This is a genomic window from Nostoc sp. LPT (assembly GCF_017115165.1).
Taxonomy (GTDB): Bacteria; Cyanobacteriota; Cyanobacteriia; order Cyanobacteriales; family Nostocaceae; genus Nostoc.
Map to the genome: position 1 here is coordinate 1 of NZ_JABXKF010000165.1, position 55568 is coordinate 55568.

Sequence of the window (55568 nt, forward strand, 5' to 3'; positions counted from 1 at the left end):
GCTATCAAAGCAAATTTAGATTTTGGAATTAAAGTTCGCGATCGCTCTACGGGATTTGGATCATCTTGCTTAGTTAGCTGGTCAATCTATAGAATCCTTAGCATTGCAAAGCATTACGAGCAACTTACCTTGCTTAAGTGAAAAAGTACACGATCTTGATGAACTACTGTCACGAGTAACACCCGATAATTTACATGGTGAAATTGACGTGGAAAGCCTGTAGGTCATGAAATATTCTGATTGTGAATTATACATCCTCTGATTCATGCAATAAGTCTAATGGTGTGACAACAAAGAAGGCAGTTGGTACATGGAGTAAAAGACACGCGCTCCACATGCCTCAAGTAGAGTAGCCTCACTTTGCTCGGTGTAACCTAAAACTCTCATACCAGCGGCAACACCTGCACGTACACCCAAAACGCTATCTTCGACAACCGTACAGGATGCAGCTTGAATTCCCATATTTTTAGCAGCATGTAAGAATAAGTCAGGTGCTGGCTTCCAACTTCCAATTTCATATGAACTAAAGATACGTCCTTCAAATCGAGGCAGTAGGTTAGTTACACGCAAAGCTAATTTAATTTTTTCCGGTGGGCCACTGGAAGCAACGCAAATAGGTAGATTAATCTTGTCTAAAGCTGCTTCTATTCCTTCTACAGCAAGTAGTTCACGCTCGAATGCTTGAGCGGTACGAGTACGAAACTGATTTACAAAATCTTGCGGCATCTTTTTCCCAAGTCTTTGCTCAATGACAGCAACACAATCAGCCATTTTGCAACCCTTAAATAACAAAATGGCTTCTTCAAGTTTCATTGCAAGTCCAAACTCAGCGACAAATTCTACAAGAACGCGATTGCCTAATCCCTCGCTGTCTACTAACACTCCATCACAGTCAAAAATAACTAATTCTGTTTGCACACGCTCTACGCCTCACTCATTTACAAATTCGGGATTGTTATAGAAGCGATCGCCACTCCGCCCCATAAAGGCGCATCATCGCCCAGCACTGCCGGCACAACTTCAAAATCAACTTCTGGCAAAGCCGTCTCCCGCGCCACGTGACGCACCACCCGCCAGAAATCCTCCCCCGCCTTCGTCACACCGCCTCCCAAGACAAAGCGCTGCGGATTGATCAAATTCGCCACATTGCCAATACCCACACCCAGCGCCCAAGCAGCCTTGTGCAAAACTTCCTTCGCCAAATCATCCCCAGCCGCCGCAGCTTCACTTACCAACTGTCCCGTCAACAATGTTAAATTATCACCCACCAAACTCCTCAAAACCTCTCCTCTTCGGCGTCTTGACAGTTCGTTTTCCAAAATTTCCCTAACATTTTGCGCCATATAAGGCCCCGACGCCAAACGTTCCACACATCCCCGCTTCCCACACAAACAAACTGGCCCAGCAGGATCGATAACAATATGTCCAATTTCGCCAGCCATTCCACCAGCACCTCGCCAAGGCTTACCGTTGAGTATCCAACCACCACCCACGCCAGTACTGACAGTAATATAAAACAGGCTATCGTATCCTTGACCAGCACCAAAACGGTGTTCGCCCAAAGCCGCAACATTGGCATCATTATCTACATCAACAGTAACGCCAAACTCCTCTTCCAACAAAGCTTTGAGAGGAATATTTTCCCATCCAGCTACATGATGAGATAGTCGTACTGTCCCCGTGGAAGCGTCAACTGGGCCGCCAAAGCTGACACCGATCGCAGCAGGTTTTGTGTCTTGCAACACAGAGTAAATTAGCGATCGCATAATTTCCAAATCAGTGCTAGCATCTGCACCTACTGGTGAGAGACGACGTTCATAACGCAACCACTTTCTCGAACCAATATTTACCAATGCTGCCGCCAGCTTAGTTCCGCCAAAATCGAGAGCTAAAATTAATGTCATTCACTCACCTTTTCTTACACCTTCACACAACGTAGTTTCTTTCTTCAGAAAGATGTTTGCGCTCAAGATACATTTAACACTAGATAAAACTACACTATTATTTAACAACTCATGACTACTGAACAACCCAATCCACTTATCGATTTCTCTCACGCCAAAGAACCTCCTATTTCTCTTGATATCGATAAAGCTCAAGAGGCAGATCCGATTGAACCAGAAGAAGTTAGTGGAGAGAGTAAGCAAAACCCCACCCCTGATGATTTGAATCGTGAAGATGAAGATCCCAGAATCGGGGGTAGTCAAATAATCAGTGGGAATATTTCACCTGGGTAAATAGTTACTCATCTGTTTGTGAGTTAATTACGCCATCAATAAACTGTTGTAATCGTTCATAATGTGAACCTTTCCAATAAATGCGATCGCAGTCTTGGCAACGCTGGAATTCATCAATCTGCGATCGCACCTTTTCTGGCACTAGATCGATAATGGATTGCTTCTCTACAGATTCTAATAATCCATTACAACGCAAACACCGTTTAAATGGTGAGATTAATTTAAACAAGTCGAAGCGTTGCAGTACTTCTAAAATTTGTTGTTGAGGGTCAGTGTTTCTAACATAATACCCATACGTTATCAAACTACGCATCAATAGACCCTTATCACGAGTCAAGAGAATCCGCGCTTGGTTGTAGGATATTTGGGCTAATTTCTCATCCTCGTAGTCATTGCTGTATAAAGTATCAAAACCTAAAAGTCGTAAAGATGTCGCAAGCTTCCCCAAATGAATATCTAAAACAAAGCGGATAATACTGAGCGGTTTTGGTAGAACAGAAACGCTTGGTATAATAACCTTCCTAGCTGAAATTGGATAAACATTGATAGTGTCTCCATCGGAAACTATGTAAGAAAAGTTTACATATTCACCATTAACATTTATAGAATCCACCTCTGGATGAGGGATACCCAACGACTCAATCATGTCCTTGATTGAGGCTTTCTCCTCAAAAAAATGGGAGATTTTCACCTGCTTATGATGCCGTGGTAAAAAATGATTCAATTCTGCATGAAAGTAGAAATATGCGATCGCCATAGCTACAGATATTTGGATTAGTAAGTGCGCCTTTATTAGCAACAATTCGTCACAATTGCAAAACTTTATTTATTAAATTGAAGCTATCAAAGCTTGTTATATTAAGATATCTCTACGATGAAATGCCTGTTCAGCTTGATTTTATCAATGTCTTAGAGGCAACAAACTGTAAAGAAATCATAAAGATTCTTAAATACTTGCATTTCTTATTGACTTCAGTTACAGTCAAAGCAGATGCCTATCATCAAACCCTGACACTATCTTCGGGAAGTTAGATTAGGTAAAACGCTAAATACCAAATTTGTTAATGTTAATGTCAGTGGCGCTGCTAATAATTAGTCACTACTTTTAATTATTAACTTATTGCAGATGGAGTAAGAGGAAGTAAAGCCTTTACCTCTAATTTGGCTTTTTTATTTTTCTTTAGCTATTGAGAATTATTTGCAATATAGATAACTTTATAGATATATTGCAAGCAGATAGTGTGGAAGAAGTATTAAAACAGTATTAGCTTACCAAAGCAATTGCTGTTTATTAAATGTTTCTGCATCTACCTTTAGGAATATATTTCTTACCATAGCAGTACATAATTATATTTTTATATGTAAAAACAGGATCTGTAACTAACTATGTAGATAATTTCAGGAAAACTTTAAACAACTAGTACAGCACGGCGTAAATAAGCAGGCCATTGAAAAGCTTTTTAGAGCTTATTCATAAAACTTTTGACTTTTGATTTTTGACTTCCGCCTTGTGGTACTAGGTTGCTGCTAAGAACATTTTTGATTGTAGTATCAGCTACATCGATATTGTAAGCGAGTTAATCGTTGGTAACTCTCCAAGTTGCTTTGCGTCTATGTACCAGGTTTAATATATTTGATTTTGCTAAAGAAACCAAGTTTACAAAAACTAAGTGTCCGCAAATTAAAATTTATTAAATACCAAATAACAATAAAACTAAATACAAAATTAACGTCATTCATACGGAAAAATATCTCTTGACACTATTTATCTTTATTGTGGAGAATTTATTAACCGGAAAGACCTCAATCAATAATGATGTTATAAAGTGGCTACCTAGTTTGAACTGAGAAATGAATATTGTTCTTTTTTATCTCCTTTAGTCAAGGATATTGTAGCTAAGAACACAACTGTATTTGGGAATACCTTTTGTCCATAAAATATGCTAATGAGTACAGCGAGATGAATACTTTTTTTTGTTCTGACGATTCACTGCAAATAGGAGAAGATATTATTGGTAGTGCCACTAATGATCAAACTTATATTTTAGTTGAGTGTCCTTTACCTTGGACATCAGAAGCTTTTAACTCCAAGTGGGTGCCTCAGAATTTGAGGATTTTGGTAGAAGAAGTGAAGCGTGCTAAACTACCGATTAGATTCCTCTTAATTGCTAATGATGTATCACACAAGGTAAATCACACTACGCTTTTGATTTATCAAAAACAAGAGGGGCTAAGTAATGGATACCATAAACATGAATTTAAGCTAGCAAATATTGAGCAAGTAGCAGGAGTTGTCCAAAAATGGATATGGGGTATCAGTTCTAATTTTGAGGTAGAAACTAGTACAACTAGAGATATTTTAGTTTGTACTCACGGTAGCCATGATAAATGTTGCGCGAGATATGGCGCTCCTTTTTACTTCCATATTACAGCGGGTCATGCTGATTTGTGCTTAGATAATGTGCGAATTTGGAAATCATCGCATTTTGGTGGACATCGGTTTGCACCAACAGTTATAGACTTGCCAGAAGGAAGATATTACGGTCGTCTTGATCGAGATTCATTTAGATCGATTTTGACTCGTACTGGCGATATTCAATGCTTACATAAAGTCTATCGAGGCTGGGGAATTTTGCCTGCTACACTTCAGGTTTTGGAAAGAGAGTTAATTCTCTGTCAAGGATGGGATTGGTTTAACTACAAAGTTGCAGGCAAAATCTTAGAGCAAAGTTTAGACAATAATACTATCTTAGCTGAACTAAGTTTTGAACAACCTTCTGGTTCTTTCTACACTTACCAGGCTAAACTTGTGAAAGATGAAACCAAAACTCAACAGCTGAAGAGTTCATGCAATGCTACACGAGAGTTGGTAGTTACTAAATATGCTGTCGGTAGTCTCTGGATTACCTCTAGTAAGGTAATGAGTTATAGTACGTAGAAGTGGAGAGTTTTTAAACGCAGAGGGACGCAAAGGTAAGCGCAGAGGAACACAGAGTATTACTAAATTTAGTTCGCTACGAATTAATTAAATATTATATTTAGTATAACGGTGTAGAAATTAGTAATAAAATTTATGCGTCTCTCTGCTCTGTGTTTAAATTCCGAATCAAGATGAAGCCATATTTAAGACTTTTCGTAACAGTACTTGGTCTTCTAATTTGGCTTTTAAACGACCATTTTCGATATCTCGAATCCAGCTTTGACTTTTACCTGTGAGTTTTGCCAATTCTCTTTGGGAAAAATTCAAATTTTTTCGTGCTTGCAAAATCTGTTCGCCTAGCAAATCGTTTGTCGCTTTGGGCTTTCTTTTGGCTTTAGCAGTTCTTGTTTTCTTTTTTTCCGATTCTGAGATTTGCTGTTCCCATTCTGGCGGGAGTTCAAAAGCCAAAATCCGCGCATTCATGAGCAGATTCCATTTACCACGGGGGCCTGTATCTGTGAGGCGAGTTTCAGCACCACCGTCATTAGTCCAAAATTCTAATGCTTCATCTGGATCTTCGGGAAGATCGATTAATTTCGCCCACAAAGGTTGAATTTCTGGTGGATAAGTAACTGGATCGAAAAGTGGTTTCATTCCATAGTGATTGAGAATTTCTAAATCGCTTTCAAAGGTTCGCAACAGACGTTTGCGTTCTTCCCGTTGTCTGGATGCAAGGGCGACTTTTTCCTCACCGTAAGCAATACGCAGCAAGGTAGGAATGGTGATGCGTTGTTCCTTGCCCATTTTGGTTTTAAACAGCAACCACAGCATTAATCGAACTGCGCCTTCATGTTGCTGCCAAATGCTCATGACTGTGGTTAGCAGTGTTTTGGGAAGACTGCCGTATTGATAGAATGCGGTTCGTTCTTTACATGCTTGTTTGTTTAAGAAATATTGTGCCCAGACACCTGCTTTTACTTTAAAAGTTAGCCCAATCAGATATTTGCATCCGAGATTGTCTTCTTGAAAGTGGTGTTGAATATCTACCAAGTGCCATAAGCGGCTGCCGACAACAGAGAATCCGTTAATTCGACCTTGTTGGGGCCAGTCAATGGAGATGATCAAAGAGCAAGCTTGCTGAACGATATTTTTCATTAAAGCTAGCTTGGCAGCTTTGCTCAAGTCTTTGCGTTTCTCCATCCCCAAATATTTCTCAATTTGTCGCTCATCGATCGCAAATTCTTGCTCCCAAGGTTGCTCTAAAGCTGTAGCATAAGCTGCAAAAATTAGATGTATGCAAGTGGCTCTGATGTCAAGCCCCTCAATTGCTGCTATATCTGTGGCCAAGTCGTTCACTTTCAAGGGATCTTGGATATGAAAAGCGATCGCACCTCGCCCTTGATTGACTTGTCGGCTGTAACTGATGTAGCCTTCTTCATCGGTTTCCCAATGTAGGGATGTGCGCTGCGCTAGTACATTACAAGCTTCCCAAATTGCGATCGCTGAAGCAAATGGATTATTCTTGCCATTAGAAAACAAGTCTAAGCTGGTAGCATCTCTTGGTTCAACTTTGCATCTTCCCTTTTTCGCCTGCCAAGGAATGGGAGAATTAGTTGGACAAGCTATTACACATTGCGGTTCTGAATAATAGCCCTCACAATTATTACAAAGACCAGGATCAACCCAGTATTCATTGTCCTCTATTCTGATTGCACCCGTAGGACATTGGGGGCGGCAGTTGTCACATCCAACGCAACTGTTGTTAGGAATTGTATAAGGCATTTGGCTCTTTTCCCACTCTAATCGTTGAGATGTCTGGCTCAGGTCTCCCCTGGATGAGTCCTGTTTATTCATGACTCGCTACCACATTATCTTTATGGTGAGAATAGTCTTTTCTCACCACATCTACTTGTTAATTTTGCATCCAATTAAAAGCTATTTAAGGCTTTGAAATTGAGCTTGATAAAACTTCTTATTAACTATACATTTCATGAAAAAAATGATTAGTTTGTTCGGACTGAGCTTTAAAAGATTTTTAACATTTATTTAATTAGGTACTCAATGAACATTTTAGCTTTGACCATAAAACCTTATCCAAAGTATTTTTAGGAAACTTTTAAGTCTTTTACCGTTAGACCTCATTTGATTTGTTAGTAATTTTAATATTTAAGACATAATAATATTCTGCCATAAAGTTTACAGTTCCTTCATAAATTAATTCTGTTTATTCATAGAAAAGAATAATATTCATTTTGTCATCATTTAACTAAGTATTTAAATCAAATCAAATTGAAAGTTGTTGCTTTATAAAATACATATTGCATATATAAAAATGTAATTAGAAAACATTTTTTTAGTATATTTATATACTTTTTATATAAATTTGTTTGTCTAAGTCTAAAAATATTTGAAAAATAATATCATTACTCTTATCGATAAAGTTGCATTTGCTGGAAATAATAGTTAAATCAGTAGTTATAGACTATATATACAAGAGGCTTTACTCACCTGCATAGGTTTTAAATCCTCAACTTTTTGCTCTGTATGGAAATGGCCGATTGTGGGCTGCTGCCTCTAGTCAGACATGGAGTCAGAGACTCGGTGAATGCATTTCCATGTAGAGCATGGGAACGAGGAGTACTAAATATTCATAAGAATTATTTGCAATAATTTTAATCTACAACTTGAAAAAAACAATTAATTGTTGTGTTCAAAGTTATCGAAAGTTGATGCGATAAAAGTAATTTTTGAGTACAAAAAAATAAAAGATTAGGATAATATGATTAATGCACAAACAGATTGACAGGCAAAATTGCCGAGGATTTATTCATGGCACAACTAACAGGTTTGACATTTGGCGGTAAGGCTTGGACACCAAAATTCGCTCAAGAAATCGACAAAGAGAAATGTATCGGCTGTGGCAGATGCGTTAAAGTCTGCGGGTACAATGTGCTTGGTTTGAAAGCACTGAATGAAGAAGGTGAATTTGTAGAAGATGAAGATGATGAAGAAGTTGAACGGAAAGTAATGGCAGTTACTTCTCCAGAAAACTGTATTGGTTGTGAAGCTTGTTCGCGGATCTGTCCGAAGAATTGCTACACCCACGTTGCATTAACTAATTAAGGTTTTTGGAGTTAGTCAAAATTGTTGTTCGTTGTAGGAGGCACTGTTTGAATAAAGCGCAAATGCGCTAGGCAGGGTAACTAGAGGGGAATACTAAATATTTACTGGAACCAATAAAAAGTTCGCAGTAAACAAATCCGGGAATCGCAAAATGTTAGCTATTAACAAATTTAAACTTGCTGCTAATATAGCCTAATCAATATTAGGTCTAACAGTGCCCTTTTGAAACAACTAGCTTTGATCGAAGCAGGGGGCTAACTTTGTGGTATGAGTTGAAATATAATTTGTCATTTTTTGGGGGAAAGATATGGAAAAAATCTGGAAGTTTCCCCCATTTTTTATGCCTGCACGTTAGAAAGTTAATAAGTGAAAAGGAAATGGGAAATAGGGAATGGGGAATAGGGAATGGGGATAAGGGAGATGAGGGGACAAGGGGGCAAGGAGATAAACAAAACTCCTAACTCTTAACTCTTAACTCTTAACTCTTAACTCCTAACTCAGCACTCAGCACTCCTAACGCCCAGTGCCCAACGCCCAATTTCCAGAAAAGAAGACCTTTAAAGACGGTTTACAAAGCAGGTAGCATGTATGCAACAAGTTCCTGTTTCACTATGGACTCTGGTTGCTGGGATAGTAGTTACAGCAATCAGCATTTGGATTGGTCAAAACCACACTCTCATGCCCGAACAGGCATCGTTACAAGCGCCTTTGGTAGACGGTTTTTTTAACGTCATGTTTACCATTGCGATCGCACTCTTCTTGGTGGTAGAAGGAACAATTGTAGTTTTTTTGATTCAGTTTCGTCGCCGTCGGGGTGACGATACCGATGGCGTGCGGGTGGAAGGCAACGTTCCCTTAGAAGTCTTTTGGACAGCAATTCCCACAGTGATTGTCCTCCTCTTGGGCATCTACAGTGTAGATGTTTTTAACCGAATGGGAGGCTTTGATCCTGCGGGTCATCCTCATTCAGCAGCTCATGTTGCTTATATACCGGGGAGTGCTATTGCAGCTACATTAAGCGATACTGGAGCAACAACTGCCCCAACAATTGCCCCGACAATTGGCATTGGCGCGTCTCCTCAAACGCTAAACAAACTAGCCGATTTAGTTGTTAATGTCAAAGGCATACAGTACGCCTGGTTATTTAATTACCCTGATAGTGGCATTAGTTCTGGGGAATTGCACATACCCGTTGGTGCTGATGTCCAACTCAACCTTTCAGCACAAGATGTAATTCATTCATTCTGGGTGCCAAACTTCCGCTTAAAACAAGATGCGCTTCCTGGTATCCCTACCGAACTACGATTTGTCGCCACCAAACCAGGTACATATCCCGTAGTTTGTGCTGAGTTGTGCGGTGGTTATCACGGTTCAATGCGGACACAGGTAATTGTCCACACACCAGAAGAATATGATAGCTGGCGGACAGAAAACCAAATTGCTCAACAGCAAAACTTAAATCAAGTCGTTGCAATTAATCCAGCCGACTTATCAACATCAGAGTTTCTCGCGCCCCACACCCATGATATGGGAATTAGTGCAGCAACTCTAGAGTCATTGGTCATTGGTCATTAGTCATTAGTCATTGGTCATTGGTCATTGGTCATTAGTCATTGGTCATTAGTTATTGGTAACTGACAAATGACAACGAACAAATGACAAAGGACAAAAGACAAAAGACAACGGACAAATGACAAAGGACAAAGGACAAAGGACAAAAATATGACACAGGTAGAATTTCCACGGAATACTCCACCAGAAGAAAATAAACCAGAAATAGTGGCTGGCCATACCTCCCATCCGAAGGCATGGAAATGGCAAGACTATTTTACATTTAATGTTGACCACAAAGTTATTGGTATTCAATACCTAGTAACGGCGTTCGTGTTCTATCTCATCGGCGGGCTGATGGCTGTTGCTCTCCGTGTCGAATTAGCAACACCAGATGCAGACGTACTCGACCCTAATCTGTATAACGCTTTCATGACCAATCACGGGACGATCATGATCTTCCTGTGGATTGTCCCTAGTGCCATTGGGGGATTTGGTAACTATTTGGTGCCGTTGATGGTCGGTGCTAGGGATATGGCTTTCCCGAAGCTGAACGCGATCGCCTTTTGGTTAAATCCACCAGCAGGTGCGCTGATATTAGGTAGTTTCATTTTTGGCGGTTCGCAATCTGGTTGGACAGCTTACCCACCTTTGAGCTTGGTGACAGCACCAATCGCTCAAACTATGTGGATACTTGCGATCGTTTTAGTGGGAACTTCCTCAATTTTGGGTTCGCTGAACTTTGTGATCACCATTTTGATGATGAAGGTTCCTAGCATGAAATGGGATCAAGTTCCCTTATTTTGTTGGGCAATCTTGGCAACCTCCCTACTGGCGCTTCTCTCCACACCTGTATTAGCAGCCGGTTTAGTTCTGCTGTTGTTTGACCTCAACTTTGGTACTTCCTTCTTTAAACCAGATGCAGGCGGTAACGTTGTAATTTATCAACACTTATTCTGGTTTTATTCTCACCCGGCAGTATATTTAATGATTCTGCCCATCTTCGGCATCATGTCGGAGGTGATTCCAGTTCACTCCCGCAAGCCAATCTTTGGTTATAAAGCGATCGCTTATTCTAGTGTAGCTATCTGCGTCGTCGGTTTGTTCGTCTGGGTACACCACATGTTCACCAGTGGCACACCCGGTTGGATGCGGATGTTCTTCACTATCTCCACTCTTATAGTTGCAGTTCCTACTGGCGTGAAGATTTTTGCTTGGGTTGCTACCCTTTGGGGTGGTAAAATTCGCTTCACAGGTGCGATGCTTTTCGCCATTGGCTTGTTGTCCATGTTTGTCATGGGCGGCTTAAGCGGTGTGACGATGGGAACAGCCCCCTTTGATGTTCACGTCCACGACACATATTATGTAGTAGGACATTTCCATTACGTTCTGTTTGGCGGTTCCGTGTTTGGCATCTACGCCGGCATTTATCACTGGTTCCCCAAAATGACCGGACGAATGCTGAATGAAAGCTTGGCACGCATTCACTTTGCCCTGACTTTCATCGGTACTAATCTGACCTTTTTACCGATGCATGAGTTGGGTTTGCAAGGAATGCCGCGACGAGTGGCAATGTATGACCCCCAATTTATCGACCTCAATCAAATTTGTACCTTTGGTTCATTTGTTTTGGCGATATCGGTAATTCCTTTCACTATCAACATGATCTACAGTTGGCTGAAAGGGCCTTTAGCTGGTGATAATCCTTGGCAAGGTTTGACCTTAGAATGGACAACTAGCTCGCCACCTGCAATTGAAAACTGGGAAGTGTTGCCGATTGTGACTCATGGGCCTTATGACTACGGTCATGATAACACTCTTGAAATACAGCCATCTGCAACGCCGTCAACTAGTGCTTAGGTAGTAAAGTGAGAATGCGATCGCTCTCAAGCTGACTGCAACTTCTATTCATTTGAGCTTGGAACTCGAAAGACCGAGTTTGGAACTCGAAAGACCGAGTTCGGAACTGCAAAGGCCGAGTTCGGAACTGCAAAGGCCGAGTTCGGAACTGCAAAGGCCGAGTTCAGAACATGAAAGGCCGAGTTCAGAACATGAAAGGCCGAGTTCAGAACTCAGAACTTGGAATTTTGAGAATTCTTGAACAAGTGAAGAGTTGAATTAAACAAGGATTTTGGATGAAGAATGAAAATTTTGCCGCTTCAGACTTCATTCTTCATTCAAGCTTCCACAACAGACAGAGTAGATAATATTGTCAAAAAATCTATGACTATAGCTACAACCACAAGCGAAGATCACAGTGCAGGACACGAAGAACATCCAGATTTAAGAGTTTGGGGATTGTTGACGTTCCTCGCTTCTGAATCCCTAATGTTTGGGGGATTTTTTGCCACCTATTTGTTTTTTCGGAGCAGTACAGCCGTTTGGCCTCCAGAAGGAAGTGAAGTAGAATTACTCGTGCCGACGATTAACACGATTATTCTGGTGTCTAGTAGTTTCGTGATTCACTTCGGTGATACGGCGATTAAAAAGAATAACGTCAAGGGAATGCAACTGTGGTACGCAATTACCGCAATCATGGGGGCAATTTTCTTAGGTGGTCAAGTTTATGAGTACTCAACTTTAGGATACGGACTGATTACTAACGTCTTCGCCAACTGCTTTTATATCATGACAGGGTTCCACGGTTTGCACGTTTTTGTGGGACTGTTATTGATATTACGTGCATTGTGGCGATCGCGTCTTTCCGGTGAATATTCTGCAACCAATCATACTTTCATCGAAATGACAGAAATTTACTGGCACTTCGTCGATATTATCTGGATTGTGTTATTCACCTTGGTGTACGTTCTCACTTTGTTTTAACAAAAGTTAGGAGCTAGAAGTTAAGAATTTCTAACTCCTCACTCCTAACTCCTAATTCTCAAAGAGATTATTATGCAACTTGATGCAAACAAACTCTCATGGTTTCAGGTTCCAGAAGACATCAAAAATTTATTAATTTTAGCTGCACAAAGCTGGGAGAATACATCAGAATCGGAAAAGTATATTCAACAAGCTTTAGCCGAAACTGGTGAAAATACAGATGTCTTGGTAGCAGCATATAGATATTTCTATTATAAAAATAATTATTCTCTTGCTTTGCAAACAACAGTTAAATTATTAGATAAAATTAAAGAACGAGAGAAACTTCCTGATGACTGGGAGCAACTTAAGCCTATATTAGTCAATCGCAAAGAAGACCCACAAATCCGATTGTACTTAAATGCTTATGCAGCTTCTGGATTAGTCCTAGCAAATTTAGGAGAAATTGAACAAGCAAAAGAAATCAGCACCAAAGTCAAAGAAATAGACGAAAAGAATGATTTCGGAGCCGGAATTCTCCTAGATATTTTGACACGTCCAGCAGAAGAAGATGATTAATTAGTCAAGAATCAAGGTGAACAATCATGAACAATTGGTTATCTACTACATCGTATTCCTCTTACTCCCTCTTGGGAGCGGGTACCAATAGTAACTCTATCCTTCCTCCTATTAACGTACCTACTAAAGTTGACGTAGGTAGTCTTCCTAATGTGTCTCCAATCCTTGTCCTGCAATCTTATAAGCTATCAATCTAAAAGTTATGAAAGGTAAGGATTGGCTGCTAACGGGGGACGGTCAGTATCAAGCCTGTAAATCTGTGAGAGAATGGGATTTATTGAGAGAAAATTACCGCCTTTATCGGTTTTTAACTGAGGTGGAAGATATTCTCAATAGCGTTGACGATGAAGCCAGTCGTCTACCAGAACTTCAGATGCTAGTAAGGCGCTTGATAGTAAATTCTTACTGGGTACGAAGTCAATATTTAGAGCCTTCACCCAAAACGGGAACCTCTGTTTCACTCCTATACGATGAATTGGGTTTTCCGTTGACAGTGCAAACAGTAACATTTGCACCGGGAACCCGATCAACCATTCATAATCATGGGACATGGGGAATAGTAGCGGTGTTAAAAGGTCAGGAAAAAAACACTTTTTGGCAACGCACCCATAGCCCAGAATTTCAGGACAAAATTGAACAGACGGGAGAGTTAACTTTATTTCCAGGGGATATTATCAGCTTCGTTCCCGATGCAATTCACAGTGTAGAAGCAGTGGGTGATGAACCAACTGTGACTTTTAATGTTTACGGCGAAACTGATCCGAAAGAGAGATTTGAGTTTGACTCAGTTACCGATAAGGCTAGGAATTTTTAATTAGGAATCGTCAGGATTAATTTCATCGGTTCGTAGTTGGGGCTTTAGCATTAAAGCCCCAACTACAAACAATTGAGTAATTAGGAGGTAGTTAAATGGCAAGAGTAATTTTCTATAGCAAACCAGGCTGTCAAGGTGGTACTAAGCAAAAAGTTCTGCTTACAGCTGCTGGTCATGAGGTGGTAGCATACAACCTGCTAACAGAACCTTGGACAGTTGAGCGGTTGCGTTCATTTTTTGGCGATCGCCCCGTAGCCGAATGGTTTAATCCTTCCTCCCCAAAGGTAAAATCTGGTGAGGTGGTTCCTGAAAAAATTGATGCAGAAACCGCTTTGCAGTTGATGTTGAGAGAGCCACTGTTAATTCGCCGTCCTTTGTTAGAAATAGGCGATGCCTCCGGCGGGCAAAGCCTACGCCGCGAGGTAGGGTTTGATGTAGAAAAGATTGATGCTTGGATTGGCTTAAAGCCTGTAGATGAGTCTTTGCAGGAAATCAGCGAAAACTTGATGAAGGAAGATTTGCAAAACTGCTCTCACGGTAATGATCGTAGTGCTGATCACCATAATCAGCAGGGTGGCTGTAACCATCATGGTGAAAAACATCAAAAGCAAGGCAGCTGTAGTCATTAGATTTCTTGCATGAATCAAAAGCTGTCATCCTAAATCCCTCTCCCAAGCTTGGGAGAGGGACTTTGAAATTGGCTCTAGTATAGCACGGCGTAAATAAACATACCCCTGACGCTCCTGCGTCGCTAACGCTGCGCTAACGGGTGACGCTCGCAGGCTCGCTAACGCTGCGCTAACGGCAGTTCCTCATGGGGGGAACCCCCAAGACCGGACTGCCTCACCATTTCAAATGGTGCAAAAGCCCGAAATACAATTATGCGTGACTTTTGAGAGCCAGTTGCTTCTCCCAAGGGGAGACGCTGCACGAACAAGTCGGCAGAGCCGACGACAGTCGCCTCAAGTCGGGAAACCCTTTCGGCAGTTCCTCATGGGGGAAACCCCCAAGACCGGACTGCCTCACCACGGCGCCGTCTCCTCAACGCACTGGCTCCTTTTGACTTCCGCCTTGCGGTACTAGTCTTTAGCTAACTTGTTGTTGGATATATAGTAAACCTTACTACCAGTATCAGGTACAAAATGGCAGCTGACACATGAATTCCATAATGACTTCCAAATAGGTTCTTCCGATTTGTGGAAATACTCACCCATGACTGGCTTTATTGCCTCAGTTGCCTTTAGCAAATTGTAGTGAGGGATGTTAAGGAATATATGGTGAGCAACATGAGTACCGATATCGTGATGGATATGATTAACCAAACCATAATCACGGTCAATACTAGAAATTGCGCCTTTGAGGAAAGTCCAATCTTCTCCACGATACCAGGGAAGCTCTGCCTCAGTGTGGTGCAAGAATGTCACCAAATCTAGCCAAATTATGAATACAAGGTAGGGCACAGCATAATATTTCAGCAACCACATCCAACCCCATTGGTATGTGAGGAAACCCAGCAAACCTACCATGCCAATTAATAATACAGTACTAGTGATGACATCCCATTTTTCCGATGCCTTGAAAAGCGGACTGCTGGGCAAAAAGTGGGAGCCTTCTTTATTAGGAGAACGCTTAAATAAATACACAGGATAAGCCAAGAGAAAAACATAATATCGGCCTATCTTTTGGGCTAAAGGCATCTCCTTATATTGTGATTCTGTCACAGGATACCAGCTTTCATCGTTATCGATATTGCCAGTATTTTTGTGATGGGTTCTGTGGCTGATTCGCCAACCATGATAAGGAACAAGTATTGGTGTGTGAGAAAGATGTCCAATCAAATCATTCAGCCATTTACGCTTAGAAAAAGATTGGTGTCCGCAGTCATGTCCGACTACAAACAAAGCCCAAAACATCGTTCCTTGCATTAGCCAGAAAATCGGGAAGAAAAGCCAAGAATCCAGGTAATAAGCAACTGCATAAAGCAGACTGATAATCAGGATGTCACGAAAGAAGTAAAAAAGTGATTTTGTCAGATTGGGCTGAAAGCATTCAGTAGGAATTGCAGCCTTTAAATCTTGAAGAGTGAAAGGCAATTTAGTCGTATCCTCAAACGTTTCAAGGTCAGGAGGATTGTTGAACGTAATAATATTTGATTGCACTGGATTCTTTTGTTGGATAGAAATCGGAACTTTATTTGAGACAAAATTATCTCACCTCTAGGATGCCCACGAAACTAGCGATCGCTAACACAACAGAGGATAATTTCTGGCAATTTCCCTAACAATTTTAGTCATTAAAAAATTGCCAGATTCTATTTAAACACAGCATAATAAACGCTCTCGTTGGTTCAAGAGCGTGAGTGTAGTCACAGCGCTATTTATCGCTCTGTATAATATTCGTTGAAAGTCTTATAGCCAACATCAGTTGTATACAGTTGACATTGGTCTGTAATCTGCTTCATTAAAGGCCAAGAAAACTGACACTCATCATGCAGATAAGGCTCCCAATTTTCTTTGATGCTGCTGTAAGCTAGCCGCAAATTATAAGAAGGAATAGCAGTGGAGATATGATGAGGGACATGAACATTGATATCGTGGCACAAGACTTCTACCCAACGCGGATAATCGCAATGAATAGTTCCAGATAGCTGTGCTTGAGCTTCGTTCCACTTGTTCGCTGTCGCAAAAGGAACATCTGCGGCAGTATGGTGAACAATAGTAAAAGTACTCATCCAAAAATGGTAAATCATCCAGGGCACTAGCCAGAACTTGACAAATCCCCAGATACCAGTTGTGGCGATGAGAGTCGGGAAAGCGATCGCAGCAAACACAACTACCACCGCCACCGAAAGCTTGATACTCGATTGGTCTTTAGTTTTGAAATTTCGCCAATCAAAATGCACCACAGCCCAATGTCCAATGGAACCCACCCACCAGAAGCGTTTACGCATGAATCCCTCAAAAACAGACTGCCGGGTTTTATCCCAACTTTCAAACACTTCTGGTGTGATTGGATGCCAAGCGTTGTCCTCATCCAACTTATTGGTATGAGTATGGTGATAATTATGCTTAATTCGCCAACTATGAAAGGGGTAAATTAACGGCATCATGAAGAAGTGCCCCACTAAATCATTTACCCAACGACGTTTAGCAAATGACCTATGACCACAATCATGGGCAATTACAAAAAAACCTGTTAAAGCAGTGCCTGTAAAAATCCAAGCTAGGGGTAAGAGAAACCAAGGAGTGATAACCAGGCTGTAATAGCCCAAGGCGACTGCCAAGACACTCAGCAGGACTTGCGTCCAAGCTTTGCGACGGTTCTGCTGAAAACATTCCCGTGGCAGGGTTTTGACAATATCTTTGAGCCGGAAGTCGGAATTACCAGGCTCGTCACTTAGTTTGTGGCTGTTAATTATTGATGTAGTCATGGACACCTGAAAAACAACAAAACTCCTCCACCAAGTCACCAAAAAGTAACTTGCCGTAAAAATTCTTCACATTAGCGCTTCGGATTATAGCAACCTAACCGACACAAGCGCACCCGTAAATAGCTTTTTGAAAAGTAGGAGTTAGAAGTGTTCAATTCAAAACGTTACACATCCTAACTCCTGTACAGACGCAATTAATGAGCCAGCGCGTTGCGGTGAGGGGGTCGCAGTCTTGGCGGTTCCCGTCGTAGGCAGAACGCCTTCCCGTAGGGTATGCGTTAGCGCAGCGTTAGCGAGGTTCGCGTAGCGTCTCCCCTTAGGAGAAGGAGCGTTACCCCCGAACCCGAAGGGGGGTTCCCACGCCACTTCCTTCAAGTCGGGCATTGCCCGCCCACGGAGTGGCTCCCCGTTGTAGCGACTGGCGTCGCGTCTGTACTCCTAACTCTTAACTAACTTTTGTTGGGCCAACTTCACATTAGTTGCCAGACCAACCGCTTGCAGCAATTGAACTGTCATCCAAGTTAAATCGATTTCCCACCATTCCAGCCCGTGACGAGCTGAGTATTGAAAAGCATGATGATTATTATGCCAGCCTTCACCGAAAACTAGTACGGCTACCCACCAGCAATTAGTCGATCGATCGCCAGAATCATAACTGCGATAGCCAAATTTGTGAGTGGCACTGTTCACCAACCAAGTGCAGTGGTAAACCCAGACAATGCGAACAAAAATTCCCCAAATCACAAAGGGCCAGCCACCTAGAAGCAAAAGCAGTACACCTAGAGCAACCTGGATCAAAATGAAATATTTTTCTAAAAACTGATAAACTGGGTCTTCGGCAATGTCTTTGGTGAAACGAGGAACATCAGCGTGAGCGGGACAGTAATGAATCAGCCAATCCATGTGGCTCCACCAGAAGCCTTTATTAGAATCATGGGGATCGGCATCGGTATCAGAGTTTAAATGATGTATGCGATGTGTCCCTATCCACTCAATTGGGCCTCCTTGACAGGAAAGTGTCCCAAAGAAAACCAGGAGATACTCTAGCCACTTGGGAGTTTGAAAACTGCGGTGGGTGACAAGGCGATGAAATCCTAGAGTCACGCCTAAACCACCAGTCACCCAGTACAGCAAGAAACCCACACCAACTGCCGTCCAGCTAAAGTTACCAGGAACAAATGCAAATAAAGCGCCGATGTGCAGTCCAATGAAAAACAGGGTATTAACCCAGTTGATTTGAGGTTTTGTTGAGGTAGCAATTGTCATGCAGTAACCTGAATTTGATTTTTCCAGCCTAGTCTGCGCGATCTGAAAATCCGCATATCTATAATTTTTTGTGAACGAGGAACTGATGAACAGCTTAGAACAGCTGCGGCAAGCAGAACAGGCACTATTAGAAATTTTTTCTGGTATTGACGCTCAGGTCAAGCATAATCTAAAACGAGTGCTGGATGCCTTTCGTAATCACCGTGTAGGCGCACACCACTTTGCTGGTGTAAGTGGCTATGGTCACGATGATTTAGGACGAGAAACTTTAGATAAAGTTTTTGCTGAAGTTATGGGTGCCGAGGCAGCGGCGGTGCGAGTGCAGTTTGTTTCGGGAACTCATGCGATCGCTTGTGCTTTATTTGGTGTCCTCCGTCCTGGAGATGAAATGTTAGCAGTAGTCGGTTCTCCCTACGATACGCTTGAAGAAGTCATTGGTTTACGGGGTCAAGGTCAAGGTTCTCTAATCGAGTTTGGCATAAATTACCGCCAATTAGAGCTAACCTCCGAAGGAACTATAGATTGGCAATCGTTAAGTACTAGTGTGACTGAAAACACTCGTTTAGTGTTAATTCAGCGTTCTTGTGGCTATTCTTGGCGTCCTAGTTTGTCAATTGCCGATATTGAAAAAATCGTCCACTTAGTTAAACAACAAAACCCAAACACCGTTTGCTTTGTGGATAACTGCTACGGCGAATTTATTGAAACAAAGGAACCTACAGCCGTAGGTGCTGATTTAATTGCAGGGTCATTGATTAAAAATCCTGGTGGCACTATTGTCAGCGCTGGCGGTTATGTTGCCGGTCGCGCCGACTTAGTGGAAGCAGCCGCCTGTCGCCTCACTGCTCCCGGTATCGGTAGTTATGGCGGTGCTACTTTTGACCAAAATCGCCTGCTGTTCCAAGGACTATTTCTGGCTCCGCAAATGGTAGGAGAGGCGATAAAAGGGACTTATCTTACTGGTTATGTATTTGATCAACTCGGTTATCCAGTGAATCCTGCTCCCTTGGCTCCCCGTGGGGATGTAATTCAGGCAATTAAACTTGGTTCAGCCGAAAAGCTAATTGCTTTCTGTAAAGCCATACAACAGCATTCTCCGATCGGTTCCTACTTAGACCCCGTTCCAGATGATATGCCAGGGTATGAGAGCCAGGTAGTTATGGCTGGGGGGACATTTATTGAAGGGAGTACTTTGGAATTATCAGCAGATGGCCCAATGCGATCGCCGTATGTAGTTTATTGCCAGGGGGGAACTCATTGGACTCATGTAGCGATCGCTCTGGAGGCTGCGATTGATGCAGTTGGCAGTAATGCATAGCACATATTCTTTTGCATATAATCGGCTCAACTTTCACGGACAGCACAAAGGGCTGAAGCAAATATGGTAGCTATAGAAGCGGATAGATGCGCGATTGCTCAACTACACTCAACCGTAAATTCCTTGTTGCAGGTATGTAACTTTGCAGCGATTGTCACTGAACTCAGAGAAATCAGATCGGAAATTAGAGGCTTGAGAATTGAAAATCAACATATTTTAGAACATTTGTTCGGTAGACAGGAGAACAGCTAGTAATGAGCGATCGCCACACCACAACTGCTGCACGTCTCAATGTTTACATCCAAGGTCAAGGATTCCCAATTTTGGGCTTACATGGTCATCCTGGTACTGGTCGTAGTCTTTCTGTCTTTACCAATCATTTATCAAAACGCTACAAAACTTTTGCCCCCGATTTACGCGGATACGGCAAAAGTCGCTACAACGGCAATTTTGACATGAATGACCATTTGATTGATTTAGAAGCGCTGCTAGACCGTTTGCAGATTGAAAAGTGCCTACTATTGGGCTGGTCACTTGGGGGCATTCTAGCAATGGAGATGGCATTACGTTTGCCAGAGCGGATTACTGGGCTGATTTTGGTGGCGACAGCCGCAAAACCCCGTGGCAGTCATCCTCCTATCACTTGGCAGGATAATTTATATACTGGCGTTGCTGCCCTATTGAACTATATAAAACCGAGTTGGCAATGGAATATTGAAACTTTTGGTAAGCGATCGCTTTTCCGTTACCTAATCCAACAACATACATCTATTACTTACAATTACATCGCCAAGGAAGCAGTACCAGCTTATTTGCAAACCTCTCCTGCTGCTACTCGCGCTCTCTATAGTGCAATTCAATCAGGATACAATCGGCTTCTAGATTTGCAACAAATACAATGTCCTAGTTTAGTACTTGCTGGTGAACAAGACCGCCACATCACATCTGATTCCAGCTTAGAAACTGCTCGACATCTGCCAAATTCTCAGTGGCAGTGCTATCCCAACACCGCCCATCTTTTCCCGTGGGAAGTTTCCCAGCAGGTGCTAAATGATATTGACCATTGGCTCGAAGTTCATCCGCAGGTAATTGGTAGTCAATAGTCTAAATATTTAATATTTAAAAAAATTTTGACTATTGACGAAGAAATGGAGAGGGAAGATGTGGTGACGCAATGAGTGAAAAAGACGCAATAACCCCCGAAAAAAGGATTTTCTATGTCTTCATATCTTTACATCCCCGCATCAGAGCATCTTTTTCATTCTCTGGCCTAACTTAAATTTGACCGCCAAAGGCAGGCTGTACTTTGCGGTCAAATCTTTCCCCCAAGTCGTCAGCAATTGTTAAAGTATTAGGTTTGCAGCGCTTGACATTCACAACAATTCCCTGCGCTCCTTCGAGTTCTAAATCTTCTATGTATCCTTTGCTTGCTAATGTTGCATCAGAAGAACTTAGAAATGGCCCGAAGTAATACGTGCAACGAGGATTTTGCGTCACAATCTCTACCCACCAAGCCAAGCCGATGTAGTCGAATGTGTTAATTAATACTTCCTTGAGGTGATGCCAAATGGTTTTCATGGTTTTCGCCGATTTATAAACGTCTACAGGGTGTTAAACGATATGCTGCCTGATTATCTGTTACATTTCTTTATACTCTGTTACTGATATTTTTTCAAAGATATTTTTTGTAATTTATCTAAGTGCAGCGTATTTAGCGATCGCTGGCGATAAATCTCATAAAGCGCCATACCCGCTGCTACAGAAGCATTGAGGCTGGGAGTCTTACCTTGTAGAGGAATCGATACTAAAAAATCACACGAGCGTTGAGTTAACATACTCAGACCTTCACCTTCTGAGCCGATTACCAAAACGATTGGGCCGGTAAAATTGACTGTATGCAAAGGTTCGCTGCCACTTGCAGCAGTACCGTAAATCCAAAAGCCAGCTTCCTTTAATTCTTCTAAGGAACGGCTGAGGTTGACAACTCTAGCTACAGCAAAATTTTCTAAAGCCCCTGCTGCCACTTTCATCACAGTGGAAGTGATCCCAGATGCCCTTCTTTGAGGAATCACCAATCCTTGAGCGCCTATTGCTTCGGCAGTGCGGATAATTGCTCCCAAGTTGTGGGGATCGGTAATTCCGTCAGCTACGACAATTACAGCATCGGTTACAGATTTGCACTGCTCAATTAGATCGGGCAATTCGATGTAAGCGTAGGGAGCAATTTGTGCTGCTACACCTTGGTGATTAGCCCCATTAGTCAGATGGTCTAAACGCTTGGGTTCAACCTCATCAATAACTGTGCCATTTTCCTTTGCTTGCAAGAGAAAATGGTGAAAGCTAGGATCGTACCGCAGACGGGTAGTAATCCAGAGACGGTTGAGATTGCGCTGATTTTTCAATGCACTCAATACTGGATGACGACCGTAGATGAGATCGCTATCTTCTTCTATCGCTTGTGTAGATACAGACGCCTCAGAGAAGTTGCTATTTCGTTGTCGGGAGTTTCCAGAAATGGGGTTGCTATCTATTTTCCTGGGATTGCGATTCGGATTAACAACAGAGATAGTGTTGCCATCTACTTTTCTGGGATTGCCAGTTGGATTCGCAACAGAGATGGGATTGCTATCTACTTTCCTGGGATTGTGAGTTGGATTCGCAACAGAGATAGGGTTGCTATCTACTTTCCTGGGATTGCGAGTTGGATTTGCAACAGAGACGGGGTTGCTATCTACTTTTCTGGGATTACTAGTCGGATTAGTAACAACACGCTTACCTTTAATTTTTACGGGTTGTCCCCGATTTGGTTCGCTAGAAGTCTTGAATTTTCTGGGTTTATCCTGCATTTGAGTTATGGATATAGCGTATGGTTGATCTTCCGATTCCCTCAATTTTTTGAACCTAATCTAGTGTTGTCGCTACTGCGAAATTGAGTTTTCACTCTTTTTCTAGATGAAGTATTTGCAACAGTTCGGTTAGACGTTGGTAATCGGTGATATATAAGTAGCCTATTAAAGTTTCTAGACTAGTTGCCTGTTGATAAATTTCGGGATTAAGTCGCTTAGGGCGTCCTGTTGCGGCGTTTCTACCCCGTCGGACAATTTCTAATTCGGTATCCCTGAGATGAGGAATTAGCGATCGCAAATGTAGCGCTTGTGTTTCTGCTCTTACCTGCTCCACTACCAGACGATGGTAAATTCCTGACCGCTGCAATGGCAGCAGATAGAATATTCTAACATACAACTCATAAATTGCATCCCCCAAATATGCTAAAGCACTAGGAGAAATTTGTTGCACTTGTGAGAGGGAAATCTGTTGGAATGGCCCTGTGGTTGCCAAGAGTGCTTGAGTCCAAGATAAACTTTGTTTGGGAGTTTCATCTTGTCCATCTAATAGCTCTTCCTCCTGTGACTTCACAAATAAATCATTCCTTGACGGGCTACATTTGGCAAGCATTCTTCGCAAAGACTGATTTTTCTGAAGTATGCCATGATAGTATACTTAGCATAATCAATACTATCAAAATTACTTCCTAATTTCATTTTTTTGATTGAGAGTTGGCATTTTAAATCACCCTGATGTCAACATCTATAAACCAAATTTCGCCTATTTCTTGTGGTCTGTGCCTAAGAACGGGTAAAATTTTAGCATCAAATTCACCCTTTTACTTGGTAGCATTGCCATGCTTACTGAGTAAACGACAACTTTTAACTATACAGCATCGAGTCAAGTCTATCTATAAACAAATCTGCTGGCTTTGTATTTCTTACAAATATCTCAGACTTGATTATTTATCCAATATTCTAGCCAACGCTTACATACCCAAAAATTGGGTGTCTATATCTTTAGTTATTACTCAACTTTAAACATAATAATAGCTTAACTGGCTTTATGCCTCTCCCACAAGGAGAGAGGTTTTCTGCCAGAAGTTTTAAAAATTAAGCTATCCGATATTGAATCTGGATAGCTAAATTTAACTCTCAGATCGAGCAATCAAGACTACTTGACGTTTTCTAGAGCGTCTTCAACTGATTTTTGCAGGGAGAGAAACTTCTCTAGGCGAACAAGCTTGACCGTTTGAGTTACGCGGGCATTTGTAACAATTTGCAAAGTGCCATCGGCAGTTTGAGCCTGCTTAGCTAGCTGCACCAGAGCACCCAAGCCAGAGCTATCAACAAAGTCAATTTGTGAGAGATCCAAAATAATATGCTTAGGACCCTCGTCTATTTTACTGCCAAGTGTCTTGCGAAATGTCGGCTCAGAAAAAGCATCTAACAAACCTGTGAGGCGGAATAGCTGACAGTTATCCCGGACTTCACGAGTGCCCCTCAGGCTAACGGTTAGATTCAGTGGCTCAGCAATAATTCCCTCCTCATGAGTTAAAGTGAACGCTCAAGTATAGATGGTTTTTGAGCAAATTGTCTACAATCTGTTGGAATAGGGGGTTGGGGATTGGCTACTGGGTAATGGTCATTGGAAAACTTTTCCTAGTCCTTAGTGCCCGATCCCCCATTTGCATTTTGCTATTTTTATTTAATCTCAGATGCGACAACTTGACTCTTGCTTTTTGTTCCAATTCCAAATTAAAAATGCATAGTTCAAAAAGAAATTTTTCATTTTGAATTTTGAATTTTTAATTTGGAATTCCCTGGAGGGGTTGACGTGCTGTTCGCATGGCTTGAACAAATTGCTCAAACAAGTAATCAGCATCGTGAGGGCCAGGACTAGCTTCTGGGTGATACTGTACGGAGAACACAGGTAGAGATTTGTGACGTACCCCGGCAATGGTGCGATCGTTTAAGTTTAGGTGGCTGATTTCTACAACTGCTCTAGGTAAAGAATCTGGGTCAATAGCAAAACTATGGTTTTGGCTGGTAATTTCTACCCTTTGTTGTAAGCCGGCAGGCTGATTCAAACCACGATGACCAAATTTGAGTTTATAGGTTTCTGCCCCTAGTGCATGACCTAAAATCTGGTGTCCCATACAAATACCAAAGATGGGTTTTTCACTTAACAGGAGTGCTTTGGCAGTTGCAATCCCTTCAGTGACGGCAGCAGGGTCGCCAGGCCCATTAGAAAGAAACACACCATCTGGATTGTATTTGAGAATTTCCTCTGGTGGTGTATCAGCAGGTACAACAATTACCCGGCAACCATAACTTACCAAGCGACGTAAGATATTACGTTTAACGCCAAAGTCAAGGGCAACAACGGTAAAGGCTTCCTCAAGATTTTCTCCACCCTCAGAGTTGAATTCCCAAGCTGGAATTGTGGGATCAGACCATTCATAAGCCGTTGAGGTAGTGACTTCACGAACCAGATTCAATCCTGCCATGTTCGGGGCTGCTAGTACTTGTTCTAACAATTCCGCTTCATCGAGAATGGTTGTAGAAATGCCACCGTTCATCGCTCCGAACATCCGAATTTTGCGGGTGAGGGCGCGGGTATCAATGCCGTAGATCCCTGGTATTTGGTTTTGTTTAAAGTAGTCAGGTAAAGATTGTGTCGATCGCCAGTTACTTGGACGGTGACAAATATTGCGGGCGATCGCACCCCGCACTTGAGGTCCATCTGATTCTTCATCTTCAAGATTGACGCCAGTATTCCCCAATTCAGGATAGGTAAAAATCACAATCTGACCGCGGTAACTAGGGTCAGTCAAGACTTCTTGATAGCCGGTCATGCCAGTGTTGAACACCACTTCTCCGATCGCGGTTCCCGTTGCACCGAAAGACCAACCGCGATAAGTGGTTCCATCTGCTAAGACAAGTAAAGCTGGTATTGAGTCAGTCAGGGGCATAGTAGATTGGGCAGTGGGCAAAACAGTTCCGAGTTTCGAGTTCCGAGTGCTGAGTAAAGAAGTGAGATTTCCCAATCAGCACGGGCTAAACGCCCCGCTTCCGCTAACAGCACTCAGCACTCCTGAAGGGCATTGGGCATACTCTTTCTTATTCTCTATTCCTTATTTTTCAATACTGCGATTGTTAATTATCTCATAAGTTGAGCAATTGGGAGTTTTTAAAATAGTTAATTAAAATTAAAAGGGAATTAGAGTAGCGGGAGTGGATTTGACAAAGCTTGGGCAGTTAAAATTAATTATGCTTCAGTCTTTTTTATCCCGTGCAAACCTAATTTTTGTATCAACTACTCTAGCGGTTTTGTGCGTTGCCTGTAGTGAAGACAAACTGAACACCGCTACTGGTGGCGATGAGCAACCTACGCCAATTGGGGATCTAGCACCAGTCAAACCTAGCGTTGAACCAGTAAGACCAACAGCTACCCCAGAAGCGCAGCCGCTAGATCCGTTTGAAAGTGAACCAAGTCTTTTTGAGATGGGACGAGACAAAGCTGTTGGCGCTTGGAGTATCAGCCAATCGGCTCAATCCCCAGATGATTGGAAATTGGTGGCGAGTCAGTACCAGGAGGCGATCGCGCTGATGCAAAGAGTACGGCGACAAAGCCCAGAATTTGCGATCGCTCAAACCAAAATCACGGAATATCGCCGCCAAGTTAAATATGCCCAACAGCAAGCTAATCCTCGCCCTGTTGCAGTTAGAGTACCTCATAAAGTAGTAGTTGTTGTTCCCCAGAGAGAAACTATACCAAAGTTCACCTTACCTCCACGAGAAACAAAACCGTTATCACCAGAGCCAAGTTTGCCTTCATCAGCAGTGGTGATTCCCGCTGAAGCAGTATTTGCAGCCCCGATAAAAAGGCGAATTGGTGGTACGCCGATTGTGGAAGTCACCTTCAATGGCCAGCAACAATTTGAGATGATTGTCGATACGGGAGCGAGTGGTACTGTCATCACCCAAGAGATGGCTAATGCTTTGGGAATCGTCACAATAGGAAAAGCTAAGGCAAACACCGCAAGTTCCAGAGCTGTAGAATTTCCTGTGGGCTATGTTAATTCGATGGCAGTTGGTGGGGTAATAGTGAATAAAATACCAGTAGCGATCGCAGGTGCAGAATTAGAAACTGGACTGCTAGGACATGACTTTTTTGGCAACTACGATGTCACCATTAAGCGTAATGTCATAGAATTTCGCCCGCAATTGCGATCGCAAATCAATTCCCCAGAAACTCAACTAACTGCTCCAACTTCGTCCAAGCTGCCCCGCTTTGTAGGATATGCTTAGCGATTTTAATCCCTTCGGCGTGATTGAGGAATGCGATCGTACCCGCTATTTGTAGCGCCAACGAAGCATTTAAGGCAACTGCATCTTGTTGTGCCTGAGTTCCTTTGCCTTGCAGTACCGCCTTGAGAATCACCGCATTTTCTTGCACATCCCCACCCCGAAGCATACCTATGGGAGCAGGCGTTAAATCCAAATCTAGGGGATTAATGGTAGTTAACTGCACTTCTCCCTCCGATAACACCGCCAAGTCAGTTAAATCTCCCAACCCCGCCTCATCAAGTTTTTCTCGCCCGTGCAGCACAATCGCCTTTTCCTTACCCAAATTCTGTAAAGCTTCGGCAACAGTTGCTAAAAGTTTGGGAGTAAATAAGCCCACTACCTGCCCAGTTGGACGCAAGGGATTTACTAACGGCCCGAGCAAATTAAAAATTGTGCGTACTTTCAAAGTCCGCCGTAATGACGCAACCGCCTTGAGTGCTGGATGCCAACCAGGGGCAAACAAGAAAGTGATCCCGACTTCTTGTAGTGCTGCTTGTACTTTTTCACTAGAGGCACTTAAGTTTACACCCAAGGCTTCCAATACGTCTGCACTTCCTGTGAGACTAGATGCGGAACGATTGCCGTGTTTAGCGACCGATACGCCAGATGCAGCGGCAACAAAAGCAACTGCTGTAGAAATATTAAAGGTTGATGACCCATCTCCACCAGTGCCACAGGTATCTATTACAGTGCTGAGTGATGAGTGGTGAGTGCTGAGTGGGGAACATTGAGATTGTAATACTTCAGCCATGCCGGTCAACTCGTCGGCAGAAATGCCTCTAAAGTTCAGCGCTGTTAATATAGCCCCTGATAATTCTGGGGGAACCGCTTCACTGAGCCAACCTTGCATCAATTCAGCAGCTTGAGTACGGGATAAAGATTGGCCATCTATTAATTGTTCCAACAAAATATACCAATTAACAGAGGATTCTTGAGCAGGGATTGGGGAAGTTGCCATATAGCTAAGGTTTTTGTAGGTATGGGAGCCATCCTACCGAAAAATGAGAAAGTAGCAGCCAAGCTTGGGAAACTAAAATCCCAACTTTTTGCTGTTCTTACTAGTTGACATTTAAGCAATTACTTATGTATAATCTAAAATAGTTAAGCGTTTGCTTAAATATATGGTTAATAGGAATGAGTAGACCTGCTGCCAGTGCGGATGTTTTTGTGGCGATCGCAGATCCCACACGCAGGGCGCTACTGGATCTGTTACGTAGTGGTGAGCAACCAGTCAAAGAATTAGCCCAGCCATTTGCCATGAGTTTGCCAGCAATTTCTCAGCACTTACAGATTCTTTGCGAAGCAGGCTTAGTACAAATGCGGAAAGCAGGGCGACAGCGTTTCTATCGGCTAAACCCGGAGCCATTGAAACAGATATCTGAATGGATTGCTCATTACGAGCAGTTTTGGCAAGAAAAACTCGATGCCCTTGGCAATTATTTGGAGGAAAATTGATGCTCCGATTGAATATGGAAGTGTTCTATCCCTATCCTCCCCAACGGGTTTGGCAGGTACTTACTAACCGTCAGGCATTGGCAGTATGGCTAATGGAAAACGACTTTGAGCCGCGTTTGGGACACAAATTCCGATTTGTGCATTCGACACTGCCAGGGCTGGAGGGAGACATAGACTGTCAGATAATTGAACTCGATGAGCCAAGACGACTGGCATTCACTTGGCAAGACAGTATGATGTGCCAGCCTTCAGTTGTTACCTGGACAATCCAACCCGTAGTTGGGGGTACGAAACTTCTACTCGAACATAAAGGTTTGATTCAAAAAGCCATTAAGCTCAATGAAACAATGGAACTTTCTCAACCGTGGCAAGGCAAATTTATGCATGAGTCCAAGGCAGGGATGCAGACAGTAATACCAAATAATCGCAGCACCGTATTCTCATCAATACCAGTTGGTAGATATGAGGTATTAGATAGTATCGTTCTTAGTTATTTTCTTAATGGTGGATGGAACTACAGTTTACATGAAAAACTACCGCAAATCTTAGCCACACTCTGCACAAGTTAAAGTGGCAATTCACATATTGCACGTCAATATCTACATTTAAATTCAAAGCTTGGTAACATTATCATTTGTGGTTGGACAAGTATTAGCCAAGCCAAATTAAATTGAGCTTTTGGAAAATTCAATATGAATAAACAGACTTTTGTTGACACAGAAGCTGAAACATGGTTTGAGTTTCAGCCTGTTCCAGGTACAAAATTATTGCCATTAGCTGAACCAGTGCCAAAAGGTTCAATTCATAGATTATAAATGATTGCTGGTGCAGTGATTCCAGTTCACTACCATCCTTGTGATGAATATGTTTATGTTCTGAAGGGAACTATTGAAACTGCTGGACGTGAATGCAAAGCAGGAACATTTTGGTTTACGCCTGCTCATACCCAGAATGGGCCTCACAAAGCAGTTACATCTGTCGATCTTATTACAATTCGTCTTGGTGATATGGGAATATTTGAGGAGTTATAAAAATCCTAATTTCTTCAAAAAACATTCTAAACATTTCATTAAAAAGGGAAAAGGTAAAAACCTCGCTTTTTGTGGGCGAAATAATCCTTTTAACGCAAGGCTCTTCGATACCCCACCCCTTGTGGATGGCTTAGTTTAATTGTGAATTGCGAATTGGTTTCATCTTACTTGGAGATATCAAATATGAATTCTCAAACTCAAATCAGCATCCCAATGATTATTCAACAATCAGAAAGAGGGGAGCGAGCATTAGACATTTATTCACGCTTACTTGCAGAACGAATTATCTTTTTGCGAAGCGAAGTTACAGATGAGACAGCTAACCTCATCGTTGCCCAAATGCTATTTCTTGATGCTGAAGATCCAGAGCGAGATATCACATTGTATATTAACAGTCCTGGAGGTTCAGTGACAGCAGGAATGGCTATTTACGATGCCATGAATCAAATTCGTTCGGAAGTATGTACTGTATGCATCGGTATTGCTGCTTCAATGGGATCATTCTTGCTTGCTGCTGGAAGTAATGGTAAAAGATATGCTCTACCAAATGCTCGAATTATGATTCATCAACCATTAGGAGGCGCTCAGGGAAAAGCATCTGATATTGAAATTGCAGCCAAAGAAATTTTGTATTTCCGCCAATTAATTAACAAAATACTCGCTGCTAATACAAGGAAATCGTTAGAGCAGATAGAACTAGACTCTGAACGTGACTTTTTCATGAGTGCCGAAGAAGCAAAAGCTTACGGTTTAATTGACAGTATCATCTTGAAAACATCTGCATCTATTTAATCTGCAAACAACTCTAATATCGACAACTAGTAATGGAATGGAAACCAAAATGAAAATACTCATTATTGGTGGTACGAATTTTATTGGCCCTCCTGTAGTCCGTCAACTGATTGCAATGGGTCATGAAGTGAGCGTATTTCATCGGGGAAAAACTACAATTAACTTACCACCAGATGTGCAGGAAATTATAGGCGATCGCTCCCATCTTTTGGAGATGAAAAACAAGTTTAAGCAGCTTTCACCTCAAGTCGTGGTAGATATGATTGCCTACAACGAACAAGATGCACTAACTCTGACGAACACATTTGAGGATATTGCCCAGCGTGTTGTTGTAATCAGCAGTATGGATGTGTATCGTGCATACGATGTGCTTTGGGGGAAGGAATCTAATGTTGTGCCTGTACCACTTACGGAAGATTCGCTCCTGCGCCAACAACTTTATCCATACCGAGAAATGCCCTCTAGACCGATCGCCGTGCCAATTGATTATGAAAAGATTCTAGTAGAGCAGGTGGTGATGGCATCCAACTTACCCGGAACGATTATACGCTTGCCAATGGTATATGGTTCCAGAGATGTCCGATATCGCCTGTATTCCTATCTTCAGCGGATGGATGATAACCGTCCTGCAATTGTTTTGGAAGACAGTATCGCTCGATGGCGTGGTTCTTACGGCTATGTAGAAAATATAGCGTATGCGATCGCACTAGCAGCAACAAACGAACGCGCAACTGGTCGTATTTATCATGTGGCTGATGTAGAAGCACTTACCGAAGCTCAACGCATTACCAAAGTCGGGAAAATAGCAGAATGGCAGGGTAAAGTGGTTATCGTACCCAAAAGCCAGTTACCGACAGAGTGGAAATTGCCTGTCAATACAGAGCAAGATTGGTTTGTAGACTCAACTCGTATCCGTCAAGAGTTGGGATATAAGGAAATTGTGCCGTTAGATGAAGCATTGCGGCAAACCGTTGATTGGCAGCGGACTCATTCACCTCAAGAACCGCAGCAGTTTGCAGTACCGTGGTTGCTGGACTATGCAATAGAAGATGCGATTTTGTCTAAATTCCGTTGAACTTCATAGTTAGTAATGAATAGCTCTTTTCCTTTAGCTGCACCACTTTGTTTGTAGTTATTCATGCCGTACTGCAATTCCCACTCTGAAATATTAGCCCATTGAAAATTTTCTAGAATTTGCGTTGAATTGTCGTAGGTAATTAGCCAACGATGATGACATTGTTGTAAAAGTTCAGCAAATCTCTGATGTTCAAAATAAGTGTGTAAGTGACCATCTTTACCATATAGCTTTGATTTGGTAGCAATAAAATATGGTGGATCTAAAAAGAAAAATACATCTTCTCCTGCTGTTTTTAATAGATTGCTATAATCTAAATTAGTAATTTGGACATTTTTTGATAAGATATTTTCTAACTTTTCAAGTCGTTCTATTGAAGAATCAGTAAATCTTTTATGGAAAGCTTCTTGGGAAAAACCACCTGATTCTACTGTTCCAGAAAAAGTAATTCTATTAAGAACGAAAAAACGAATGGCTCTTTCTAAATCAGATAATGTATTGACATCTACACTGGTCAATTCTAAAAACAATAATTTGCCATCTGTATACTTTACTTTAATATGGCGAATTTCTTTAACTAACTGAGCTATATCAGATTGGGCAAATTTCCAAAATAAGAATAGTTCGCTGTTTAAATCATTAATCCAAATTTTGAGTTCGGGAAACTTTTGTCTTAAATAAATGAATACAGAACCACCACCCACAAAAGGTTCTCGAAATTCTGAAAAGCTTTCTGGTAAATATTCACATATTTGATTTATTGCTTTCGACTTACCGCCAGGATATCGGAGAGGACTTTTGATAATCATTTACGGACGTATTCATTTTAAAACTGATAGTTGTTTCGTACTTGTATCAGCTACATTTTCTGGAAAACTATCCCAAGTTCTTCCATCAAGTTCTCTGCCATATTTTTTCTTTTGAACGCCTCCCCATTGTTTAAAGAAAAATGGCACATTAGCTTGGATACACTGCTCTCTAATATCTCTTACCCATTCAATGTTCATTGGACGAGCACCTACACCAGATTCTCCACCAACAATAATCCAATGTAGATCATCTAAACACAGCGTTAAAGAACCTAAAAGAGGCTCACAAGATAAAAATCTAGTTTTCGCAGGAATCTCTTTTAAAATTTCACTTCTCCATACCCAAGCTTGAGATTCAATACTTACTCCAGCCCAAACATTAGGAGGCCACTCTTTTATGCAATTAGCTATTTTAAGCATCCTTTGTGGACGTTTAGTTAATACCTGAAACTGATGCCAACTAGCTTTTTTCATAACATCAAACACATCTTTGATAAATTCTTCTGAAATATCATCAAGGAATAAATCACTCATAGAATTAACAAAAATTAGGCGAGGTTTCTTCCATGAAAGAGGCATTCTCAGTCTTTCATGCCAAGTTTTTAAATCAAAACCTTGTTCATAGGGATGACCAGCAACACCTCGCCACCGTTCTGCAAAACGTTCTGCATAACAATTTTGACAACCAGGACTAATTTTATGACAGCCAGTGGTAGGATTCCATGTAGCTTCTGTCCATTCTATTGTTGAAGATACTGACATAGAATTTTACTCTCCAACTAAAACTAGCTTAACTATATTAGTATACTAGTATTATTGTACTGCTCTAACGTAATTATCCAAAGTTAAATTACCTCTTGCGCCCAATTCTTTAGCTTCTATGATATTTTTTTTATGAAAATCCAGTAAGATTTCTCTATACTTAGGTCTACTTAAATAACCTAGTTTACCAATTTCAAGAATAATAAGACTTATTACGTCTTTCAATGTTATCCAATCTTGATTATTCCTTCGTAAAATTTCAATAATTTCAGGTCTAATTCTTTCAACTCGCTCATCATTTTCGCGTTCCCATGATTGAGTCAAAAATTTATGATTTTTTCCACTTTTGTCATCTTCAAAGAAAAGCAACCTATTTTCTTCACAAAAAAATTCGTTTAAAAATTCACCAAAAGCCTTCCTTGGATGGTTGCTACCAACTACAATATTGTACTGCGGTCTAGAATCATTGTATGTCTCCTTTATTTCAAAACTAGCCACTCCTTTAAAACTACTTTTTTCTTGAAGCCTAGACTTAAAGTAATCAAGCGCCCACCTTTCAAATTTTTGTTTTTGCTCTTGATCTTGGCATTTTAGCCACTCGGGTTTCCAGTCTAAATCAGAATTATGACCTAAGAGTTTGGTTAAATTTTGTGTATATGTTTCGGCAGTTTTCTGATCTTTGGAATTTTTATAGCTTGTTTTATATAAACCTGCATGACGGGCTACTGCGCGGTTATGAAACAGTAAAAATAATTCTCCTTTATATTTACTGACGTAATCGGCAATAGAACATATTTGCTCAAAAGTTACTCCCTTAACTCCAAAGGCATCTAGAAAAAATAACGTTGGGTACTCGTCCAATTCATTCATTATTTGAATCAACGCTTTGTCAAATCTTTGAGGGTCATAAACTTTATAGGACAATCCTTCACCTATTAAATTACAATTACTCTTAAGTTCTTGGTTAAGGTCTTTATCTTCCTCAGTAAAAAAACATCTTAAAGTAACACGTTCTTCAAGACCGAATATTTTAGCACATTTAAGAGCTATCAAAGGCGAACCGTCAGTATCCAAAAGTTCAGTGTTATATCTCTGCCAAAACTTCGATTGATCTACAAAGTTTTCAATACCAATACCTTCATCATATTTGCCTGCTCCTGCAAAACCATCAACATAGTTAATATACATAGATTGATAGGATTTGCTGCCGCCCAAATTATAGCAATGAGCCTGTATATATTTCAGCATTATCCTATGTTTCGCTGCTGACCAAGGTCTTTTACGAGCAAAAAATTTATTTGAATCTTCTGGTTGCTGATCAAATAGAGATAATTGTTTTACTGACATTGCTAAACCTTATAAAGTAACAAAATATCTGATGACTTTGTACTAAGTTAGCAAATATAGGCAAAGCTGGTAAAAATTGCAACAACTCTCTAAAAATTTCCGTACCAATCTGCTAAATGGAGCGATCGCAAACCTATTAAGAAACTACGTAACCGTAATATATAGTCACTAACTAAATTCTGTCTTGAACTTTTGTTGCAATTTCGTAAAAATCTGTTACATTACTTTACAGGCAGTGATAACTGTTACAACATAAAAGCTTGGAGTATTTTTTATGGCAAACGTTAAGAAGACTACGCCTTCAGTTTCAGAAGATCCTAATGCTTTGCGCTGGGGCTTCACTCCTCAGAGCGAAAACTGGAACGGTCGTTTTGCAATGATTGGCTTTTTATCTGCTGTTGCACTTGAAGTGTTTTCTGGTCAAGGGATTTTACACTTTTGGGGCATCCTTTAGATTTAAACGTTTTTACCTTCATTAGATTATGAAGCAAGGCGGGATTCGTAAAATTGTCTGCCTTGCCTCATAATCTCAAGAATTAGAAAAGTTGCTAGCAGCTAGCGTGATGAGCGAAATATTACACGACCTGGAGATTCTTCTTGATTAATTCGCGCATATACTCGAAGACAAGTTAAGACTTCGCCAGGAATACCACCACAGTCTAGTTGTAAGTCATCCTTGGATAAAGCACAGATATCTGCATAAAGTCCCGATAATTGGCGAATTCGCACTTCATTACCTGCATTAATAGCTTCATCAGCGACTTTCTTCAGGATGCGCCGCGATTCATGTTGTAGCTTTCCCCACCAAGAATAGCGTTCAGCCGGTGGTACGAATACTAGGGAATGTATTGCCTCGTCCATGTCAATCCAAGCACGGAGAATTGACAGGGAATCGGTATTTTTCTCAGCTTTTTGGGCGCGTTGGAAGCGATCGCTTAAAGCATCAATATATTGATCGCGCTGTTCTGGTTTGGAGTATAAGGAAATGACATCGAAGCTAAAAACGCTCTTTAAAGCATGATGTAAATCTGGGTCTATTTCGATAAAATTCATATATAAAAATAGGAATGCTGCTGGTAAATCAGATGCATTACCCTGAGTAACTAGATGATTTGAAAGTGGTTGTTGATACAAGCTTAATCCCTGAGTTTGAACAGTACCACTAAGACCAGGGTAGATAATTTCATCACGGATAAAGGGAAGTTGATAAAGGTTAGAATTATCTGCGATCGCACCAACTTGTTGAGCCAAATCCAAGGTGCGCTGTCGCCAAGATGCAGCCAAATCCTCTGGAACTCGCAATAGTTTGCGTTGAATCTCATTCCACAAGTCTGAGTCTGTTTGGCTTTGCAGTTGGGAATTACCCAAATAATAACTAAGTTCGGAGTCAGAATTAAAAGCTTCTCGGAGGTGATTTAGTTTTAACTCATCTGGCGGATCTTCCCAACCAGTATTTTGTTGTGCAGGTGCAGATTGTAAGAGGTTATGAAGTTCTTGCAGCACATCATCACATACCTTGGCTCCTGGATCTAGTGGAAATTCTGCGCGAGCCTGATTCAGAGTAGTCTTTAGTCCATACAGACTAAACCGCAGTAACCGAGCTAACTCCGAATTTTTTATTTCTAATAGCTGATGCAAGTGCTGCATGAATATCTCCTCCAAATATTTTCATAGTGAATTAAACTTGGCAAACCTCTGCGCCCCTTTGCGTTTAAAAATATTAATTTTTTCAACGCAGAGGAACGCAAAGGTTAGCGCAGAGGAACGCAGAGGTTTAATGTATGCCGCAAAAGGGATCGCGTTCTTTATCAACTTCATTAGGTTGCAACTCCAATTCAGCACGATAAACGCATCCTTCTTCCATCAAGCATTCTTGATTTTGTGATGTCCAGTAAGGCACTTCGCCAGCGTGCATCCTTAGAATACCTCGATCGTCGAGAGTTACACGATATTGGCAAGGGTAATCTGTGGTTACATCTGGTTTACTGAGTGCGCCAATTCGTATCCATTTTTTGCTGTTGGTTTCAGCATCTGTTTGATAAACATAGAAAGTGTGCTGTCCAGTTTGCGGAAAGGGAGGTAAGGGATTACTAATTAACCCAATTCCTGGTTGTGTCACCCCATCCTGTAAATAGTGAAATTTATGAAACGTTTTACTACCATCATTTCCGACTTCAAATACAAGATGATAGGCATCTGGTTGATCGACAGTTGCTGACTCAATAACATTGACGGCAATATCACCATCATTTAAGTCTTTATTGAAGCGTTCTACAGCAATATTCCAGTTTAATTTACCATCAGCAAATAGCGCTGAAGTTTCTGAAACTACCGATTCTAAATCAATACCAGAAATGTCAATCAAATAATGGGGATTTCCTTGACAAAGCAACACGTTAAATTCTAGGGTTTGGTCAATCTCAAACTGGACTTTGATTTTTTTCAGAAATTCTACTTCTGACATTTCCAGTTGATTCATCAGGTTTTTGCCGTCAAAGCTTCCCCAAAGTCGTAAATCACCTTCTTCGTAATCTTGACGGTAGATAATATTAGTTAATTGTATGCCTTGCCAATGAGTACGAACTTTAGCAACACTTTCCCAAGGTGCGAGTTGATAGAGTTCTTGTCCAGCTTTGAATATAGTTAGTAAATCGTTGCTCTGGGTTTTGCGTTTGAAGTTGCAGGGTAAATAATAAAACAGGTTTTTGACATCAATTTCTAGCTGGTTGGCTCCTTTACGCAGCAAGCTTTTAGACTCTTCTGGATCGAATCTCAATCTTCGTAGCTTTTCGGCATAGCAAGCACCGGCGGAGGTGGCTAGCTTGGTAAATTCCAACACAAAGGTAATCCGTTCTGGATTCCAGACAAAATATGGAGACTTACTAAATTCTTGGTAGATTTGGCGCTGCACTACGTCTAAATTACAAGTTTTACCAGACAAAATTAACCAATCAACTTTTTGGGAATTCCAAGAATCTTTGGTAAGATCATCACGACGCAAACGACTTTCCATTAATCCTTGGGCAATCCCGATCGCTTCTTTAATTCCCGAAGCGGCGGCTCGTTCAAATTGGTGGTTGTCTAGGGTGACGCAGATGTTATTTGGATCTTTGACTTGCAATTTAACGGCGCTTTGGGTGAGCAATTCGGAAATTTGCTGCTCAGAAAGTGTGAAGGTTAATAGAGAATTCTCTGCTGTTAGCTTTTGCCCAAGTTTAAGTTTAGCGGCTTCTGCATGTTCCCAGAGAATATAAAAAGATTGCAGACGTTGAGGTGCTTGTTGCCAACGAGTCGGCAATACTTTCTCGGCAGTATCTAGGGCATCTTTGTAAGCAATATCGCCTTCTGGATTCTCTCTATCCAGACATTTTAAAAGACTGCCAGTTTTAAATTTGCCTTGTTCTAAAAAGCGCTCGTTTAACTCTGAGTTAATTAAATCTTCTAGTTTTTCGTTTTCTAGATCGCCTCTTGTTACTGCTGTCAACAAAAAGTCTGCGATCGCAACTTTTAATAATCTCAAGACTCGCAATGTAATTAACTCACCGCCTAGCTGTAAATGACCAGATGAACCTAATAGTTTGGGGGTAAGTTTATAGTAACGTCCTCCTAAACCACGTTCTTCATAATCAGCAAAAGCTGGGGTTTTGTCTTCCAAAGTCAGTTCAATTAAAGCTAAGTCTGTGGTTCCGCCGCCAATATCCAAGACGAGGACATTTTGTGACCATTTGTTTCCTACTTGGCGACAACGGGTTTTGAATGACTCAATCCCAATGTTGAGATTACCGCCAAATTCTCGCCATAAAAAGAATATTGCCACAGAAACGGCTTCATCATAAGCAGTTTGCACATCATCGATTCCTAACTGCTCAACTAATTCCCTAACTTCCTTGCGAACAACTGGTGGGGCGACAGTAGGGTAGGTGACAACTGCTGTTAAAAAATCTCCTTCAGAAAATCTGCGTCGTGCGTGTTGGCGGTAGTCTTCAGTTAACTCGATTAAATGCGCCCAAGCAGATTGGATCAGTTGGTTGGCGGTAATTGTTTCTTCTTCGCCATCCAAAATAACTGAAAACGATCGCTCTTGACCAAAATAGCGTTTGGGTGAATGGTGAAACCTGCTGATAATTTCCTTTAAAGAATTGCTTGTACCTTGAGCGATCGCTTTTTTTCGGTTATCTCTAGCTTCCCTTCCCATCCGCAGTTTTAAATTCCCTAAGTGGGAAATTTCCGACTCGCTGGGAATTTCTGTATCGCGGCGATCGATATCCAGCACAACTGGGATCAGATTTTGCGATTCTAGGGTAGGGACGCGGAACACCTCATGATAAATTTGGTAAAGTTTTTTGCTGACAGCCCGGCGGAATCTCTCGCTGTTTCCTAAAGAAAGTTCAATTTGGCGAATTGCTTCTAAAAATCGCTCTTTATTATCACTTTCAAATACTTCACTCAATTGGCTGGGTTCTATCTCCAGGTTTTTGCTAATTTCTGTAATAAACTTTGCCCAATCATCAGCGCTGACATCCGGTAAAGCGACTGAGGCGGGAGAACTTAGCCATTGTGATAAGCGATCACGCAACCGCATTTCTTGTTCTTTGGGTAAGATTTCTGCGATCGGTACTTCAATTGGATCGAAAAGTGTAACTGTCGAATTAGACGTACCGAAATCTAAAGCAAACCATCCTGGAAATCTTTTTTGTTGTTTCTCACTTACTTCTTGCTCGCTATATTTGTTGAGTTGAAAAGGGTTCATTATAGTATCACTTTCTGTTGTTTATTTTATAGCTGGCTAAAAACTGTAATGTTCTATCATAAAATTACAAATTTAGAGAATCCTTGTGGTAAAGACTTTTCGTCTTTGGTCTTGTACCACTGATTCTCTTTAGCACTGGCTTTTTTTGGTGCGATATCTACGCCTACGCTTTTATATTAAAAGACGTAGGCGTAGCTCAAACTAGGCATTGCTATGAAAATTACGGTAGTTACTAAGTTGATGTTGAAGACTGTTGCTCAGTTGCAAGTCTTACTTGTTCGATAGTTAAATCAAGTAACTGAGCAACCTCTTCCATCGACATACCACGAGCTAAGAACCAAGGTACAAGTTCAAGTTTTAGTTCTTCTCGTCCCTCTTGTTTAGCTTCTTGATAAACCCTAGTTTCTTCTAACTTAACTCCTAACATTGCTTCTACCTCTTCACGACTTAAGTTTGCGAATTTATAAACTGCAATTGTTGTGATTACATCTATTATCTCCTTCTTAGCCAAGACAGTTATCTGCTCTTGTTGCACCCGCTCAATTAAACGTTTTGCTTCTTGCACCATTTGAGTCTCTGAGGCAATAGTCAGCTGCATCAAACTGATACCTACTTTTTGCTCATCAGGACTACCTAACTCATCTAAATAAATCCGTTGTACTTGGGAACTGTTCAGTAACGATCTATGAATAGTAGTGTTTTCCGGTTCCAAGCTGCGAGACTGTAAAATAATTACACCGTACCAGTCATCGTAAAGCGACGCGTTACGATACATATACAGCATGGATTCTGAGAAAAAGCGATGGTACAGTAACTCATCTCTTTGGAATTGTACCTCAGCAAAAAAGATCATCTGAGATGTTGCATCAGGTGGAGGTAAAAATACCCCATCAATCCGAAATGTTGGTTCTTTAACTTCAACTAATTCAAAACGATAGCTAGCAGCTTCGGCTGGTGGCTGTTCTACTAACTCGAAAAACAATCCGGGGACACGCTTAAAAATTGCATAAAAAATTGCATCACGTCTCACAAATACATCCTCATATCTCTACGCGATCGCGTCATCTCAAATCCAAATTATCTGAGTGAGAAACTGCGGCGATTTCTGAAATGATTTGCAACCAAGTAGGAATTTGGATCTCAGATGGCAATTCCCCAGCTGCCAAATATCTTAGCAAAGTTTCTTTTTTTGAAAGGTTTTGTAGACTTGGAATAATTTGATCCAAAATACCCTCTAACTCGGAATTAATTTGCTGATTAACTTCGCTGACATACTGCACAAGATGCAGGCTGGCACTAGCAGTGATTTCATCTCGTAGTCGCAGTACTAAAAGCTGGTGATTAGTCGATCTGGGTAAGCCTTGACTTTTCTCTGGTGCCCAATCAAATATTTGACCAACGTTATGTTTTTCGTCTTGACGTGCTAAAGGAAAGATAATTTCGGGTGCAACGGTTTTGTCTTTACTACTGATTTCAGCAATAATTGCTTCTTTCCATTCGTTAGGGTCGCATCCTAGTAATAATTTGTAAAATAGATCCGCATCTTCAAAACCAAATTTTTCTTCGATTTCTTGTTCCATTTCTGGGTGGAAAAATGCCTGCAATTGTTCGCGTTCTGGGGCTATATAATTTGATAATTGGTTTAACAAATCCACCACAGCTTGCTGGATGCGATCGCGGGCAAAATCCTCTACTTCTTTAACGGTTCTTTCAAATACTGGATAAAAATCATCACTCTTAGTTGGAAGGGAAGTATTTACGCGGTTTCCCCGATCGAATAATTTCCCGGCTGCACCTTTAGATTCTGCCAGAGCGATCGCTCCATTATTGGCTTTGTTGAAGAGTAAAGTCCACTGGTTCCAATTGAGGATTCTAAAGGTGAGTTCGTCTTTTACTACATCGCTGACAACAACACCGCGCCGATCTTTAAGTGGTTCTTTCCCGATATCTTTTTGAAAATTTCTGTAGATTTTATCTAAGCTTTCGACCACAAAACGCAATTCGATAAAAGCGGGACTATCACCTGTAGGGATACCTTGCTCGTGAATTTCATCTATGATGTCTTTCAAGTGATCTTGTTGCTGACTCACCACATCAGCAGCTCTTTTAGTATCTTCATGTAGTTGCTTCAAACCATGAGTAGCTACGTGAGTTTGAATCAATTCCCGCAGCTTACTAAGTCCCCCATCTTGAACAAAGTAACCCAACTGTCTGCCCAAATAGCTACGGGTGTCAGATTCTAGCAGATGTTCACTTAATAGCTCCCATTTCTCTTGTAGCCGTTTAGACCGATCTAGGTAATCAGGATAGTCTAAGTTAGCTAAAAACTCTGGTGAACCAGCTTTGACTGTACTAGAACGTTTTGCCAATTCAGCCAATCCCAACAGTGGCGACAGTAAAACGATGCGGTCTTTTTGGGTTGTAAACGCTTGTGCACCATCAATGGTAGTTTGCAGAACTTTGAGTTTTTGGAGAACCGTTTCTTCCTGCAAATATGAGCTATCTTCAATCAATTGATCAAGTTCTCTTTCGCCACCCTCGCTATCTAGAGGTAGTTGATCGAAACGACCCACACCGACAAGAATTAAATCTTTCAGGTCTTGTCCCGGTCGCTGCTGCTGCATCATGGTGAAGATTTTATTGGCGCGATCGCTTCCAGGAGATTTACCATTTAGCAATACCAAAATTGTCTGTACTTCTGCCAATTCCCGCAATGACAAAAAGGTATCCCTAGCCCCCGAATTAGCAGCTCCCAATCCCGGAAAGTCAATGAGAATAAATTTAGCTGCGTCTGCAAAATCCCAAATTTCCCGTGAGATTTTTACATCGATATCTACGCGGCGGATCAGTGGGAAGCTGTTTTGCAATAACTTTGTTGGTAGCCTCTGGGGTGGACTCGGTAATCGGATATGCGCTGGAGGTAGATCCTCAAATTTCAGACTTTGAATTGCCATTGGCTGTTCGACTAACTGTAGCCCCTGACGAGCGGTGGTAGCATCAATCTGGTAGTGCCCACCACACATAACCTCCCCATAAGCTTGATAAGCCCGCAGGAATAGTACCAACTCCCTCAGTAAATAACGTAGCTCTAAATTGTTACTGCTATTCCATGCTTCTTCACACCAGCTAATAATATCTGTGCCAGAGTTTAGTTTCGATACTGGTATCGGAGGAAGCCCTGCTGCTGTTGTCCGTTTATTGGCTTCTCCTAGCATGAAGCGTAGACACTCATGTACTCCCTCATGAGAAAGATACTCTACTGTAAAGTTACTTAATTGCGTCGTTGCAAAATCGTCTTGCGGAATAATGTGTATGGCGGTCACATTACCTGTAGTGGGGTTTTCACTGACTGGCAAAGCATCTGCATATCCAATTAGACTTCCTAAAAGTAAGGTTTTTCCACTACTAAATTCTCCCATCACACCAATTTTGACAGGCGAAGTTGCCAGGTCTACAGTTTTCTGGGCAGCTGATCGCAAACGAAGAAGACAGTCATCAAGACTAGCTGGAACCCAATCTTCTTGTTTAGAAGGGTACTGGGGCACAGAATCTATCTTTCGGAGGATGAATTCGCCGTACTCCTTAAAACGGCCCAGTTTATCTGGTTCCATAAAGTAGTTTCCGCCTAACATTAATTTCTGTGAGCTTTATAACATATAAAATGCGATTGCTAGTCATTGTTGCAACCTGTTGATATCACATTTAGCATTTCTCTCATTTAACTTGCGATTTTGAGATGAAGCATTTTGCATAGTCAAGACAATTTTGAAACATTGGGTTTTGTTAGGAAAAATAAAAAAGAATACATTCTTCAAAATCAAGGTTTACGAATGAGTAAAGTTGGGTTTTATACCACTAAATTATTGAAGACCGCTTAGTAAAGATGTGGGTATTAAACCCTTTTATACACATGATTTAAGGAATAATAGTTTTAGACAATTTTTGCGTAAGTCCTTAAGATACAAGGTTTTTGGTGCTAACCCAAGGGTATTAGAATATAATTCACTACTACACAAGCCAAATCCGCCTAAGCAAAAATTTTTAAACCAACGGAGGTGGGTAAAGTCTTGTGTAGCCGCGATTTATAGTCGTCAGGACTTGGGAGCATCCCAATTTGGCAAAAATAAAATAATCTGGGGATTCAATCAAGTGGTTATTCTGACTCTTGCTCAGATCCAGAACTAATGTCTAGCAGACAGTCATCAAGGGTATAAATTATTTTCTGTATTTCATCCATAACAGAACGTCTAAAAACATCAGCGTTTTTGGCTTATCTGAACTGTATTAAAATATAGCCACCATCCCGATTACGCTACTTTACGACGAGAATTGATTAGTTACAAGTTAATGCAACGAGAAAATGGGGTGTATTGCAATACTTCTCGGGTTTTGCACTTTTAACTCGGAATCGGGTTTGGGGAAAAGGTTACTGGCTTTGGGTTAAAGGTTTTTTCTTTTCCCTTTCCCATTCCCCTTTTCCTCTTAACCGAGAAGTATTGGGGTGTATTGGTAATTACAGTATAGGAGATGAATGGGAGACTAACAAGTATAGATTTTTACCAACTAATAAGACCTCTCCTTAGTTGTACTAAGTGATAGAGGTCTTTAGAGTTATAAGTGGTATGTTGTGATTTTAATCGAATTATTACCCCCCTTAATCCCCCCGATATATTGGGGGGAAACAAGAAAATCCGGTTCCCTCACGCCACATGCTTCTCCCTTGGCGCTAGCCTCTCCCTTTGGGAGAAGGGGAGACGCTGCGCGAACAAGTCGGGCGTTGCCCGCCCAACGCAGTGGCTCCCCAATATATCGGGGAGGGTTAGGGTGGGGTAAAAAATATTTGATACATCAATCATGACTTTTCAAACATCCTTTTAAGCTGAAGAGTGTCAAATCAGCCTATAACTGTTCTCTTACGCTTGAAGATGATCCCTAAACCGCCCACTAACAGTGCGCCCATAATAGTAGAGGATTCGGGAACAACTTTAACCGTTGCTGCTATAACTTTAAAATCTGGCCCATTGTCGTTAGGAATACCAGAAATAAGCCCATTATTGTTAGAGCTAGTTAATCGCAGTGTTTGGGTAGTGATTCCATCTAAACTAATGCCTATGGAGCCAATATTGAAAGGCCCATTGTTAAGGATGGGAAAGACCTGAGTACTGATGTTATAACCGGCTTTGGTGTAGTTTTGCCTCAGAATTTTGTAAGTCGCTATAACTTCATTATTTTCACCCAAAGCTTCCACCAATAAATCGCTATCGCCTGCAACTGGACCACCTGCTGTTCCACCACGCTCCCAAAAGAGGAAGGTATTCACGGGATTGGCGAAGGAAACTTCAATGCTGGCTGTATCTGCATTTTCTCGCGTCACCAGAATGCTATTTAGATTTAAGTTTCCCAAACTGTCAACAATGTCTTGAGCATTTGGGTTTGGTTTTGAGGGTCCTTCCAGAAGCAGGTCGTCATCAGGAGTATTGGGGCCTCGTCCTGAATTCAGTACACCGAATACATTTCCATCTGGGAGAGTGTATGTATCATTTCGGAGAATCTCTCCTCCCGTGACAACTTCAAAGCTACTAATCGTTTTTCCATTAAATTCTACTGAATCCAACCGGATATCCCTTGTGGGATCATTGAGTAGACTAGATGTAGGGTCGTTAATCGGAGTAGCTGTGACATTAGTTTTAAACGAAAATGAGGTGAATGATGCTGCCTGAGCAGGTACTGTTAGTATTAGGGAAGCCACTGATATAGATGCAGCACTTGTTGCGATCGCTATTGTCTTTGCAAAGATATTTGTCATTTGTATTTTCACCTTGGTAGACACCAAAAAACTTACCTGAGTGAATCAGATAGATTACTAGACAGAACAAAATTAGTCATACAGTCTCAAATGTGTGCAACCTCACCCCCGCTTCTGCAAAGAGCGAATTATCAGACTTTTTTACACTTCGGACAATTAACCCTTCAGTTTTTGAAAGTCTTTAATCAGATTTATGATTCTTTACTACTAAATTTCCGTCAATTTACCGTAGTTTAGTAGAACTATCCCATAGCTTTTTGTCTGTGTCAATTGGTAAAAAAAGTTTTTATAACTTTTGTGTGGGTGATCCTTTCAGCCAAAATACTGTTATTAAATACAATATCTTAGCCAATTTACGAGGGTTCAACGCCCGTAGAAATGGGATGAATACGTCCTAAAGAAGTAACCTTGGCAAAATCTGGGTTAATAAAATAGGCTCAGGCATTTCAGGAAGCATTTTTAAAATTTCACGGACATATCGAAAACCACGATAGGGAGCCTTAAGATCGATAATGCCGGAGTTGGGATTGTGTTGACGAAATCTAAGAGTTGATGATGGGATAAGCTGACCATAAAAAATGCGTGTTTTAGCAGCATTAGTCACCCCAGTTGGACTGAGGTTCATAAAGTTTTCCAATCCCCAGAACTGCTTGGCATCTCGAAAATTAAACTCGATTTGGAAGCATAAACGCCTCACAGAGAATCATATAGTTTTAGTGAAGCTAAATCAGGTTTTTCAGCAACGAAATTACATACCTAAGATGAATTTATCGGTGATTTTAAGAAAAAAAAAAGTTAAACAATATGACTGATATCTAGATAGTTTAAATTTTACAAAAAATGCTGGAGTTAATCTTAATGATAACTTCAGCATTTTTTCAATTTATTTACACTAAAAGAGAAATTGCTGCATATAGAAAAATAAATAAAGTATTAAGATCGTTAGTAGGTTGGCATAAACAAGATTATATCCATGTATTAAGAAATTGTATTCTCAGCATATTACCTTAATAATTTAGGCAGAGCAGGCAGGCAAAAGTGTTTTCTAAAAAGGTGCAGAGCTACGTTAACCAAATCATAGTTGAAGAGGAAGAAATACAACAGGATGAAAAAGTATTTTGCCAGCAGACGGATATTGCTCCTGTGATGATTTGGATGTCTGGATGCAATGCACTTTACTGTTACTTCAATTCTAATTGGCTGAAATTTACTGGAACCCACTTAACAACAGCCGCATCTGCATCTGCACCAGAAAAGGAAATAGGCAATATTTGGACTAGCAGCGTCCATCCAGAAGATAGACAGCGAGGCGAAGATATATACCTAAGAGCATTTGCGACGCATGATTCCTTCCAGAGACAATATCGTCTGCGTGGAGCTGATGGTGAATATCGGTGGATTTTAGATACAGCCGCGCCACGATTTGCCGCAGATGGTAGCTTTGTCGGTTACATCGGTTATTGTATCGATCTAACAGAAGTGCCGATAGGGATAAGTCAACCTTCCCTAATAGAAAGCTGTTCGCGATCTACAAATTTCTCTTGCAGCCTACGTAAAATTATAGATATAGAACGAACAACAGAGTTAGCTAACGCATTAGAGCAACTGCAAGGTGAAATTACCAAACGCCAAGCAGTTGAAGCACAGTTACGCCAAAAAACATCAGAATTTGCAGCAATTTTGCAAGTGCTTCCTGATGTGTACTTTCGTCTTGATGCTGATGGAAGTATTCTGGATTACAAGCCAGCAAAAATAGAGAGTCTGGATATTCCACTAGGGGAGTGTCAGGGCAAGAGTTTACGAGAATGCTTACCGACTGCTGTAGGCGATCGCTTCGGCCAAGCAATGACTCAAGTACTTGAAACTCAATATGAAGTCAGTTTTGAATATACCTTACCGCTACCAACAGAAAATAATAATTTTGCAGCTAGGCTATTACCATTACCAGACCAGCAAATCATAGTTTTGATCCGCGACACCAGCGATAACATCCAAGCAGCCTTAATAGAAAGCGATGCCAAGTTCCGCAGCATTGTGGAAAACGCCAACAACGTTATTTTTGCGCTGACACTTGAAGGGATATTTTCTTACGTTTCTCCTAACTGGACTGAGATTTTTGGACATGAGGTTGCAGAGGTTGAAGGCAAATCTTTTATTCCGTTTATACATCCTGACGATGTGCATATCTGTGCCGATTATTTCCAAAGAATTTTGACAACAGGCAAGAAACAAGAGGCAATTGAATATCGAGTCAAACACAAAAATGGTAGTTGGCGATGGCATACAAGCAACTCATCTGCGATTAAAGACGCTAATGGCAATATTTTGTACTTCGTTGGTATTTGCTATGACACCACTGACCGTAAAGAAGCAGAAGTCGCTCTAGCAGAACGAGCGCGTTTAGCAAATTTTCGTGCCGATGTAGACGCGGCGTTGACCCAAAGTGACAGCTTACAGAATATGATGCGCCGCTGCACTGACGCCTTAGTTGAACATCTTGATGCAGCCTTTGCTCGCATCTGGACGCTGAACAAACAAGACAATGTATTGGAGTTACAAGTCAGTTCTGGGATGTACACCCATATCAATGGGCCCCATAAATGTGTGCCAGTCGGTCAATTCAAAATTGGTTTGATTGCCAAAGAGGGCAAACCCCACTTAACTAATTCTGTGCAGACAGATCCCCGTGTGGGTAACAAAGAGTGGGCACAGCGAGAGGGTATGGTTGCCTTCGCTGGCTATCCCTTAATTGTTGAAGATGAAACTGTAGGGGTGATAGCCATGTTTGCCCGCCAAACAGTAACAGAATCAACTTTCAAAGCATTGGAATTTGCCGCTCAAGAGATTGCCATTGGTATCAAGCGCAAACAAGCAGAAATTGCACTCAGAGAAAGCGCCCAACGAGAAGCACTACTCAATCGTCTTTCTAATCAGATTCGAGCTTCTTTGGATCTCAATCACATTCTGGAAACCGCAGTGCAGGAGATTCATAACTTATTCCAGATTGATCGCTGCGTCTTCTTTTGGTATCGGCAAGATGCTGATGTACCCTACTGGGAAAAAGTATATGAGGCGAAAAATTCCTTTTTACCCTGCCTGCTTAACGACCAAGAAGCAACTAATGGAGAAATCGAACTAATCGCAGCCAAAACCTTGAACGGAGAAATCATCCGCATTAATGATGCTGAGACTGTGGACGATTTCATAGCACGACAGTTTTTGCAGGATTTTGGTTTCACTGCCTTTATGTCGCTGCCTGTACACACCAAATCTGGCGAAATTGGTGCATTTAGCTGTGGTTATTGTAGTGGCTTTCGCCCTTGGCAGAATAACGAACTAGAATTATTACAAGCAGTTACAGTTCAACTAGCGATCGCTATTGACCAAGCTAAACTTTACACCCAAAGTCGCATCACTGCCCAAACTGCTCAAGACAAAGCCCAGCAACTAGAAGCAGCACTGCTAGAACTTCAACAAACTCAAACGCAACTGATTCAAACTGAAAAAATGTCCAGTTTAGGACAATTGGTTGCAGGTATTGCCCACGAAATCAATAATCCCGTTAATTTCATCTACGGCAATATTAGCCACACCCGTGAATATACTAAAAATTTGCTGCACTTAGTAGAACTTTATCAACAAAACTACTACCCACCAACACCAGAAATTGATCAACAAATCTATGACATTGATTTAGACTTTCTCAAACAAGATTTACCTAAAATCCTGGAGTCAATGAAAATGGGAGCCGAACGCATTCGGCAGATTGTCCTGTCTTTACGCAATTTTTCTCGCCTTGATGAAGATGGGACAAAGGCAGTGGATATTCATGAAGGTATAGATAGCACCTTGCTGCTGTTGCAAAATCGCCTAAAAGCCAAACCAGGACATCTCGAAATCCAAGTAATCCGAGACTACGGCAATCTACCACCAGTAGTCTGTCACGCCGGACAGATGAATCAGGTGTTTATAAATCTGTTGACAAATGCAATCGATGCTTTAGAAGAGTCATTTATCAATAGTCATACTCGACAGAAAGGTGAAGCACCTATGTCATTAGTAAACAATGCTAAACAAAGGACAAATGAACGGCAATTGCTACCCTTCGGGAACGCTAAGAGCGAACAAGCCGGGAAACCCGTCCAACGCACTGCCTCCCAAGGACAAATAACTTTTCCACAAATTCGCATTCGCAGCCTCATTCAAAAACACCATGTAATCATTAGAATTGCTGACAATGGCCCAGGCATGACTGAGGAAGTACGCAAACGCTTATTTGACCCCTTCTTCACGACAAAACCTGTGGGTAAAGGCACGGGTATGGGATTATCAATTAGCTACCAAATTATAGTCCAAAAACACGGTGGAAAGATCCAGTGTATTTCAGCACCAGGAGAAGGTGCCGAGTTTGTTGTGATGATTCCACTAAAGCAAGAACCCTCAACGTAGATATCACACAATAGAGATATGAGTGAAAAAACGTAGAAACGTAGCACTGCTAAGTTTCTACAAGGGTTCTGGATAACGCATATTTAATTTCTGGAGATGCCTAATCTTAATCAAAGCTTAATCAAAAATTAACCTAATAGTTGTTAACTAAGATAAACTCACTTTTTGCTGCAACATTTGAACCCCCTCAATAACCTAAAATTTACAGGAATTGGGGGGATTATTTCTTCAAGTATAGGGAATTAGGTTTGAAAAAAGTTGTAATGGTAGTACTATCTTTGCGTAGGCGTAGCCAATCCAGTTAACAATTCACGCATTCACGCATTCACGCATTCAAACATTTTAGACATTTTCAGACGGGGATTTAAACCCCGACTGAAAATGATTTGGAGGCGGAGTGGCTCCGACTCCGCGCTACCTGTAGAGGTAGGGGTCTTAAACCCTTTGATTTACGATAATGTACACAATTAACTGCACCTACGCACCTGACAAAAAAATCCCTGAGTACAAATAAAATAGAAGGCTGGGATGATACAACCCCAAAGTCAAAATAGTATCACCTACACACGCGTTATCCACTTAAGTCATGTAATTGACATAGATATTCCCCAATGGTCTGGAGATCCCACAGTAGAATTTGAAACTGTGGCTGAACTAAATAATGATGGCTATTACCTGCGGCGTTTCTCTTTGGGGGAACATAGCGCTACCCATATCAACGCCCCTAATAGTTTTCATAGTTCTGCTGTGGGAATTGACCAATACCCAGCCCAGTCTTTGGTTGTACCTGCGGTGGTCATAAATGTTTGTCAAGCTACAGCAGTTAATCCTGATTATGCTCTGACTATGGCTGATGTTTTGGCTTGGGAAGCAGAATACGGTGAAATTTCTGGTGGCTGCGTAGTTATACTAAATACTGGTTGGCAAAAAAAGTGGTTGGATAAAAGTGCATTCCTCAATCATGATGCTCAAGGGATTCCCCACTTTCCCGGATTTGGCAGCGATGCAACTCAATTTTTACTCAATGAACGGCAAATAGTTGGGGTAGGAATTGATACTCATGGTGTAGACCCCGGACAGGATAACAGTTTTACGATTAACCGCCTAGTTTTAGAACAACCGCGCATTGTGTTAGAGAATCTGACAAATTTGGATCAACTGCCACCTAAAGGTACTACTCTAGCGATCGCAGTTCTGAGATTACGTGGTGGTTCTGGTTCTCCTGTGGGGGTGTTGGCGTTAGTGCCTTAATTTTTATATCGATATTTACTTATCGCGTCAATTTCCTAAACTTGAGGATAACCTAGAAAGCAAGCAAACTTAATACACAAGTTTCAGTGGATCATCAGAGATTTTCAAAATGACAACTCCGCTATCTTGCCGCAATTATATAGATGGCCAATGGTTGGGTGCTGGAGAGGAAGCAACCCTAGAAAGTCGCAACCCTGCCGACAAAACCGAAGTCGTTGCCACATTTCCCCGTTCTCAAGTTAAAGATGTAGATACAGCGGTAGCCGCCGCCCGTAAAGCCTACCACAGTTGGCGCAAAGTCCCGGCCCCAGCGAGGGCAGAATACATCTTTCGCGTTGGGGAAATATTACTCCAGCATAAAGAAGAACTTGCCCAATTAATCAGTCGGGAAATGGGTAAACCCTTGACGGAAGCCAGGGGAGATGTCCAAGAAGGTATTGACTGCGCCTTTTACAGTGCTGGCGAAGGACGGCGACTATTTGGGCAAACTACACCCTCAGAAATGTCCAACAAATTCGCCATGACTGTGCGGATGCCTATCGGAGTCTGTGCCTTAATTACTCCCTGGAATTTCCCTGTAGCAATTCCTTGCTGGAAAGCTATGCCAGCCTTGGTATGTGGCAATACAGTCATCCTCAAACCTGCCGAAGATACTTCCGCCTGTGCAACTAAATTGATTGAAATTTTCCAACAAGCAGGTTTACCACCAGGAGTAATTAACTTGGTGCATGGTGTTGGAGAAGAGGCGGGGAAAGCTTTAGTTGAGCATCCCAATGTAAATTTGGTATCGTTTACCGGTTCTTCAGAAACAGGTGCTTTTGTTGGCGCGACTTGCGGACGCACTCACAAGCGTGTCTGTTTGGAAATGGGTGGGAAAAACGCTCAAGTGGTGATGGAAGATGCCGATTTAGAACTTGCTCTCGATGGTGCAGTGTGGGGAGCATTTGGGACAACTGGGCAACGTTGTACGGCTACCAGTCGGCTGATTTTGCATCGTGATATCAAGGAAAAATTTACCGCTATGCTTTATGAGCGTACCAGTAAGTTACGCTTGGGTGCTGGCACTGACCCAAATACAGATATTGGCCCGATAGTCAATGAAAAGCAACTCCAACAAGTAAGCAAGTATTTGGATATCGCTCGTGAAGAAGGAGCAAAGGTTTTAATTGGTGGAGAAATTGCCAGTGAAGGCTCATTAAAAAACGGTTACTTCTTTCAACCAACTATTTTGGATGATGTAACTCCTGATATGCGCGTTGCCCGTGAAGAGATATTTGGGCCAGTAGTGGCATTAATTGAGGTTAGCTCCTTTGAGGATGCGATCGCAATTCTCAACGATAGCAATTATGGTCTTTCTTCTTCTGTTTACACCCGCGATATCAATCGGGCTTTTACTGCTATGCGCGACATCGAAGCAGGTATCACCTATATTAACGGCCCGACTATTGGCGCAGAGGTTCACTTGCCCTTTGGTGGTGTGAAACAAACCGGTAACGGACACCGCGAAGCTGGAACTACTGCTTTGGATGTTTTCACAGAATGGAAAAGTGTTTATGTTGACTTCTCTGGAAGTTTGCAACGCGCTCAGATAGATAACCGCAGTTAATTATTTGCAAATGCACTTGGGTTAAGGCTTGATTATCCCCTAACCCTGCTTAAATTTGAATCTGCTCTGCTGCTTTAAACCGTTGCAAACTCAGTGTATTTCCTCGCTTCTGGAGGCTGAAAAGCCAAGACAATATCACTAGCAGGAACATCTAAACTCATTAACTCAGTTGCCATTCCTTCTTCAGTCAAATCTTCTTCAATGTAAATTTTTTCATTTTTGATGCGAATATAGACAGAAATTCCTTTAACTCTTTTCCCTTGTTTCCAACCAATATTGAACCACAAATATTGACTTCTCTCATCATCAAACATTAATACTTCATCCACATCAACAACAGTAACTTGTGAAGATATTCTTTGATACTCTGTTAATATTTGCTTGATCGTATTTTGATATTGAGTTAACTTATCCATTTCACAATCTCCTGGTGATTCATATTAACAGCTAATAGTGAAACTTGATATTTTGTCAAAATTAATTTAATTGCAACTTTTTGAAAAAAATCCTCATAAATTATTTCACCTATTGCCAAATATAATTGCTTTTCAGGATATTCAAGAGAAAGGAAAGCTTTATAAATGAGATACTGACCTAATGCAGTTTCAAAATCACGCATAGGAGAGCGACTTAGAAAACTTTTAATTTCAATAACAATTTGTTTTCCTTCTCTACTCGCGGCAATGGTTTTTTCACCAGCAAGATCCGCAAACAGTTTAACTTCTTCATATTTAATCGGATAAGGATCGGCTGTAATTATCCAACCATCTTTAATTAAGGCATTTTTAACCGCATCATGGTATACATCTTTTGCTGGCATTTTCTCCCTGATAATCTAGACAAAGTAACTATTAGGGTAGTTAATATAATTGTACTAAAGGCGGTTATATTTGTGATAATTCCTTCTTTGGAAGTAGCTTACCTGGTTCTGGTGGTAAACCCAGTTTGATACGAAAATCTTTCTCGGAATCAACTGACGTGCAATAACCGCCCATTTCGGTTGTCGTTAGACATCGCTTGCAGAAGTTTGGGATAATCTAGAAGATATTCAGTCAGTAGCTTGAAATATCTATGACTAGTAAGGAAGAATTAAGAAGTGTTGCCTCAGAAATTCCATTATTTAATAATATTGAGCAAAAAGAAACATTTTTGTTTGTGATAGGGGCGTTATTTTCGAGAGTTATTAGTTTGAAAAAAGCCGCAGAAATCATGGAAATAAAACCTGATGTATTTATTGAACTATTAGATTTGATGGGGCTGGAATTTTCCTACTTGACTGAACAAGATATAGCTATAGAGAAGGATTGGTAAGGTGTGTGAAGGTTGTTTTTAACTCTTCTCCATTAATCTTTTTATCGCGTCTGGAATTTCTCGATATTTTTCTAGATTCTGACGATGACTTTTATTTGCCAAATTTTGTTGCACAAGAAATCAGTGCTAAATCTGATGCAGCTAGTCAGCAGGTAAAAGCTTTAATTGATGTCGAGAAAATATTAGTCAAAGAAATTCAATTACTTTCCTTAGCCAATCGTCTAAATCTGCGACTAGGGAGAGGAGAATCAGAGGCCATTGCTTTAGGCACTGAGTTACAAACAGACTACATAATTTTAGATGACTTCGCAGCTAGAAAAGAAGCAACTCGACTGGGATTAAATGTTAAGGGAACCTTAGCAGTCATCAAGAAGCTTCAGGTAGATGGCAAAATCACCATTAATAGCACAGATCAATTGTATCAAGACATCCTGGCAATGAATTTCAGAGTCAAGCGTTGGCGTAGCCCGCCGCAGGCATCGCTCTTTGATACCATTTTTTCAGATTAGATGCAGAGTTCGCAGAAGTTGCTTCAGGGTTCGCAAAAGCTACTTCAGGGTTCGCAAAAGCTACTTCAGGGTTCGCAAAAGCTGCTTCAAGGTTCACAAAAGCTGCTTCAGGGTTCGCAAAAGCTACTTCAGGGTTCGCGGAAGTTACTTCAAGGTTTGCAAAAGCTGCTTCAGGGTTCGCAAAAGCTGCTTCAGAGTTGACGGAAGTTACTTCAGGGTTTGTCTTTGTCTGATGCGGATCGCTTAATTATAAAAACTCATTGCCAGCAAAGCAATCTCTAAGTCTTGTGATCTTTACTCACTCTGACAAATAAATCTTTTTGTTTTGCCCATAGACGCAAAGAATACCGCAAAACAACTACTTTTAGTCGAATAATAATCTAGAAAAAGTTTGCAAAAAGTTGCATTGCAGAATTGGTTAGAAGTAAAAACGCAACCCCAAAGTATTCACTTAGCTGGTTCTGGTGGTAAACCGAGCTTGGCACGAAAATCGTTATCGTATTTTGCCTTATCCCAATTTTTAGCAGATTGAACTTGCTCAGAAGTAAGGTTTCTGACATAGCTGAGGTTGGCACCCCTGAGGTTGGCACCCCTGAGGTCGGCACTACTGAGGTTGGCACCCCTGAGGTCGGCACTGCTGAGGTCGGCACCCCTGAGGTCGGCACTGCTGAGATTGGCAATGCTGAGGTTGGCACTGCTGAGGTTGGCATAGCTGAGGTCGGCACTACTGAGGTCGGCACTACTGAGGTCGGCACCCCTGAGGTCGGCACCCCTGAGGTAGGCACCCCTGAGGTCGGCACCCCTGAGGTCGGCACCCCTGAGGTCGGCACTGCTGAGGTTGGCACTGCTGAGGTCGGCACTGCTGAGGTTGGCACGGCTGAGGTTGGCAATGCTGAGGTTGGCACTGCTGAGGTTGGCACTGCTGAGTTTGGCACTGCTGAGGTTGGCATAGCTGAGGTTGGCATAGCTGAGGTCGGCATCCCTGAGGTCGGCATCCCTGAGCTTGGCGGCAATGCTGAGCTTGGCACCCCTGAGGTCGGCACTCCTGAGGTCGGCACCCCTGAGGTCGGCACGGCTGAGGTCGGCATCGCTGAGGTTGGCACGGCTGAGGTTGGCACCCCTGAGGTTGGTATTGTCGAGGTCGGCATCGCTGAGGTTGGCACTCCTGAGGTCGGCACCGCTGAAATCTTTACTAGCTAGACTCTCACCAGCTTGGACTAGTTTTTCAAGTGCTTGAATTCTTGCTCGACTATACTTCTTTCCTTCAACAGCATCGACTTGCTCCCAAAGTAGGTTTATCCTAATCGGTTTTTCAAAAACTATGCCAACAAATACTGATAAACTCACATCTTGCACCTGGAAATATGAATGTCAAAACCACAACTAAGTGCAAGGAG

51 protein-coding genes and 2 pseudogenes are annotated in these 55568 nt (G+C 41.5%); 27 read left to right on the top strand and 26 right to left on the bottom strand.

Going from position 1 to position 55568, the window contains the following annotated elements; all coding sequences use genetic code 11:
• Nucleotides 1-276 precede the first annotated feature (276 nt).
• Both HWQ58_RS31485 and HWQ58_RS31490 read right to left on the bottom strand, forming a co-directional pair.
• Nucleotides 277-918, bottom strand: a complete 642-nt coding sequence (locus tag HWQ58_RS31485) for an HAD family hydrolase (RefSeq protein WP_292871708.1) — start codon at nucleotides 916-918, stop codon at nucleotides 277-279.
• A gap of 20 nt (nucleotides 919-938) precedes the next feature.
• Nucleotides 939-1904 (bottom strand): ROK family protein, encoded by a 966-nt coding sequence (locus tag HWQ58_RS31490; protein WP_292871710.1) that lies wholly within the window; start codon nucleotides 1902-1904, stop codon nucleotides 939-941.
• A gap of 111 nt (nucleotides 1905-2015) precedes the next feature.
• Between HWQ58_RS31490 and HWQ58_RS31495 the strand changes: the two genes are divergently transcribed.
• Nucleotides 2016-2237, top strand: a complete 222-nt coding sequence (locus tag HWQ58_RS31495) for a hypothetical protein (RefSeq protein ID WP_292871712.1) — start codon at nucleotides 2016-2018, stop codon at nucleotides 2235-2237.
• Between the two features lie 4 nt (nucleotides 2238-2241).
• Here the strand turns inward: HWQ58_RS31495 and HWQ58_RS31500 are convergent, their stop codons facing one another.
• Nucleotides 2242-2994 (bottom strand): Mut7-C RNAse domain-containing protein, encoded by a 753-nt coding sequence (locus HWQ58_RS31500; protein WP_292871795.1) that lies wholly within the window; start codon nucleotides 2992-2994, stop codon nucleotides 2242-2244.
• Between the two features lie 1203 nt (nucleotides 2995-4197).
• Between HWQ58_RS31500 and HWQ58_RS31505 the strand changes: the two genes are divergently transcribed.
• Nucleotides 4198-5175, top strand: a complete 978-nt coding sequence (locus HWQ58_RS31505) for a sucrase ferredoxin (protein WP_292871714.1) — start codon at nucleotides 4198-4200, stop codon at nucleotides 5173-5175.
• A 168-nt stretch (nucleotides 5176-5343) separates the two neighbouring features.
• Here HWQ58_RS31505 and HWQ58_RS31510 read toward each other — a convergent pair whose 3' ends face one another.
• Complete coding sequence (locus tag HWQ58_RS31510) at nucleotides 5344-6939, bottom strand: helix-turn-helix domain-containing protein (protein WP_292871797.1); 1596 nt, start codon at nucleotides 6937-6939, stop codon at nucleotides 5344-5346.
• A gap of 1047 nt (nucleotides 6940-7986) precedes the next feature.
• On the opposite strand from HWQ58_RS31510, the gene fdxB reads away from it, so the two are divergent.
• From fdxB to HWQ58_RS31545, 7 genes are all read left to right on the top strand, one after another.
• On the top strand, nucleotides 7987-8280 hold the full coding sequence (gene fdxB, locus HWQ58_RS31515; protein ID WP_292871716.1) for a ferredoxin III, nif-specific: 294 nt from the start codon (nucleotides 7987-7989) through the stop codon (nucleotides 8278-8280).
• Nucleotides 8281-8868: 588 nt separating this feature from the next.
• The gene (locus tag HWQ58_RS31520; protein WP_292871718.1) at nucleotides 8869-9855 is read left to right on the top strand and encodes a cytochrome c oxidase subunit II; all 987 of its coding nucleotides are present in this window, start codon (nucleotides 8869-8871) and stop codon (nucleotides 9853-9855) included.
• A gap of 147 nt (nucleotides 9856-10002) precedes the next feature.
• Nucleotides 10003-11691, top strand: coding sequence for a cytochrome c oxidase subunit I (ctaD, locus tag HWQ58_RS31525; RefSeq protein WP_292871720.1), 1689 nt, complete (start codon nucleotides 10003-10005; stop codon nucleotides 11689-11691).
• 363 nt (nucleotides 11692-12054) lie between these two features.
• Complete coding sequence (locus tag HWQ58_RS31530) at nucleotides 12055-12654, top strand: heme-copper oxidase subunit III (RefSeq protein WP_292871799.1); 600 nt, start codon at nucleotides 12055-12057, stop codon at nucleotides 12652-12654.
• A gap of 72 nt (nucleotides 12655-12726) precedes the next feature.
• Nucleotides 12727-13212, top strand: a complete 486-nt coding sequence (locus tag HWQ58_RS31535; protein ID WP_292871722.1) for a hypothetical protein — start codon at nucleotides 12727-12729, stop codon at nucleotides 13210-13212.
• A 202-nt stretch (nucleotides 13213-13414) separates the two neighbouring features.
• The gene (locus HWQ58_RS31540; protein ID WP_292871724.1) at nucleotides 13415-14026 is read left to right on the top strand and encodes a cupin; all 612 of its coding nucleotides are present in this window, start codon (nucleotides 13415-13417) and stop codon (nucleotides 14024-14026) included.
• Between the two features lie 95 nt (nucleotides 14027-14121).
• The gene (locus tag HWQ58_RS31545; RefSeq protein ID WP_292871726.1) at nucleotides 14122-14655 is read left to right on the top strand and encodes an ArsC/Spx/MgsR family protein; all 534 of its coding nucleotides are present in this window, start codon (nucleotides 14122-14124) and stop codon (nucleotides 14653-14655) included.
• Nucleotides 14656-15105: 450 nt separating this feature from the next.
• On the opposite strand, the gene HWQ58_RS31550 is transcribed toward HWQ58_RS31545, so the two are convergent.
• From HWQ58_RS31550 to HWQ58_RS31565, 4 genes are all read right to left on the bottom strand, one after another.
• Nucleotides 15106-16185 carry a fatty acid desaturase gene (locus HWQ58_RS31550; protein ID WP_292871728.1) on the bottom strand — a complete coding sequence of 360 codons (1080 nt, stop codon included), beginning with the start codon at nucleotides 16183-16185 and terminating at the stop codon, nucleotides 15106-15108.
• A 218-nt stretch (nucleotides 16186-16403) separates the two neighbouring features.
• Complete coding sequence (locus HWQ58_RS31555; protein WP_292871730.1) at nucleotides 16404-17456, bottom strand: fatty acid desaturase; 1053 nt, start codon at nucleotides 17454-17456, stop codon at nucleotides 16404-16406.
• A 156-nt stretch (nucleotides 17457-17612) separates the two neighbouring features.
• Nucleotides 17613-17840 (bottom strand): hypothetical protein, encoded by a 228-nt coding sequence (locus HWQ58_RS31560; protein ID WP_292871732.1) that lies wholly within the window; start codon nucleotides 17838-17840, stop codon nucleotides 17613-17615.
• Between the two features lie 54 nt (nucleotides 17841-17894).
• Nucleotides 17895-18722, bottom strand: a complete 828-nt coding sequence (locus HWQ58_RS31565; RefSeq protein ID WP_292871734.1) for an acyl-CoA desaturase — start codon at nucleotides 18720-18722, stop codon at nucleotides 17895-17897.
• A gap of 85 nt (nucleotides 18723-18807) precedes the next feature.
• Here HWQ58_RS31565 and HWQ58_RS31570 point away from each other — a divergent pair, with 85 nt between their 5' ends.
• The 3 genes from HWQ58_RS31570 to HWQ58_RS31580 all read left to right on the top strand — a co-directional run bounded on the left by HWQ58_RS31570 (nucleotide 18808) and on the right by HWQ58_RS31580 (nucleotide 21143).
• Entirely contained in the window at nucleotides 18808-20040 is a 1233-nt protein-coding gene (locus HWQ58_RS31570; protein ID WP_292871736.1) for a methionine gamma-lyase family protein, read from the top strand.
• Between the two features lie 63 nt (nucleotides 20041-20103).
• Nucleotides 20104-20292, top strand: coding sequence for a hypothetical protein (locus HWQ58_RS31575; RefSeq protein WP_292871738.1), 189 nt, complete (start codon nucleotides 20104-20106; stop codon nucleotides 20290-20292).
• Between the two features lie 2 nt (nucleotides 20293-20294).
• A complete protein-coding gene (locus tag HWQ58_RS31580) occupies nucleotides 20295-21143 on the top strand; it encodes an alpha/beta hydrolase (RefSeq protein ID WP_292871740.1) in 849 nt (282 codons plus the stop codon).
• Nucleotides 21144-21315: 172 nt separating this feature from the next.
• Here HWQ58_RS31580 and HWQ58_RS31585 read toward each other — a convergent pair whose 3' ends face one another.
• The 5 genes from HWQ58_RS31585 to carA all read right to left on the bottom strand — a co-directional run bounded on the left by HWQ58_RS31585 (nucleotide 21316) and on the right by carA (nucleotide 25840).
• Complete coding sequence (locus tag HWQ58_RS31585) at nucleotides 21316-21618, bottom strand: DUF1816 domain-containing protein (RefSeq protein ID WP_292871742.1); 303 nt, start codon at nucleotides 21616-21618, stop codon at nucleotides 21316-21318.
• Between the two features lie 80 nt (nucleotides 21619-21698).
• Nucleotides 21699-22886: a 23S rRNA (guanosine(2251)-2'-O)-methyltransferase RlmB gene (gene rlmB / locus HWQ58_RS31590; protein WP_292871801.1), complete on the bottom strand. Its 1188-nt coding sequence runs from the start codon at nucleotides 22884-22886 to the stop codon at nucleotides 21699-21701.
• Nucleotides 22887-22977: 91 nt separating this feature from the next.
• Nucleotides 22978-23457 carry a ribonuclease III domain-containing protein gene (locus tag HWQ58_RS31595; protein WP_292871744.1) on the bottom strand — a complete coding sequence of 160 codons (480 nt, stop codon included), beginning with the start codon at nucleotides 23455-23457 and terminating at the stop codon, nucleotides 22978-22980.
• 582 nt (nucleotides 23458-24039) lie between these two features.
• Nucleotides 24040-24405 carry an STAS domain-containing protein gene (locus HWQ58_RS31600; protein ID WP_084227153.1) on the bottom strand — a complete coding sequence of 122 codons (366 nt, stop codon included), beginning with the start codon at nucleotides 24403-24405 and terminating at the stop codon, nucleotides 24040-24042.
• 268 nt (nucleotides 24406-24673) lie between these two features.
• On the bottom strand, nucleotides 24674-25840 hold the full coding sequence (gene carA, locus HWQ58_RS31605; protein ID WP_292871746.1) for a glutamine-hydrolyzing carbamoyl-phosphate synthase small subunit: 1167 nt from the start codon (nucleotides 25838-25840) through the stop codon (nucleotides 24674-24676).
• Between the two features lie 298 nt (nucleotides 25841-26138).
• On the opposite strand from carA, the gene HWQ58_RS31610 reads away from it, so the two are divergent.
• Nucleotides 26139-27179, top strand: a complete 1041-nt coding sequence (locus HWQ58_RS31610) for a retropepsin-like aspartic protease (protein ID WP_292871748.1) — start codon at nucleotides 26139-26141, stop codon at nucleotides 27177-27179.
• On the opposite strand, the gene trpD is transcribed toward HWQ58_RS31610, so the two are convergent.
• Nucleotides 27109-28176, bottom strand: coding sequence for an anthranilate phosphoribosyltransferase (gene trpD, locus HWQ58_RS31615; protein WP_292871750.1), 1068 nt, complete (start codon nucleotides 28174-28176; stop codon nucleotides 27109-27111). The two genes, HWQ58_RS31610 and trpD, sit on opposite strands and share 71 nt — an antisense overlap.
• Nucleotides 28177-28352: 176 nt before the next feature.
• Between trpD and HWQ58_RS31620 the strand changes: the two genes are divergently transcribed.
• The 6 genes from HWQ58_RS31620 (at nucleotide 28353) to HWQ58_RS31645 (ending at nucleotide 31571) form a co-directional block, all read left to right on the top strand.
• On the top strand, nucleotides 28353-28673 hold the full coding sequence (locus HWQ58_RS31620) for a metalloregulator ArsR/SmtB family transcription factor (protein ID WP_229492935.1): 321 nt from the start codon (nucleotides 28353-28355) through the stop codon (nucleotides 28671-28673).
• On the top strand, nucleotides 28673-29242 hold the full coding sequence (locus HWQ58_RS31625; protein ID WP_292871752.1) for an SRPBCC domain-containing protein: 570 nt from the start codon (nucleotides 28673-28675) through the stop codon (nucleotides 29240-29242). Before HWQ58_RS31620 ends, HWQ58_RS31625 begins: the two co-directional genes overlap by 1 nt.
• A gap of 123 nt (nucleotides 29243-29365) precedes the next feature.
• Entirely contained in the window at nucleotides 29366-29488 is a 123-nt protein-coding gene (locus tag HWQ58_RS31630) for a hypothetical protein (protein ID WP_292871754.1), read from the top strand.
• Nucleotides 29489-29704: a cupin domain-containing protein gene (locus HWQ58_RS31635; RefSeq protein ID WP_292871756.1), complete on the top strand. Its 216-nt coding sequence runs from the start codon at nucleotides 29489-29491 to the stop codon at nucleotides 29702-29704.
• A gap of 183 nt (nucleotides 29705-29887) precedes the next feature.
• Complete coding sequence (clpP, locus tag HWQ58_RS31640) at nucleotides 29888-30496, top strand: ATP-dependent Clp endopeptidase proteolytic subunit ClpP (protein ID WP_292871758.1); 609 nt, start codon at nucleotides 29888-29890, stop codon at nucleotides 30494-30496.
• 49 nt (nucleotides 30497-30545) lie between these two features.
• The gene (locus HWQ58_RS31645) at nucleotides 30546-31571 is read left to right on the top strand and encodes an NAD-dependent epimerase/dehydratase family protein (RefSeq protein WP_292871760.1); all 1026 of its coding nucleotides are present in this window, start codon (nucleotides 30546-30548) and stop codon (nucleotides 31569-31571) included.
• Here the strand turns inward: HWQ58_RS31645 and HWQ58_RS31650 are convergent.
• The 3 genes from HWQ58_RS31650 to tcmP are packed head-to-tail and all read right to left on the bottom strand — an operon-like array spanning nucleotide 31532 to nucleotide 34489.
• Entirely contained in the window at nucleotides 31532-32377 is an 846-nt protein-coding gene (locus HWQ58_RS31650; protein ID WP_292871803.1) for a DNA adenine methylase, read from the bottom strand. The genes HWQ58_RS31645 and HWQ58_RS31650 overlap by 40 nt on opposite strands.
• Before the next feature lie 15 nt (nucleotides 32378-32392).
• Nucleotides 32393-33142, bottom strand: a complete 750-nt coding sequence (locus HWQ58_RS31655) for a DUF5131 family protein (RefSeq protein ID WP_292871762.1) — start codon at nucleotides 33140-33142, stop codon at nucleotides 32393-32395.
• Nucleotides 33143-33193: 51 nt separating this feature from the next.
• On the bottom strand, nucleotides 33194-34489 hold the full coding sequence (gene tcmP, locus HWQ58_RS31660) for a three-Cys-motif partner protein TcmP (RefSeq protein WP_292871764.1): 1296 nt from the start codon (nucleotides 34487-34489) through the stop codon (nucleotides 33194-33196).
• 274 nt (nucleotides 34490-34763) lie between these two features.
• Here tcmP and HWQ58_RS31665 point away from each other — a divergent pair, with 274 nt between their 5' ends.
• On the top strand, nucleotides 34764-34943 hold the full coding sequence (locus HWQ58_RS31665; RefSeq protein ID WP_104907792.1) for a high light inducible protein: 180 nt from the start codon (nucleotides 34764-34766) through the stop codon (nucleotides 34941-34943).
• A 101-nt stretch (nucleotides 34944-35044) separates the two neighbouring features.
• Here HWQ58_RS31665 and HWQ58_RS31670 read toward each other — a convergent pair whose 3' ends face one another.
• From HWQ58_RS31670 to HWQ58_RS31685, 4 genes are all read right to left on the bottom strand, one after another.
• Nucleotides 35045-36136: a hypothetical protein gene (locus HWQ58_RS31670; RefSeq protein WP_292871767.1), complete on the bottom strand. Its 1092-nt coding sequence runs from the start codon at nucleotides 36134-36136 to the stop codon at nucleotides 35045-35047.
• Between the two features lie 127 nt (nucleotides 36137-36263).
• On the bottom strand, nucleotides 36264-39239 hold the full coding sequence (locus HWQ58_RS31675; RefSeq protein WP_292871769.1) for a molecular chaperone: 2976 nt from the start codon (nucleotides 39237-39239) through the stop codon (nucleotides 36264-36266).
• A 232-nt stretch (nucleotides 39240-39471) separates the two neighbouring features.
• Nucleotides 39472-40269, bottom strand: coding sequence for an Rpn family recombination-promoting nuclease/putative transposase (locus HWQ58_RS31680; RefSeq protein WP_292871771.1), 798 nt, complete (start codon nucleotides 40267-40269; stop codon nucleotides 39472-39474).
• 31 nt (nucleotides 40270-40300) lie between these two features.
• Nucleotides 40301-42850 carry a proteasome protein gene (locus HWQ58_RS31685; protein ID WP_292871773.1) on the bottom strand — a complete coding sequence of 850 codons (2550 nt, stop codon included), beginning with the start codon at nucleotides 42848-42850 and terminating at the stop codon, nucleotides 40301-40303.
• 694 nt (nucleotides 42851-43544) lie between these two features.
• On the opposite strand from HWQ58_RS31685, the pseudogene HWQ58_RS31690 reads away from it, so the two are divergent.
• A pseudogene (locus HWQ58_RS31690) lies at nucleotides 43545-43640 on the top strand (DUF2087 domain-containing protein); the annotation flags it as partial.
• Nucleotides 43641-44133: 493 nt separating this feature from the next.
• Here HWQ58_RS31690 and HWQ58_RS31695 read toward each other — a convergent pair.
• Both HWQ58_RS31695 and HWQ58_RS31700 read right to left on the bottom strand, forming a co-directional pair.
• Nucleotides 44134-45045 (bottom strand): exosortase-dependent surface protein XDP2, encoded by a 912-nt coding sequence (locus HWQ58_RS31695; RefSeq protein ID WP_292871775.1) that lies wholly within the window; start codon nucleotides 45043-45045, stop codon nucleotides 44134-44136.
• Nucleotides 45046-45398: 353 nt separating this feature from the next.
• Nucleotides 45399-45736, bottom strand: a pseudogene (locus HWQ58_RS31700) (IS4 family transposase); the annotation flags it as partial.
• Nucleotides 45737-46083: 347 nt separating this feature from the next.
• Between HWQ58_RS31700 and HWQ58_RS31705 the strand changes: the two are divergent.
• The 3 genes from HWQ58_RS31705 to HWQ58_RS31715 all read left to right on the top strand — a co-directional run bounded on the left by HWQ58_RS31705 (nucleotide 46084) and on the right by HWQ58_RS31715 (nucleotide 52351).
• Nucleotides 46084-49494 carry a PAS domain S-box protein gene (locus HWQ58_RS31705; RefSeq protein WP_292871777.1) on the top strand — a complete coding sequence of 1137 codons (3411 nt, stop codon included), beginning with the start codon at nucleotides 46084-46086 and terminating at the stop codon, nucleotides 49492-49494.
• Nucleotides 49495-50022: 528 nt separating this feature from the next.
• Nucleotides 50023-50745: a cyclase family protein gene (locus HWQ58_RS31710; RefSeq protein WP_292871779.1), complete on the top strand. Its 723-nt coding sequence runs from the start codon at nucleotides 50023-50025 to the stop codon at nucleotides 50743-50745.
• Between the two features lie 109 nt (nucleotides 50746-50854).
• Entirely contained in the window at nucleotides 50855-52351 is a 1497-nt protein-coding gene (locus HWQ58_RS31715) for an aldehyde dehydrogenase family protein (protein WP_292871781.1), read from the top strand.
• 74 nt (nucleotides 52352-52425) lie between these two features.
• On the opposite strand, the gene HWQ58_RS31720 is transcribed toward HWQ58_RS31715, so the two are convergent.
• Both HWQ58_RS31720 and HWQ58_RS31725 read right to left on the bottom strand, forming a co-directional pair.
• Nucleotides 52426-52767, bottom strand: a complete 342-nt coding sequence (locus HWQ58_RS31720) for a XisI protein (protein ID WP_292871783.1) — start codon at nucleotides 52765-52767, stop codon at nucleotides 52426-52428.
• On the bottom strand, nucleotides 52755-53171 hold the full coding sequence (locus HWQ58_RS31725) for a XisH family protein (protein ID WP_292871785.1): 417 nt from the start codon (nucleotides 53169-53171) through the stop codon (nucleotides 52755-52757). The genes HWQ58_RS31720 and HWQ58_RS31725 overlap by 13 nt, the downstream gene beginning before the upstream one ends.
• A 251-nt stretch (nucleotides 53172-53422) precedes the next feature.
• Between HWQ58_RS31725 and HWQ58_RS31730 the strand changes: the two genes are divergently transcribed.
• The 3 genes from HWQ58_RS31730 to HWQ58_RS31740 are packed head-to-tail and all read left to right on the top strand — an operon-like array spanning nucleotide 53423 to nucleotide 54372.
• Nucleotides 53423-53662, top strand: coding sequence for a hypothetical protein (locus tag HWQ58_RS31730; protein ID WP_292871787.1), 240 nt, complete (start codon nucleotides 53423-53425; stop codon nucleotides 53660-53662).
• A gap of 5 nt (nucleotides 53663-53667) precedes the next feature.
• Entirely contained in the window at nucleotides 53668-54171 is a 504-nt protein-coding gene (locus tag HWQ58_RS31735; protein WP_292871789.1) for a DUF3368 domain-containing protein, read from the top strand.
• A complete protein-coding gene (locus tag HWQ58_RS31740; protein WP_292871791.1) occupies nucleotides 54172-54372 on the top strand; it encodes a hypothetical protein in 201 nt (66 codons plus the stop codon).
• A gap of 246 nt (nucleotides 54373-54618) precedes the next feature.
• On the opposite strand, the gene HWQ58_RS31745 is transcribed toward HWQ58_RS31740, so the two are convergent.
• Nucleotides 54619-55518: a pentapeptide repeat-containing protein gene (locus HWQ58_RS31745; RefSeq protein WP_292871793.1), complete on the bottom strand. Its 900-nt coding sequence runs from the start codon at nucleotides 55516-55518 to the stop codon at nucleotides 54619-54621.
• Nucleotides 55519-55568 lie beyond the last annotated feature (50 nt).

Coding starts and splice junctions, on each gene's coding strand:
- HWQ58_RS31740 (WP_292871791.1), top strand. CDS start 54,172: ATGCAGAGTTCGCAGAAGTTGCTTCAGGGTTCGCAAAAGCTACTTCAG.
- HWQ58_RS31625 (WP_292871752.1), top strand. CDS start 28,673: ATGCTCCGATTGAATATGGAAGTGTTCTATCCCTATCCTCCCCAACGG.
- tcmP (WP_292871764.1), bottom strand. CDS start 34,489: ATGTCAGTAAAACAATTATCTCTATTTGATCAGCAACCAGAAGATTCA.
- HWQ58_RS31495 (WP_292871712.1), top strand. CDS start 2,016: ATGACTACTGAACAACCCAATCCACTTATCGATTTCTCTCACGCCAAA.
- HWQ58_RS31580 (WP_292871740.1), top strand. CDS start 20,295: ATGAGCGATCGCCACACCACAACTGCTGCACGTCTCAATGTTTACATC.
- fdxB (WP_292871716.1), top strand. CDS start 7,987: ATGGCACAACTAACAGGTTTGACATTTGGCGGTAAGGCTTGGACACCA.
- HWQ58_RS31585 (WP_292871742.1), bottom strand. CDS start 21,618: ATGAAAACCATTTGGCATCACCTCAAGGAAGTATTAATTAACACATTC.
- clpP (WP_292871758.1), top strand. CDS start 29,888: ATGAATTCTCAAACTCAAATCAGCATCCCAATGATTATTCAACAATCA.
- HWQ58_RS31730 (WP_292871787.1), top strand. CDS start 53,423: ATGACTAGTAAGGAAGAATTAAGAAGTGTTGCCTCAGAAATTCCATTA.
- HWQ58_RS31610 (WP_292871748.1), top strand. CDS start 26,139: ATGCTTCAGTCTTTTTTATCCCGTGCAAACCTAATTTTTGTATCAACT.
- HWQ58_RS31665 (WP_104907792.1), top strand. CDS start 34,764: ATGGCAAACGTTAAGAAGACTACGCCTTCAGTTTCAGAAGATCCTAAT.
- HWQ58_RS31575 (WP_292871738.1), top strand. CDS start 20,104: ATGGTAGCTATAGAAGCGGATAGATGCGCGATTGCTCAACTACACTCA.
- HWQ58_RS31545 (WP_292871726.1), top strand. CDS start 14,122: ATGGCAAGAGTAATTTTCTATAGCAAACCAGGCTGTCAAGGTGGTACT.
- HWQ58_RS31520 (WP_292871718.1), top strand. CDS start 8,869: ATGCAACAAGTTCCTGTTTCACTATGGACTCTGGTTGCTGGGATAGTA.
- carA (WP_292871746.1), bottom strand. CDS start 25,840: ATGCCCCTGACTGACTCAATACCAGCTTTACTTGTCTTAGCAGATGGA.
- HWQ58_RS31715 (WP_292871781.1), top strand. CDS start 50,855: ATGACAACTCCGCTATCTTGCCGCAATTATATAGATGGCCAATGGTTG.
- rlmB (WP_292871801.1), bottom strand. CDS start 22,886: ATGCAGGATAAACCCAGAAAATTCAAGACTTCTAGCGAACCAAATCGG.
- trpD (WP_292871750.1), bottom strand. CDS start 28,176: ATGGCAACTTCCCCAATCCCTGCTCAAGAATCCTCTGTTAATTGGTAT.
- HWQ58_RS31530 (WP_292871799.1), top strand. CDS start 12,055: ATGACTATAGCTACAACCACAAGCGAAGATCACAGTGCAGGACACGAA.
- HWQ58_RS31695 (WP_292871775.1), bottom strand. CDS start 45,045: ATGACAAATATCTTTGCAAAGACAATAGCGATCGCAACAAGTGCTGCA.
- HWQ58_RS31635 (WP_292871756.1), top strand. CDS start 29,489: ATGATTGCTGGTGCAGTGATTCCAGTTCACTACCATCCTTGTGATGAA.
- ctaD (WP_292871720.1), top strand. CDS start 10,003: ATGACACAGGTAGAATTTCCACGGAATACTCCACCAGAAGAAAATAAA.
- HWQ58_RS31490 (WP_292871710.1), bottom strand. CDS start 1,904: ATGACATTAATTTTAGCTCTCGATTTTGGCGGAACTAAGCTGGCGGCA.
- HWQ58_RS31670 (WP_292871767.1), bottom strand. CDS start 36,136: ATGCAGCACTTGCATCAGCTATTAGAAATAAAAAATTCGGAGTTAGCT.
- HWQ58_RS31620 (WP_229492935.1), top strand. CDS start 28,353: ATGAGTAGACCTGCTGCCAGTGCGGATGTTTTTGTGGCGATCGCAGAT.
- HWQ58_RS31725 (WP_292871785.1), bottom strand. CDS start 53,171: ATGCCAGCAAAAGATGTATACCATGATGCGGTTAAAAATGCCTTAATT.
- HWQ58_RS31720 (WP_292871783.1), bottom strand. CDS start 52,767: ATGGATAAGTTAACTCAATATCAAAATACGATCAAGCAAATATTAACA.
- HWQ58_RS31510 (WP_292871797.1), bottom strand. CDS start 6,939: ATGCCTTATACAATTCCTAACAACAGTTGCGTTGGATGTGACAACTGC.
- HWQ58_RS31540 (WP_292871724.1), top strand. CDS start 13,415: ATGAAAGGTAAGGATTGGCTGCTAACGGGGGACGGTCAGTATCAAGCC.
- HWQ58_RS31500 (WP_292871795.1), bottom strand. CDS start 2,994: ATGGCGATCGCATATTTCTACTTTCATGCAGAATTGAATCATTTTTTA.
- HWQ58_RS31630 (WP_292871754.1), top strand. CDS start 29,366: ATGAATAAACAGACTTTTGTTGACACAGAAGCTGAAACATGGTTTGAG.
- HWQ58_RS31675 (WP_292871769.1), bottom strand. CDS start 39,239: ATGAACCCTTTTCAACTCAACAAATATAGCGAGCAAGAAGTAAGTGAG.
- HWQ58_RS31655 (WP_292871762.1), bottom strand. CDS start 33,142: ATGTCAGTATCTTCAACAATAGAATGGACAGAAGCTACATGGAATCCT.
- HWQ58_RS31645 (WP_292871760.1), top strand. CDS start 30,546: ATGAAAATACTCATTATTGGTGGTACGAATTTTATTGGCCCTCCTGTA.
- HWQ58_RS31710 (WP_292871779.1), top strand. CDS start 50,023: ATGATACAACCCCAAAGTCAAAATAGTATCACCTACACACGCGTTATC.
- HWQ58_RS31505 (WP_292871714.1), top strand. CDS start 4,198: ATGAATACTTTTTTTTGTTCTGACGATTCACTGCAAATAGGAGAAGAT.
- HWQ58_RS31560 (WP_292871732.1), bottom strand. CDS start 17,840: ATGCCCGACTTGAAGGAAGTGGCGTGGGAACCCCCCTTCGGGTTCGGG.
- HWQ58_RS31565 (WP_292871734.1), bottom strand. CDS start 18,722: ATGACAATTGCTACCTCAACAAAACCTCAAATCAACTGGGTTAATACC.
- HWQ58_RS31685 (WP_292871773.1), bottom strand. CDS start 42,850: ATGGAACCAGATAAACTGGGCCGTTTTAAGGAGTACGGCGAATTCATC.
- HWQ58_RS31535 (WP_292871722.1), top strand. CDS start 12,727: ATGCAACTTGATGCAAACAAACTCTCATGGTTTCAGGTTCCAGAAGAC.
- HWQ58_RS31570 (WP_292871736.1), top strand. CDS start 18,808: ATGAACAGCTTAGAACAGCTGCGGCAAGCAGAACAGGCACTATTAGAA.
- HWQ58_RS31555 (WP_292871730.1), bottom strand. CDS start 17,456: ATGACTACATCAATAATTAACAGCCACAAACTAAGTGACGAGCCTGGT.